We start from the raw sequence: 57,671 nt of genomic DNA, 5'->3' as shown, positions 1-57,671 counted from the left end.
CACATTGGAAACAGGAAACAGTACGAGTACCGATACAAATGCAATAATTGATTTTATCTTCATAAAATTCTCCTTATTAGGCTTGGTTTTGGTTAATGTGTGTACATACATTCTTTCTATTCAGCGAGGCTCCGTTTCTAAAATCTCCTGAAAACGCGGATCTCTTATCAGCTCCTGAAGTTCAGGTTGATTTACAATGTCAGATCTCGAATAGCCGGCATCCACCGCACTTTTAATCCAGAACAGTGCTTCCGGCCTGTCACCCACCTGTTCAAATACGCTTCCAGCCAGATACATAATTGTGGCACTTTCGGGGTCATATTCAAGTGCCTGCTCAGCATATCTTCTTGCTCGGCTGTTGTTTCCGAGCCGGGCCTCATATCCGGCCATGTCTATAATGACGTCCGGATTGTTCGGATTGATTTCGTTCTGCTCTATTGCCAACTCAAGAGCACGTTCGTAGACAGAAAACGACTGACTCCGTTTGCCGGGAGACCAGTAGTAGGCACTTGCCAGGTTTCCCCACAGAACGTAGTTACCATCGTTTATCTCGAGAGCCGTTTCATACATGTTGGCCGATTCCGGATACCTTCCTTCTGTATAATAGAGTGTACCGAGGTTTGAAGCTGCACTATAAGTTTTTTCGAGGTCAAGGGATTTCTCATACATGACCCGAGCTTCTTCAAGCTGTTCAGTAAAATAGTGCATGCTGCCAAGGTTCATATAGCCACGGTAATTATCGGGGGTGACCTCTATCACGCGCCTGAATTGCTCTTTCGCTTTATCATAGTTGCTGTTCCTGAAATAAAAAGCCCCGAGATTGTTGTACCCTGCCCAGTAGTCCGGTTTTAGAGAAATGGCGCGTTTATAGGTTGATTCAGCCTCTTCGTAATCCCCGGTATACTCGTATGCTTCAGCCAGCCCCAGGTAAGCATCAGCACTGGTTGGATCGCTTGACAGGGCGTCATTAAAATATTGTACTGCATCCTCGTAGTTTCCTGTTCCTGAACTGATCATTCCCCTTGTAATATTCACCTGCAGGAGATTTTTATTCAGGTCATAGGCAATTTTACTCTCCTCAACTGCCCGGTCAATCCAAGACCGCTCTCTAGTGTTTTCATACTTGCTCCAGTATGCCTGTCCCAGCCCAGCGTGTGCAAGTGCAAAATCGTTATCTATCGCCACAGCTTCACTGAAAGCTTCGATGGCGTTGTCGATATTTTCTGATTTTTGCTCATATTTTTGAAGATAGCCGAGACCCTGAACATAGAGTTCAAATGCAGCCGGCACCCGGGTGTTGCCTTCATTTATTACCCCGATTGCCTCCTGATTCAGTTCAAGGTTCAGCATTGCCAAAAGGTTTTCTACCGATTTGTCATGCAGCTCCAGCACCTCGGAAGCATCAACATCCACAACCGCCGAATTTATCTGACGAAGATTTTTTGAATCGATTAGCGTAATTGTCAGCCGAAGACGATCACTAATAGGCTGTAGACTTCCGGCAATAGCATAGTTCACACCAAACATCCGGTTGGCTTCACCGGCGCTCGTGATGCTATGACTTCTCAACTCTCCGGGCGGCACCACCCAGAGATCGGTCTGGAACTGCTCCAGCCGGGAGAGCTGGCTCGTTATCGTCTCAACAAGACCGTCGGCAAATACCTGGCGACTTGGGTCAGCCCCAATGTTTGAAAAGGGGAGAACCGCCACATGAATAAATTCCGGGCCGGGCGCAGCGGAACCGGGTTGAAGCAGGTCAGACCCATTGAACAGCAGAAAAACGGTTAGAAACAGAATGGCAAGAACGCCCGATCCGAATAGTACTTTCCTTGTTCGAAGAGCAGGTATGCCGGAACTGGGCTTCTTCAGTTCGTTAGATGATAACTTAACGTTCGCTGTCGAATAACCTGCAATCTCAAGCAGCTCTTCAATCAGTTCAGTTGCTGATGGGTACCTGTTTTCTGTCTCTTTTGAGAGGCAACGTTCGATCACGCTGATGAACTGTGCAGGCAGCTGATACTCCTCCGCTTCCAGGGGAGGCGGATCTGTGTTCATAATCGAATACATAATGGAGTGTTCATAGTCCCCGCCAAATGGCAGGCGTCCCGTCACCATCTGGTAAAGCACCACCCCAAAAGACCAAATATCTGATTGTTTATCCACCCCTTCACCCCGAATCTGTTCAGGCGACATATAGGAGATTGTACCGAGCGTGGATCCGGCGCGGGTTATCTCTTCCACACCGGCCGTTTTTGCCAGTCCGAAATCCAGGATTTTAACCTGTCCTTTTTCGGTTACCATGATATTTGCCGGCTTGATATCGCGGTGAATCACTTCTTTCTGATGGGCCGCATCCAGGCCCCTGGCAATCTGAATCGCATAGTCCAGGATTTGTTCAGATCCTGTTTTATGCTCTCCTTGTTTCCCGGTGTTCACCGAACCGTTTGTAGGCAGCCCGGTTTGATGACCGGCCTTGCTGATAAGGGCCTCACCAAGGTTTACGCCGTCCACATATTCCATCACAATAAATCGTACGCCCCGGTCATCTTCTTCTATTCCGTAGATCTGGCAAATATTGGAGTGATTAATTTGCGCGATGGACTGGGCTTCCTGCAAAAACCGTTTTTGTGATTCAGCATCAACTGTGGATGCTCCCGGTAAAAACTTCAGAGCCACATCCCGGCTGAGCTTTGTATCGCGAGCTTTATATACCACACCCATACCGCCCGCACCGATTTTCCCGGTTATGATATAGTGAGATATGGTTCTGTCAGTCAAATCCATTACTCAAATTTTTTACCGGTTATCATTGTAAATTTGCTCACACCTATATCCTGGCTTGTTATTGCCGTAGCGGATTTCGATCGGTTTTCGAGGGCCATTTTCCACCTGTAAAGATTGCCCAGCGTATGATTAAGCCTTCCCAGAAAAGAGTTGAACAATCCCTCTTTTTCGTAGTAATCAACCGAAGCGGCATCATCCCACATCGTAAGGGAGATCATCTCACCGGCATGACCGGAATTATCCAATAAAAATGCAAACCGGCATCCGTTTACCGATTCCAGTTCCGGCAGGATTTCGTTGTAGTATATTTTTTTGAACTCCTCTGCCCGGCCCGGTTTAACTTTCAGTGAAAGAATTCTCAGATAGCCGGTCTTTGCCGCAAGGTGTGGCGGCAAGTGATCCTGTTTTCCGGAAATTGCAAACGATTTCACTTCGGGTTCAGACTCCACCGGAATGTATTCTACGGTATCGTCTCTGGAGAGCTGAATTTTCCACTCATCACCTTCTTCAAATGTATGCTCAACTTCCCTCAGATTTTTCCGGTATTCACCTGAGAGTACATAATTTTCCGCATCGTTATCACTGCGCCAAAGTGTTAAAGAGATATATTTGGAAGGTTGGTCCTGACGCTGCATCAGCCCGGCAAAAATGCATCCGCGCGTATTTTCAAGAGCCGGAATAATCTTTTCGGCGTAAAGGTGTTCCAGGCTCAGGTCATCACCTTTCTTAACGGCCGCTTCTACCATTCGTAACTGCATAGTGCTCCTCCTGTCCGGTTTCAGTTCTTTTTAGGGCCAGGGCGGTAACATCATCGAAAAGCTGTACCTTTCCGCAGTAGTCCAGGCACATATCAACCACATGCCTGATAAGGCTGTCCGGTGACTCGCTGTGCCTTTGTGCATTTTGAAGCAGTTCAAAAACAGGTTCCTCACCCAGTAGTTCATCTTCCTCGTTGGATACGTCGGTAACGCCATCTGAAAAAATAAACAGAAGATCTCCTTCATCGAGGCGTATCGTTTCCTCTTCATACTCCATTCCCTCCATCATCCCCAGCGGTAACCCTCCTGTTTTCAGCCTAAGGTGGGTGCCGTTATTTTTCATCAAAAACGGATAGTCGTGACCGGCGCTTGAATAGTGAATTGTGTGGGCGGATGTATCCAGAATGGCGAGAAAAAGGGTGGCAAATTTATCGGCATTTGTGCTTTGGTAAAGCTGCCTGTTGGCATTTTTAAGAATTTCCCCCGGCTTCACCAGGTGATAGGTCTGTCCGTGAAGAACAGCCTGCAGGTTTGTCATCAGCAATGACGCCGGCAGGCCCTTTCCGCTGATATCCCCCAGGCACAGCGCCCAGCGGTTTTCATCCATTCGGATATAGTCAAAATAATCGCCGCCAACCTCCCTGGCGGTTACATTTTTCCCCGCTACAGAGTAACCGTCGATTTGAGGTGCGGCCATTGGCAGCATCTTTTTCTGAATGGATGAAGCCAGTTCAAGCTCCTTCCGCATAAACTGGTACGCCTGTTGCTCCTCATAAAACCGTGCATTTTCAACTACTTGGGCAGACTGAGCCGATATGATGGATAGAAGCCGCTGGTCAGACTCTGAAAAACCCGAAGCGTTGTCACCGCGTTTATTGTAGATCGTAAGAATCCCGATCAGTTTTGACCTTGCCATCAGGGGGGCACTCAACAGGCACCGGATAGAGTTGTCCCAATCTACATTTCGAAACCTGGAATCATTTTCAGGTTCGTTGATCAGAAGTGGTTTTTTGTTGATCTGCATCCAGCCCAAGAGATTTTGATTCAGGTGCAGGGGGGAGTGCTCGCTCGTGGCAACCATGCTTCTGACAAGCGTGTGTGTGGGATTGGCCTGGTCTTCGTCAATAAGCGTGATATCTCCCTGTTCAGCTCCAAGTGCCCTTATCGACTTACCGATGATAGACCGCATAATTACTTCACTATCCAGACTGCCTCCTATGGCCAGGGCCAGGTCGTTCAGGATTGCAAGTTCATCCACCGCTCCCCGTAGACGCCTGTTTTCTTCCTCGAGGCGCTTCAATTCGTCCGGCAGAATATTATGGGAATGATCTTCTTTCATAAATATGGTATAGGGTTAACATCCTGTTTTACTACGGTTTCACGGTTCTCTTCAGCTTTCAGGTTGAGCAAAGCGGTTCAACAGTTCTAATTTTGCAGATGCAGATCCTCAAACTGTCCGGGAAAAGTCAATCAGACACAATTGAGTTAACGGACAAAATCCAAGGTGCGTGCATTCTATTATCAATAATTTATTCATTATAAAAATCACTCTTTCTCCTATGGAAGTTTAAATAATAGGTCTGTATTATCATAGAAATTTCGATTTAAGTGTTTTCATTTTTTAATCAAAGGGCCAGGATTTACTGACTTTTATAGGGTAAAGACCCGTCTGCTATACATTTACGGAATACGCCATTTACAAATTTACAACTCTGCGAAGAGTACACGGGGCATGTTCAAAATGCCTCCATTTGTACTCCCTAACATGGATATAACGGCACCAATAGTGATCAGGGTTAGCCCGGCAGGGCCGAAAACCCTGCTTCCAACTTCTGCCAGTGGATTTTCCTGAAAATTCACAAGATCACTCCCTAACACACCAAGAGATATAGTTTGTATGAGCATATACAGAACCAGAACACCGGCTATTCCGAGGAAGATTGCCCGAGGCACGGTTTTCTGAGGGTTTTTAACCTCACCGCCAACCGACAAACCCACCTCGGCTCCCATAAAAGCGAAAAATAGGATGAGCGACATCTGTCCAATACTTCCCATTGAGGGAATCGTCTCCCAGTATAGGTTGACGCCAGTGACATCTTTCCAACCAATCATTGCCAGTAGTACCAGGGGTGTTAGCTTGGCAATGGTCATGAGTACAACCAAGCCAATCCCATGCTTTACTCCCCTCACATTGATCCAGGCAAAACCGCCGAAGATCAGCAGAAAAAAGAGTATCCTGAAAATACTCACTTCAAGAAGCGGAGTAAAAGAGGCCAGAATATCAGCGGCTGCATTGACAATGGCTGCTTCAGCTGCCAGGGCTGCAATCAGGAAGAGGTTGGCCGTCATAAAACCGGCGTACTTACCAAACGCTGATTCAATATAGGTGTATGGCCCGCCCGAGTCGGTAACCTCACTTCCGGCTTCGGCAAAACAGAGCATAATCAGCGCAATGAGGAGTCCGCAGAAGAGGTAGCCTAAGAGGCTTGCAGAACCTAGTCCGGCAGCCACAATGGCCGGCAGCACAAATATTCCGGCTCCCACCATGATGTTTACAATATTGGCGCTGAGACCCCACACGCCGATGGTGCGCTTAAGCCCTTCTTCTTTTTGGAGGGGTGATACTGAATTGGATGATTCCATAATGTGGACAGATTTGTTTGGGTATCGTTCCGATTTCCATCAAAAAACTACTCTCTCACGATGTGGAATGCTTGTACTTATCGTGCAAATGTTTGGACTCACCCCGCATTTAATGGATTAAAACAGGAATAGGAGTGTAAATCAAAACTCCTGTCATCATTCGAAAAACTTCGAGCCCTCGTGCCTGCGTACCGAAGTGTTACTGCATGCAGGTATGTTTTCATAACCTAAAACCAAAGCTTTGGGCAATTTATAAGCCCGCTTTTAAACCGCGAAGGCGCTAAAACCCGAGGGAACACGAAGAAAATACGACCAAATTGTTGTAAAGAGACCTTCCTGAAATCTTCAGCAGTATATGACACTTCACCAAGCGATTCATTTTCCTATAAATCAATATCTACATTGACTGTAATCTTTGGATCATTGAGTCTGCCCGGACTATTCTACCCTGAACTCCTGCAACATACCATCTCCTGAATGGTAATGACACCAGAAAGCATACCGGCCCGGCTCAAAGTCTGCGGTGAAGTAAGCTGTGTACCCCTCCGGCATGTCCTCGGCACCGCCGATGAAGTAGAAATCGGAGCCGGTTAAGTCAAGGGTCTCCATTGCCGTAGCGAAATCCTCGACTGTCTGATTTGGTCCGAGTCGCGCGACGTGAACGTCATGCGGTTTACCCTCGGGTTGATCTACGAAACGGACACGGACGGTGTGACGTCCCGGTGTAATGACTCCGTCCATTTCGAATTCGAGGCCGCGGAGCGTCATGGTGATGTCAGTTTTCGGCTCAGGGGCACCGGAATCTTTTTCTGTGACCGTTAGCGGACGCATCATGCCGAGGGTGCTGTGTGACGTTCCATCAGCGGTCTGAACCGGGCAGACCATCGCGTATTCACCCGGATCCAGTTTCACCGTGGTCTCACCCGTCATTCCTGGAGCCAGCGCAGCAGGTCCGCCCATAATCACGTTATCACCCCACCAGTCAGGCGTTGAGCCAGTTGCCTCGCGCTGAACGGTGGCTTCGTTGTACTCCGCGTAAGAGACTCCCTCAGGCAGCTGAATGAGTATCATGACGTGATGCTCCTCGCCTTGGTTCGGCATACGAAAAGTCGTCCAGCCGGAAGGAATTTCGGAGGGGCCGGCAAACACAAAGTCCAGTGCAGCGTACTCAACGACATGCTGGCTTTCCTGCGAATGACCTGCCTCCTGTGCCATCGACATGTTACCGTTGTTAGGCGATTCCATCCTGTTTTCGTCTCCGGAATTTCCACAGGCAGTAATAATTAGTGCTGCTGTGAAAAGCATCAGCATAGTCAGGTAACGGTTATATTTTATCATCATAATTATATTTTTGTTGGAAGTTTAGACTCTAAGTCTCCCATTGTTAAGGGGGGACTTTTCACCTCAATATTTATTAATCCCCCGTGAATCGATTTTTCGAAAAACTTATCTGATCAATTTCTGCCCTTTCATTAGCCATCCAACATCTCCTGCATTTCCTGTTTCAGCGACGCGAAATCAATAGGCTTGGTGAAAAACTCTTTGGCTCCAAAATCTATGGCTCTCCGGTAGTTTTCGTCATCTCCGTAAGCCGAAATCATGCTCACCTGGATTTGAGGAAACTGTGATTTAACCTTGTTGAGCAGTTCCAATCCCGACATTCCGGGCATATTGATGTCCGAAAAAATATAGAGAACATCGGGTGGCTCAGTGTTATGAAGGCGGTCCAATGCGTCCTGACCCGAAAAGGCAAACTCCAGCTCAATCAACCCGCTCCGGATCTCTTTTCTGAATTTCTGCTTAAAAAGCATTTCCACATCGCGTTCGTCGTCAACAACTAAAAATTTCATAACAGATTCTTTTTGTAGCCTTTATCATTTGATGATTGTCATAGATGCCTTTTTATAAAAAACAGCAGCAACCGTAACCAAAACAAAAAAACGGTGGCCACTGTCTTAGCGTAATCAGCTTATCACTCCCAGGTTGAAAAAAGCGGCTCTGCAAAATAAGTTCGATCATTTTTGCAGCTTACTACTGAACTCATCTCTTGGTCGTAGTTTTCTGCAATTTTATAGTAATTTTGAGCCATATTTCCCCGGTGTTCAAAACTCTGCCACCAGACTGCAGAAATAAAATCAAACTCGGCATCTTCAAAGCCCAGGTAGGGTACTTGGAAATGAACGCCATATCCGCCCATGTCATTTTCAAGAGCAGCCTGATGTACATCTTTTTGAACCTGAACAGCATAGTCCATTGATACATCCTTTTTTAACGTACAATCTGAAAGTTGTAGCGGCCATCTCTGATCGGCAGTTTCATTTTCCCGAAAATCATTTACAACAACATGGTCCATTGTTGCGTAGACCACGCGGCACGTATGGGCCTCATTTTCCATGTCTTCATCGATATACTTATTTACGTAGTCGCCATACTCTTTGTACATTTCTTCGCCATTGGGCCACATGCCGGCAATAATATGAGTAACACCTTCAAGGCGCTGTCCCGTAATCAATGGGCGAAGCAGATATTGATTGTATTGATTGCCTTCCGCAGCAACTTTTTCACCATATTCCTTGGCATTGTTTATCACATCCTCAAATGTGAATCCTTCATTCAGCTGACAGAGCAGATATTCCATACGTACATGTTCTTCGGTTTCCTGAGCTACTGCATTCACTGCCATAAAGGCGATGACTGTAAGTAACAGAGTAGAGGTTAATCGTTTTTTCATGTTGATTATTCTATTGGTTTAGGTGTTTAGATATCTGCCCGTCAAGCCAGACTTGAAATGAATCGGCATACTAAACATTGAAGAGATAAGGCATTCGCCAACGTAGTTACTCCCGTTTCCAAACTTATTTTACTATTTACTCTTGTCACAGTCTTGGACTATCAACGCGAATTTTTGGACTTTTCGAACGTTTTTGAAGTTTGAGGCCTAAAAGGAGGGAGATTCTGGCCGAAAAGATGGTGATTGGGAGGTAGTCGCCGTTCAATTTATAAATAAAAAAAGCAGCCACAGTTCCAAAACGAACCGATGACTGCTGATTTTTTCTCCTGATTTAATCTAAAAGTATTATTGCTCTGAATATGCCCTGAATGATTCTGATGCCGGCTTATACATTATTCCCAACTCTTGTTCCGCAAGTTTGCCACTATACACAAACCGGCGTTTTTCAATTACCGGCTCGCTGTTCAGCATTCGTGAAATATCCGACACTTTCCAGCTCTCGTTACTCAGGTAATATTGCTTGCCGTGCAGTCCGCCCTTCGTGGCCGCCCTGAAAATTCCCTCGGCCACATCGCGGACGTCAACGATGGCAAACTCCATGTCGTTGTCATAAAGCATTTGCACAAAAGGGTTGGGTGCAATCTTATGTTTGAACAGATACTGCAGTCCCATGGATGTGGAATCATCCCGCTGGGATAGAGCCGGCCCCATCACGCCTGTTGGGTACACGCTTACGATTTCAATATCGGTATCCGTATTCTCTTTGATAAATTTCCGGACAACCTGGTCAGCGTAATATTTCGCCTGACAATATGGATGCCCCTCTTCATTCAGGTGCGGCTCATCGTTTTCGGTGTAGAGATGATCCGCCGGACGCCCTTCAACCGGCAAAGGATACCCTGTGTTATATGCGGCAACGGAGGCCACAACCACCACTTGCTTTACTGTGCCCGATTCCTGAACAAGCGCCAGGAAATTCTCGGTGCCTTTGATGGTGGGCTCAAAAAGCTCTTTGGTTGGATCTTTTACATCCAGCTGAAACGGCGTGCCGGTGTGAACTACAATATCACATCCATCCATAAAGGCCCTTAGGGAATCGATGTCCGTCACGTCGGCCTGAACAATGGCCAGGTTTTCTGCATTCTGAAGCTGCTTCAGATGCTGGTACTTTTTCTTTTTAGAGATATCCCTGGCAGTCACCTTCACATTATAGTTCTCTTCGAGAAAACGTTTGGTGACGTAGCTGCCGATATATCCTGAACCGCCAATAATACCTGCTGTTTTCATAATTTTCCAATTTTAGCGTTGTTATTAAAGCCCCGAAACAAAGTCGTTCTCAAAAACTTCATTCCGGGGTCTTCTCTTTCTTGATCTATTCTGCTTCTGCATCAGCCAACTGTTTGGTATCCACGTACTGCTGAAATCGTGTGATCATGCCATTTTCAAACCACCAAAGATGAACATGCTGTGCATTGATCGTCTTACCGGTTGCAGCATGCGTTCCCTGGTATCTTCCGGTAGCCAATACCATATCTTCACCAACTCCGTATACGTTTTGATCTGTGAGAACAAATGTCTCCCATTCCTGTCCGATCCGTCCAAATACTCCTTCGGCAACTGCCTGTGGCCCTATATACGGGTTTCCATCCGCGACGGAATTGCTTTCAGCTTCATTCCACACAATATCGGGCGAGAATGTTGCCAGGACAGCCCCGCCGTCTCCGGCTGCAAAGGCTTCATATAAACCTTCTATGATCTCTACATTTGGATTACTGTTTTGCGTTTGAACGCAGGCCGTCATTAAAAAGGAAACGGTTAGTAGAGAGGCTAAAATGATTTTGGTTGGTTTTGTTTTCATAATATTTGTTTACCCGGGTTTGAGTTTTTGAACATGACAATCATCTGACAATTAAATTCGCCTTTGATTAGCTAGTGGCTTTTTATACATGCACCGGCTAATAATTGAAAGGCTGTTTTCGAATTAAAAACTACATCAGGGAACAACTCAACTCTTGTACAAACCACGCATTTGTTTGGATTATTGAGTCATAAATGGGAAAAACGACTCTTTTCAGAGCTCCTGCCGGTAACGCGGAGATCCTTCCGCTCAGGCGAAAGACACGCCTTCGGTCAGGATGACAATATGTTTTCGGTTAGGTAGCGCGGCGAATAAAACTCAGATCCCGAACCTGGTTAATTGCCGCGCCGCGAATAAATTGGCATTGGCGGCGTAAATGGGAGTTTAGTAAGGTTGGAAAAGTTAAACGCCGCCATTTATTCCGACAAGCCCTGTCATTTCGAGCGAAACACCAGTGATTTTTCCCAACGGGATGCCTTCGGCGCCGTTGTGGAGTCGAGAAATCTCCTTGCGCTTGGGACTCATTTAACCAACGCATTTTCAAAACTCCCTCCAATCACAAGAAGATCTCCCTGTTCTGACTCCTGCCCGTCAAAAGGAGATCCCTCCATGCATTCGCTCCGCTCATTTAGTCGGGATGACAAGACACGTGGAGTAGAAAAGCGGGCAGCGCAGATCAAAACCCATTGCCAACTTCCTGACCTGATGCGCCGCCCGTTGAAATATAACACACCCTGTCATGTCGAGCGGAGGCCTCTTTTGGCCGTAGTCGAGACATCTCCCGGTTCATAGAACTAACTTAAACAACGCATTTTCAAGGCTCCTGCCCCATCCAACACACCCCTCGGTTTGAAAACCTGCGTTCCGCAGTTTTCAAATCCTTTTCCCCTCTCGAGAGGGGATTCACTCAAATAGACAACTTTCGAAATGCCGACGGACTCTTTCCAAACTGTTTTTTGAAGGCGCGGGAGAAGTAAGCCTGGTCGCTGAACCCAACTTCGTAACAGATCTCAGCAATCGTTTTATCGGTTTGATTCAAAAGTTCGGCCGAGCGCTGCAGACGCACAGACCGGATAAAGTGTCCGGCAGGCTGATCTACAAGAGCATTCAGTTTACGGTTGAGCTGAGAGCTGCTCATGTTCAGTGATCCGGCAAAATCTTCAACCTTAAACTCTTCATTACATAGATTTTTATTGATCACATCAATTGCTTTGGCAAGGAAATTCTGGTCAGGTGACGTTTTTGCAATTACCGACGGCTTGAAGTAAGTGGCACTACTGAACTGCTGTTTTAAGTTTTTTCTCTGCTGAATGAGAGATCTCACTCTTGTCTGAAGCTCCTTTACATGAAACGGCTTCGTCAGGTAGGCGTCAATCCCCAGTTCCAGGCCCTCAATTTTGGGGTTCAGGCCGGCTTTGGCTGTGAGCATAATAATTGGGATATGGCTTGTTTTTTCGTCGCTCCGGATTTTCTGACTAAACGCATAGCCGTCCATTTCCGGCATCATTAGATCGGTAATAATCAAATCCGGGATGGTGCCCTGCGACACGGCAATTCCCTCCAGGCCATTAGCGGCTTCCAAAATCTTGTATTCGCCTTGCAGCTGTTCAGCGATAAAAGAGCGAACATCGCCATTATCTTCCACAATAAGGACGATTTCATCATGGTCCGAAAGCAGTACTTTAAAATCCGGAAGTGGTTTTGAGGCGGTCTCATCCTCAGCCAATACCTGCTCATCAACATCAGACTCATGAACCATTCGTCCGGTGTCTTCTTCAAACGGAAGGCGGACGATAAATTCGGTTCCAACACCCTCATCGCTCTCCACATCAATCGTACCGTTATGCAGCATCACCATTTCGTGTGCAATGGAGAGACCAATCCCGGTTCCTTCATATTTACGGGTGTTTGAGGAGTCAGCCTGGTAAAAGCGGTCAAAAATATAAGGGAGTCGATCTTGGGATATACCGATCCCGGTGTCCTTCACCCGTATTTCAACAAAATCAGACTCACGAATATCGACGGACACATCGATATGACCGCCGGGTTCAGTGAATTTGATGGCGTTCGAGAAGAGATTGAAAAATACCTTCTCCATCTTATCCGTATCAATCATCACCGAAATAGCGGATCTTGACGATGAGAAATTGAGGTGAATATTTTTTGTTTCTGCAAGAGATTCAAATGAGAAGAAATGGTTCTTTAAAAATGACACCAGGTCTTGTTTTATCAATACCAATTCCATTTTTCCTGCTTCCAGCTTTGATAAATCCAGAAGCTGGTTAATCAGGGAAAGAAGCTGCCCGGCACTGTTGTTTGCCGAAATCAATTTCTTTTTTCTGTTTCGGTCATGTTCAGAATCAAGCAGTGTTTCAATTTGACCGATAATCAGGGTCAGCGGCGTTCTGAATTCATGAGAGATATTGGCAAAGAAATGAGATTTTAGCTGATCGAGCTTCCGGAGAGAGTCTGTTTCAACCCTTTCAAGCTGCAGCTGATTTTTCAGATTGAACCGGTTCAGCTCGTATCGCCGCAGTGAATAGATTGCTGAAAGAAACAGGAAACCATACAATCCATACGCCCACCAAGTATGCCACCATGGTGGAAGAACGGTAAATGTATACTCAAACGGCTCACTCCAGATTCCACTCTCACCGATGGCCCGGATTTGGAGGGTGTGGGCACCAAACGGCAGGTTACGGTAATCGGCCATCGGCTCGGCGGTGGGTTGGCTCCAATTTGTATGTAAGCCCTCCATTCTATAACTATATCGGATTTTATGCGGTGCTGCCCAGTCTATGGCTGCAAAATAAAAGGTGATGTGATTTTTATCATAGGGTAACTCTAAACCGAGAGGATAGTTCTCAAATTTTTGCACACCATCAAATTTGATTTGATCCCTTTGGCTTTCGGGGCTATCTAAGATATTGCGATAGTCTATATACTGCTCGTTAATTTCTAATTGAGATAAACGGGGCCTGGGTATTTCATTAGAAAGCTTAAGCGTATTCAAATCCAGCATGACCAACCCTTTGTCTGTGCCCCACCAGGCACGGTTTTTACTGTCAATGGTGGCGCCTGATGTGAATCTCAAGCCTTTCAATCCATTTTGTTTATCAAAGTTTTGAATACTAAACGCAAATTCCTCATCAGCGGAAGTTTCATCTTCTTTTAAAGAAATTTTTGAAAGCCCATTTTCTGTTCCTACATAGACGATAACTTCATTTAAAGGAGCGCTTTTATCCTCTATGATAGAGAAGACGGTATTATTGGATAAGCCTTCGTTTTCGGTGAAATGGATAAAGCTTTCTCCATTAAAAATGCTCACTCCTCCACCCCAGGTCCCCAGCCAAATGTTTCCTTTTCTATCCTCTGTGATGGCCCTGACAATATTATTGGATAAGCCCCGGGCTTTAGTGTAATAGGTAAAGCTTTTACCATTAAATAGGCTTACCCCGCCGCCTTCTGTCCCCAGCCAGATATTTCCGTTTCGATCCTCCAGAATGGACCAGACGACGCTATTGGATACACCTTCTTTATAGATGTAATGGGTAAAGTTTTCTCCATTAAAAACGCTTATTCTTCCCCGAGACCCCATCCAGATGTTTCCGTTTTTGTCCTCCAACATAGCCCTGACGAAACCATTGGATACACCTTCGTTTTCGCTGTAATGGGTAAAGCTTTCTCCATCAAATACGCTCACTCCTCCGCCTTCGGTGCCCAGCCAGATATTTCCGTTTCGATCCTCCAGAATGGAAACGACAGTATGATAGGATAACCCATCGGTTTCGGTGTAATGAGTGGAACTTTCTTCATTGAATACACTCACCCCATCGCCTTCGGTGCCCACCCATATATTTCCGTTTCGATCCTCTAAAATAGCCCTGACGACCTTGCTGGATACACCCTCATTCTCGGTGTAATGGGAAAAGTTTTTGCCATTAAATACATTCACCCCACCGCCTTCCGTCCCCAACCAGATATTTCCGCTCTGATCCTCTGTGATGGACCAAACGGTATTATTGGATAATCCTTCGTTTTCGCCATAATGGGTAAAGCTTTCTCCATCAAATACGTTCACCCCGGCACCCCGGGTTCCCAGCCAGATATTTCCGTTTTGATCCTCCAGGATGGACCAGATGAACCTACTGGACAGCCCATCTTTTTCGCTAAAATGTGTAAAGCTTTCGCCATCAAACAGACTAACCCCACCACCATCCGTGCCCAGCCAGATATTTCCACTTTGATCCTCCAAGATGGACACGACATTACTATTGGATAAGCCTTCGTTTTCGCTGTAATGGGTAAAGCTTTTTCCATCAAATAGGTTTATCCCACCGTAAAAAGTCCCAAACCAGATATTCCCGCTCTGATCTTCAGCGATGGACATGATATCACCATAGGATAATCCTTCTTTTTCAGAGTAATGGGTAAAGTTTTCTCCATCAAATACGCTAACACCTCTTCGAGTCCCCAGCCAGATATTTCCGCTATTGTCCTCCAGGATGGCTCTGACTAAATTACTGGGTAATCCTTCGTTTTCGGTGTAATGGATAAAACTTTCCCCGTCAAATACGCTCACCCCACCGCCTTCCGTGCCCAGCCAGATATTTCCATTTTTGTCCTCCAGGATGGCCCTGATGAAATTATTGGATAAGCCTTCATTTTCAGTGTAGTGGGTTAAGCTTTCACCATTAAATATACTTACACCGCCCCGAGACCCAATCCAAATATTTCCGCTTTTGTCTTCTAAAACAGCCCTTACGAAGGATGAAGCCATACCATGCTCCATATTTAAATATTGCAGATTGGCAATGGCGGCATCTTTAGTAGATGGGGGCAGGGCTCGGGTAGGTTTAGAATGAATAGCTTTTACCACTATACCCCTCGCTGGAATAGGTGTGCCTGTGGGTATCGTGTCACCCATGCTATTCACCAATACAAAATCGGGATTGCCTTCGCCCACTCTTATGGTTTTGAGCTGGCTTTTATCAATGGGTATGATGGTACGTTCTTTGGGTATTTGATGTCGGTTTGATGGGGTATTTATTGTAGTTAATGCTGCGGGGTCAACGGTAAAAGATTGGGGTTTGGCCACGCTGTCGGGGTGGATGATTTTTGGTGTGGCAGGAATGGATACACCTGCATTTAATTCAAACGTTTTAGGTTGAGAATAAAGGGGTGGTGGGAGTGAAGCGTTCCGATCTCCGGACGTTTCGGTACAGGCAGCCAATAAAAACAGTGGCAGGAGTACCATCAGGATCCCAAAACACCTGGCAGGTGACGATAGAGTTGTTTGTTTAAACATGCAATTAAATGGCAAGAGCCGGGGCCTTCATCCTAGTTGGTTCTTAAATGGATTCGACCCTCCTTGCATTTTGTTATATAAAAAATCCCGGTACGCCAATCGAATGCTTCCGGTAAAAAGAACTGCACTGGATGTATCCCATCCGAACCAATGAATTACATATTACTGAATCATTTGCAATTATATCTATAAAATAATGAGGTTAGATATAGTGTGAGTGTTGTTACCGATCCGAGTCATTGCAAACATCGAAATGAAATGTCGCTCGATAACCGGTACTCTTGCTAATTAACATTTTTTGATCCAAAATGAACAACGCATTTAAGCATCATTGGCAGATTTAACCAGTTTTAAAGATGCCGAATTCACGCAATAACGCAGGCCGGTAGGTTTAGGACCGTCCGGGAAAACGTGGCCGAGGTGGGCATCACATACATTGCAAAGAATTTCGATCCGATGCATTCCGTGTGATCGATCTTCTTTGTAGCTCACCGCATTTTCTTTCACAGGTTCCGTAAAACTGGGCCATCCGGAGCTGGATTCAAATTTCTCGGTGGAATCAAAAAGTTCTGTTCCACAACAAACGCAGGCGTAGAGTCCCGGTTCATGTGCTTCGCAGTATTCTCCTGAAAACGGTTGTTCCGTGCCGTGTTGCCGGGTAACCCTGTACTCTTGTTCAGTGAGTTCTTCTCTCCATTCTTTATTCGTTTTTTCCACTCTGCGGGGTGGTTCAGGATTACCTTCACGTGCGTAATCTTTAACTTTTTGCCAATCCATAGATCTCCATTTTTTGCAATGTAACAGCTGTGCTAAGTAAAGCGTTTCTTAAACCAAGTGATCGTTTTTTATACATATAAAAATGAGATTAATTACGATAAAAGCTGAAATTTATTTCGATAGTATAATTTTGAAACAAGTGGAGCCGTATTCAGATTCGATATTAATCTGACCCCCATGCGCCTTCACAATATCATTGGTAATGCTCAATCCCAGCCCGGTACCCTGTGTCCCTTTCTTTGTCGTAAAAAACGGTTGCAGGATTTTATCCTTCATTTCGTCGGGGATGCCCGGACCGTTGTCTTCGATTCCGATGGTTACCCTACCGCCATCAGACTTAGTTCGAACGGTTAGTTTTGGGGAATAGGGCTCGAGACCTGACAGGTTTTCAAAACCTATCAGGTCTTTGGACACCTTCTCCTTCATCGCATCAAACGCGTTATTCACCAGGTTCAAAATCACCCGCGAAAAGTCTTCGGCCACCAGCGGTATCTCGCCAACACTCTCATCAAGCTGCAGGTCGATATCTACATTGATGGGTTCTTTCGCTGCACGCATGCCGTGGAAGGCTAAGTTTACATACTCTTTGATGAGCGGATTCAGCGGTGTCGGCTCCATTTTACCATCGCCGCCGCGCGAGTGCTGTAGCATGGATTTCACGATGGAGTCTGCCCGTGAGCCGTGTTTATGGATGGTTTTGAGGTTGGCCTCGATATCGTCGAGGATTTCGAGCAGGAGGGAGGGATTGGCGCTCGATCCAGCTTCCCCTCTTGAGAGGGGATTGAGGGGTGTGTTAGCTGAACTTGGATCTACATCGGAATCCTGAGGTTGATCACTGTTCCCTGCCTTTTCAGACACACCCCCGACCCCTCTCAAGAGGGGAGTATTCCTCACCTCCTCCCGTGCCTCCTCCACCAATTCCACACTCAGCTCCGAAAAGTTATTCACGAAATTCAGTGGATTCTTAATCTCATGGGCAATGCCGGCTGTGAGTTGTCCGAGGGAGGCGAGCTTCTCTTGCTGTACCAATTGCGACTGTGTGGCTTTGAGTTCGGCTAAAGCATCTTCAATGCCTGCCTTGGCTTTTTCCAATTTCACAAAATCTTCGTACCGGGCGTAGGCGATGGAGAAAGCTTTGGCGAGGGAAGCTGCGAGGTCAATTTCCTCCTCACTGAGTGGACCGGTGGATCCAACATAGAGCATTCCCTGGTTAAAGGGGATAAAGTGCAGGTGCAGGGATTCTGGTGCTTCTTCGGCGCCCTGGTATGTTTCGAGGTCCGGAATTTGTCCTTGCTCCATCATAGACCCGCCCCAGTCCAAGAATTCTTCCTGGGTCCAGTGTTGTGTGTAGACGCTGCCATTTCGCCAGGCGTCCACCGTTTGATTGACGAGATCACTGGAGCCGAACGAAAGGTGCATGACTGCCAGGGAGGTGCCGTCGGGTTTGGATAGATAGACTTCTATCTCTTCTTCCTCTTCATGGATGATAAAGACCCCGCAGCGGATGAAGGGTATATCAAGAGTTTTAAGCTCATTCCAGATTAATGGGGTGATGATCTCAAGATCCTCAGCGGATCGCATACTTGCTATTTCACCACGCACCCGGTCTAAGGAGGCCTGCTTGGTGGCCTCAATGGCTTGCGCCTCCGCCTTTTTCAGATCCAGAAAACGGGTGTAGGTTTGGTCAAATACCCTGGTAAATCTTTTGAAAATATTATGAGCATCAGGAACCGGCTCGTAGGTAATGAACAGGAGAAACCCATGGTTGAATTTGCACAGGTGGTTAATCTGGTAGGAGGGAAGGGAAAGGCCCTGCTCCTCAAGTTTTTTGAATGTTGGTTTTAGATCCGGAAAGGTCTTCATGTATTTATAGTGCTCCTTCAATGCCTCACCACCGAGTTCCTGTACCATAAAGGCCTCATTTCTACGAAGAAAATCCCCCATTTCATCAAAGGAAGCTTCTCCGTATAAGCGCAGGGTAAATGGATCCTGAAGAGTACCTTCACTGCTCATCCAGGCGGCAGCTGATCTCTTATCTTCGGCAAGGATGTTAAAGCCGCTGCTCCATGCAGGAATACCGAGGGCTTGCACCTCCAGAAACAGCATGTTGGCTACTTCCGGCAGCTCATCGCTGGACTGCATGCCCATAGTGCGTGATCTGACCTTCTCCAGGGCGGCTTCGATTTTGGCCTCCCTTGCCTGCGCTTCCGCTTTTTGGAGGTCAAGAAAGCGAATAAACGATTGCTCAAACACCTTTGCAAAACGAATCAGGTTTTTCTTTTCTTCTTCCGAAGGCAAATCTCCCTGAATAGAGGGGATCATTATGGCCGAGTTTTCGGCCCAGGCCCATGCAAGGCCATGGCTTTTACTCTCTAAAATGATCTTTTTGTACTCATCGGGTAGCTGCCGGTAATCGGAATGCTCAAAGGCATGACTGAAGAATGCGTTTTTTACATCATAGGAAAATACTTTCGCAAAATAGTCGTCTCCCCGGCTTTTGGATTCCCATGCTTCATCGAAAAGTTCATCTTCAAAATACGGTAACAGGTAGGGTACGGAAGGATGAGCCGGGTCATCGGTTGCAGTCCAGTGTATCACATCCCTGGAGTCTTGGAAATAGGTGCAGATCACGGCCCCGCCAGTATCAAGAATCACGCCGGTGTTCTTTAATTCTTCAGCAACCACCCGCACTACGTCCTGCAGTTCATCGGGTTTGTGCATCGCGAGTGAACGGGATCGCACCCGTTCCAATGCCGCTTCGATCTCCGCTTCGCGAGCCTGTTCTTCTGCTTTCTTGAGATCCAGAAAACGAGTGTAGGCCTGTCCAAAAACCTTTGCAAATCGTATGAAAATCTCGTGTTCTTCATCTGTGAATTCATCCAGGCTGTATCGGCCAAAATTTAAGGAGGCTTCATTTAGGATTACTGTAAATCGTGTCCATCCGGAAGCATTGAGAACCAGTTCTTTTCTTTTTTTGGGTATTCTTTTGAGGTCAGAATATTTGAACAGCAGCTTGAAATAGGAGTTTTTTTCCGCCTTTGAATAGCGATCACTGAAATAATCCAGACCTTCGTTCAGTGCGTTGTAAAAATTTAAGGTGATGGTATGGTCGATATAGGGAAGATGAAATTTTTCGAGGTAATCTTGCCCCTCAACATCCAACCAGATATTTACATCTGTTTTCGGGTCATGTGTATAGTCAGTATAAATTTGAGAGTAGTGGAGCTGTATACCCAGTTCATGAATTCCCTTTCCGATTTCCCTAACAACCTCGATCAGTTCATCACTTTTGTGCATTCCCATCGATCGAGATCTAACCCGTTCCAATGCCGCTTCGATTTTGGCTTCACGCGCCTGTTCCTCCGATTTTTGAAGGTCAAGAAAACGGGTATATGTCTGCTGGAACACTTTGGCAAAGCGTTTAAAGATATCATGGGCTTCAGGGACCGGTTCAAAGGTGATGAAGAGGATATATCCATACCTGAAGAAAGCGGCATGATCGATCTGGTACGCCGGAAAGGGAATACCCGCATCTTTCATTTGAAGAAGCTGCTCACCCACGCCCGGCAGGCTGCATAAAAAGTCGTAGTGAGCGGGGCACTCATCCTCTCCAATCTCATTGATCAGGAGTGTTTCTCCCCGTTGACCGGCTTCATAATAGTCCAGAAAGACTCCTTCTCTTGGCGTTCTGTACCTGGGAAATGTTCCATGGCCGTTACTGCCCCATTCAATCGATCCTTCCGGATGATCATCATAGATGTTAAATGCACAGAACCAGGTATCGATGCCCAGTGCATGAACCTGCTTAACCAGTTCCAGGGAAAGGTCGGCCAGCTCATCACTTTGATGCATGGCCATGCTTCTGGCTCTCACCCGCTCCAGCGCCAGCTGAATCTCTGATTCCCGCGCCTGGGCTTCCGCTTTCTTGAGGTCGAGGAAGCGGGTGTAGGTCTGATCAAAGACCCGGGCAAATCGTTTGAGGATCTCCTGATTCGAATACGGTTCGAGCGTAATAATCAACAGGTAGCCGTGTGAAAAATAGGCCGCATTCCACTGCTGCCATTCCGGAAAGGTGAGACCCTCATCCAGGATTTTCTGGAAAAACGGCCTGACCTCAGGAAGGGTCATCATATAATTGTAGTGGTTTTTGAGGTCTTCTCCGCTCCCTTCCAATGCCAGAAATTCCTTATTGCTTTTCCAGCCCTCAACCATCTGTTTATGGGCAGGATCTTCGGTATTGGGAATTGAAACAGCCGGGAAGACGCCATTTTCGTTTGCGAACCAGAACTCGTCATTTTCCGCATCCTCTTCACACAACCCGAATCCGGTCCCCCAGAGATTGCCACCCAATGTTCTAACCTGATCAAACAGTACAGCAGCAACATCGGCAAATTCATCAGATGTTTGCATGGCCATGGTGCGGGCTCTGACTCTTTCCAGTGCCAGCTCTATCTGAGCTTCGCGATGCTGACGCTCGGCGGCTTTCAAATCTTCAAACCTTTTGTATGCCAGGTCAAATACGCCCGCGAATCGTACCAGGGTATCGACTGCATCTTTTGGAGGATCGGGCACGACACCCGGCAGGCTGTATCCGATCTCTCCGTGGGTGGTTCGCGCCATGATGAATGTGAGTCCGCCGATGTGCCGAATATCGTCGAGGGTAGGCGCCTGTGGATCCACCTGCTCAAAATCACCGAGGGAGATCATTTTGTCCACGTAATCCACGGCCGTGTCCACGTCCATAGCTAAGACATATGTAGGTTCCTTACTCTTTTCCCACTCGGCTAAGGGTTGAATATCCCCGTGAATATGGCGGGGGAGGGTCATCACCATGCCGATGCGCTTACCGTCGCCGGATGTCATCGCCTTATCATATTTTTCAGGCAGCCATCGCATGTGCCAGAAATAATGGGCCTCATATCCGAGGTTTACAAATTCCGATCGCATAGTGACTACAATATCGAGCAGGTCGGATGATTCTTGCATGGCGGTAACCTGTGCGCGGATTCGCTCCAGGGAAAGTTCGATCCGCGCTTCACGCGCCTGGGCCTCGGCTTTTTCAATATCCCGGAATCTGCGGTAGGCCAGTGAAAAGACGTTGTGAAAACGCTTGAAAATTTCCAGTCCGTCTTCATTCAGCGGTCGGTATAAGGTGATCCCCAGTCCGCCGGGACCAATCGAGAAAAAATATCCATTGAGAGATTTGGTGTCATCAAGCAGGGGATCGGGAAACTGGTTTTCCTTTTTGCGATAAGACCGAAAAGTTGCCAGCTCCTCTCCGATTAAATTTGTGGTGAAAAAAGCATCCGGTGATTCCAGCATGTGGTCAATCATCGCCTGCACAGTCGGATTTTTGTGACAATCTGTTATTTCAAAGGACTCTTTATCGTAAGGCGTGAAATACTGATAGTTGTGGTAGGTGCCTTTTCCCTCGTTGACAATCACCGTCTGCACATTCCGGATGTGCTCCACGCCGAATTGCTGAAGCTGGTCTGAAATGACGCGGCAAACCTTCAGCATATCGTCCGGTTTGGTCATCCCCATGGCCACCGACCGCACCCTTTCGATGGAGGCTTCAATTTCCAATTCCCTGTTTTTGCCGTGCAGATCGGCTGTTTGCTGATCAACAAGCTTCTGAAGCTTCTCCTTTTCCCGTTTCCACTCCTCCATGTGCCAGTGGTCATTCTCCGTATCCACAGGGGTGGAGGTGTGCCAGTGGGTGAGTTTCCAACGATTTTCAACGTATTCCATCACGCAGCTGGCCCGCATGAAGATCGTATTTGTCTCTTCGGGGGAAGAGAGAGTAAGAGTAATCTCTTCTACGATAAACCCATGGTTGCCATCAGGTGATATTCGTGTGGCAATCCTCTCGCGGTCAAGCGCGGGCTTCATATTTCCCATCTGCTCAAACTGAGATTTGAACAGTGCGTCGACCTCTTCAATCGAAAAGATTTTTTCATCTTTTGTGGTACCAAAAACCACCGGATTGATGTCGATGATATCCGACAAATCCTCGTATGGTACGATACAGAAGCCCACATTTATGATTCGTTCGTAGGATTCCTCCAGGCTTTTTTTCTTTTTAGAATCCATCTTGTCCATGTTTTTCTACGTAAATCGTGAATGTGGAGCCTTTACCGGGTAAATTTTTAACGTCCATCGTTCCGCCGTGGGCTATAATAATATTGTTGGTAATACTCAATCCAAGACCTGACCCTGCCGTCCCTATCTGCGTAGGAAAAAAGGCTGCATGATTTTGTTTTTAATCGGATCCAAACTTTATCTGGAATTACTTAACATCTGATCGATTTCTGCTTTCAGTGAACCGAAATCGATCGGTTTCGTGAAAAACTCTTTTGCGCCCGAATTAATCGCCTTTTTGTAGTTTTCATCATCCCCATAGGCCGAAATCATACTTACTTGAATTTTTGGGAATTGAGACTTCACCTTGGCAAGCATTTCCAGTCCCGACATTCCGGGCATGTTGATATCCGAAAAAATGTACATCACATCCGGCGGTTGCGTGTTCTTAAGTCGGTCGAGTGCGTCCTGACCCGAAAAGGCAAATTCCATTTCAATGAGTCCACTCCGGATCTCTTTTCTGAACTTTTGGCGAAACAGCATTTCAACATCTCTTTCATCGTCTACAACTAAGAATTTCATGATAAACCATTTTTATTGTTAACCGGAAGTGTGATGATAAACTCTGTGTATTGCCCGTCATCCGAATCAATTTCTAAGCTTCCTTTATGCATTTTTATAATATCATAGGTCATGGAGAGACCCAGCCCTGTTCCAACCCCGGAGGGTTTTGTGGTAAAAAACGGCTGGAATATTTTGTCGCGGATCTCATCAGGTATTCCTGATCCGTTATCCCTGATTTTAATTTCAGCCCTGCCATTCTGTAGTTGAGTAGAAACCTGAATGACCGGATCCCGCTCGCCCTCCATTTTCGAATGATCGAAGGCGGCATACATGGCATTGTTAATAATGTTTAAAAATGCCCGGCTGATGTCTTGAGGGATTACATCGAGCTGAGGAAGATTAGAATCATATGACGTTTTTATATCGACATTAAAGGATGAATCGCTGGCCCGCATGCCGTGGTATGCCAACTTCAGATACTCATCCAAAAGAGTATTCAAATTGGTAGGAACAGGTTTTCCACTTTTCCCGCGACTGAGCAACAGCATCGACTTAACGATTCCATCAGCCCGTTTTCCATGTTCGTGTATTTTGCGGAGGTTAGCTTCGATATCGTCGAGGATTTCGAGGACGAGGTCGCTTTTGGGGCTTGATCCAGCTTCCCCTCTGGAGAGGGGATTTAGGCCTGCCTGCTCTGAAGATTCGGAAGGCAGGGGTGTGTTATTAGAGTTTCGATCAAGTTCTGAATCTTTTCCATTTACTGGATTTGTATCATCCCCCTGTTCGCTTCGCTCACTCCCCCCTTCAAAGGGGGACTCTGTTTCACTTTTCACTTTTCCCCTCTCACTTAAAACTTCCTCACGAGCCTCATCAATCAGTTCAAGGATGACTTCAGAAAAGTTATTTACGAAATTAAGAGGGTTCTTTATTTCGTGGGCAATACCGGCAGTTAGCTGGCCAATGGAGGCGAGACGTTCTTTTTGAACGAGTTGATCTTTTACAATTTTCAGCTCAGAAAGGGTTTGGTTGAGCCGCTTTTTCAACTGATCGGTTTCCAGCTCCAAATTCAGGTTGTTTTCGAGCATTTCAGAAGATGAAATGGTTTCAAAAGCCCCGAGGTGATCGGGCATTGAGGTGTGATCGTGAAGTAACAGCCATTGATCTTCCTGATCTTTTTCTTGCGGAACATGAGTCCATAGTGCGGATTGCCGGAGTGTTAAAAGGGTTATCTCCTGATCTTCCAAGGTAAAGTGAACAATGAACTCCTGCTCCACGAGTGCAAGATCACCCAAATCGGAAAAGTTACGCCACTTAACTTCAATTCGTCTGTCGTCCGGAAGTAATGCAATAGACTGAGTATAATAGTGTATCACACGGTCTATACCTTTTTCGAACTCATTAATCGCAGACCCAAATACCGTTGCTTCAGGATGTATCAGCTTCTTCAGGGCATGTTCATCTTTATTGAGCATGGCATCCAAAAGTTTATCCTGATTGGAGAGAATTTTTTCTTTTTTATTCACCATAATCCCTGATTTAATATTGAATAGTCTGAGTGCTGCCGATCTTTAAATTGTCCAACGAAATGTATATTAACTTGAGCTCGACATAAGAATCTTGAATTTGATTCTCCCCTCCTGAGTAAGGAGGGGTTGGGGGAGGTAGCCTTGATGAATACAGGCTTCAAACTTGATCCGATTTTGGTTTCAACCACCCCTAAATCCCCTCCTTGAAAAGGAGGGGAATTTTTCAATGCCTTTACATTCATTTTATATCGAACTCATGTTATGCTATCATTTTAATTCCCGGTTGTTTTTTACATGTGAGTGCCATTCAGTTTGGTGATAGCTTTTGTTAAGTGAATAGAGTGTTTTGAATGATTCATCCACTGCTCCAGCTCAGGATTTTGGTTGTGAATCATAATCAGAGACGACCCAATGGCGGCAGCCGAAAGCTCATTCAGCTTTTCATATATAGTTATTAGGTCTGATGAACCGGGACCATGCAATAAAAGATCAATATCTCCACTTTTTATAAGTCTGAGCGCGACTTCTTTTTCAGTTGTAATCAGAACCTCAACATCGGGTTCAAGCTTTGTTTTTAGTTCGTTTGAAATTTCCATCAGAAGTTTATGAGAATGACAGTAGATCAATATAGTCTTCATCTTATGGATAGAGTTTTCTGCGCATTCGTCAGAATCCTGGCGTGCAATAAGATCTGCTTCCAGTCTCACATAGTCGGAAGGCATTTCCTGTCCTTCTAAATCTCGAGAATTTGAATACGATAATTTTTCACTTCCCATAAGCTTATACCAATTTTTACATGGGTTATTATCTGATATTTATTGTTTTATCATGTTAGTTGAGCAATCCGGTGTTAGATGTTGAATTGGGCAGTCTTATTATAAATGCTGCACCTCCAAGCTCGGAATCTCCAAGCTCAAGCTTTCCGTTGTGAATTTGAGTGATGAAGTCGTAACTGAGACTTAAGCCTAATCCGGTTCCTTCTCCGGTAGGTTTTGTTGTAAAAAAGGGTTCAAATATTTTCTCTTTAATGTGTTCAGGAATGCCGGGTCCGTTATCCGATACTTTTATAACGGTATGACCATTTTTCTGGAAACTGGATATTTTTATTTCGGGCCTGAAATCTGAATCACTGTTCTTTTTATGCTCCCAGGTAGAGTCAATTGCATTTTCTACAATATTTTGAAGTACCTGCCCCACTTTTTGAGGAATGATATTCACTTCTGTAATCGTTGAATCGAGCTCTGTATGAATTAGGATGTCCAGATTGTTGATCAGGGATTTCTTCCCTTGATAAGCCAGATCTGCGAACTCTTTTATCAGCTGATTTAATTGAACAGACTCAAAATCGCCCTGACCACCTCTGGAGTGCTGCATCATCGATCGAACAATTGCATCGGCTCGTTTACCGTGCTCGTCAATTTTTTGTGTGTTGAAGGAGAGATTTTTAAGGATGTAAGCAATCTCCTCCTGATCAGAGTTATCAATGGCTATCTTTAGTTCATCAACTAACTCTTTCGATACTTCAGAAAAGTTATTGATGAAGTTCAGCGGATTTTTGATTTCATGTGCGATCCCTGTGGATAGCCTTCCGAGAGAAGCCATTTTTTCGGCTTGAATAAGGCGTTTTTGAGTGGCTTTTAATTCGTGGTAGGCAATTTCCAGCTCCTTGGCTTTTTCCAATTCTGCAGCTTTCAATTCATTTTCGGCTTGTAGTACTTTGCTTTGAGCTTCGGCTGTTTCTGCTTTTAGTTGTGCTTCTCGCAGATGTGAAGCATCCCGTTCCTTCTTGAGGAGTCTTGCACGCTGGAATCGATCTACAACAAAAACCCCGGCGCTGAATAGAATGAAGTAGATCAAAAATGCCCACCAGGTCAGATACAGTGGTGGAGATACCGGGAATTCGAAAGTGAGAGCTTCAGTAGACGGGACTTCATGTTCATTGTAGGCTATAACTTCAAAGCGATAGGTTTTAGGCAGAAAAATAGCCGAAAGGTTGGTGTAATTTATCCGGGTATCTGTTTTAAGCGGTGTCCACTCGCTGCTAAATCCCACTAGTCGTGTTTGATAACGTACCTGCCGTTCATTTCCAAAGCTGAGGGCAGCATATTCAAACGTAAATTCGTTACGCTCTCCATCAATCTCTTGCGTGGCAAATTGGGTGAGTTTGAGAGTTGGAGGAGTACTGTTGATCTTGTCTAAAGGTGGATTATAGAGAGTAATTCCCTTTGCAGTTCCATAATAAAGAATTCCGTCAGGATCGAACTGGACTGATCCATAAAACCAGACTTCATTATCTACAAGCCCATCCACCTTTGAAACTGTTTTTAAAACAGAGCCCGTTTCAGGATCAATCTCTGCTAAACCGTTATTGGTTCCTACCCAAACCATTCCGGTTACGGGAGAAACCGCGAAGCTTGTGGCGTTGTTTGCCGGCAGTCCGTCAGATGTTGAAATAAAATACCCGGTTGAAATTGTACCGCCTTCCAAAACGGATAATCCGGATGGAGTTCCAACCCACATCATTCCATCGAGCCAAAGCATTTTTTCAATTTGATTGGAGGGGGCACCCAGATCAACAGACCACCAGGGTTCGAAAAGAATGTCAGGTTGCTCAGATGATTCATTTAAAGATAATCCTTCATATGTAATGGGTTTAGTAGAGCGATGAATTCCCCGGTCTCTTGTGCCAACCCATAGATATCCTTCATCATCAAATGCTACGGCATGGAATATTGCCGCGGGCAGATTGTTTTTTTCTGCCAGTGTAAAGAATTTGTCATTTATCACCGCATAGACTTCTTGATAGGCCGGAAACCAAAGACTCTCAAGGGTTCTTTGTGATTCTGAATTTTCAAGTATGAGTAACTTTTCAGCGGCCAGTACACTCGATGCCGGATAAGTAGAAAGTTTTGCAGAGGTGTCAAAAAGGGTTATATCAGTGCTGTATGATGCCTCCGAAAGGGGTTCAGAGTCTGAAAAGGATATGCTGTTTAATCCCCGCGAAGTTCCTATCCATAATCTACCGGAGAGATCATATGCGAGTCCGTTCACCCAATTTCCGGTCAGACCATCATCCTGCTGTATACTTTCTGACTCAAAATCTGAATTGATGCAGGTAACTCCTCCCTGCGCTGTTCCGCCCCAAAACGTACAAGGGTTATTGTGATGATAGGATGGAAGTACTGAGTTAACAGAGGGAGATGGGAGCACAGGCTTTTCACCGGCAATGGAAGTTGAAGTGAGATTTCTAAACGCTTTGTAGTTATATCGCAATTTTGATACACCCCCAGATTGGGCAATCCAAATATTATTTTCACGATCTTCGAATACACTGTAGATAACCTCAGTAAGAAGACCGTTTTCTCGTGAATAAGTTGTAAGTAGATCATTGGTGTCAGAGTCAATCTTTTGCAATCCTGTTCCCTCTCTGGAAACCCATAAAATACCATCGGAACCCATTGTGATATGCTGAATATTGCTGGTTGCGCTTGAATTTAAAAATATGAAGTTGGGTTCACTGTTTGTTTCATCAAGTTTCCAAATACTCCCGGCCTGCTCTACACCCCAAAGTGTACCGTACGGACTCTCATACAGGATGTTTACATCTATCTGGGAACCGGTAGTGTAGGTTGCTGAAACTATCCCATTTTCATATTTCAGAAGATCACCTCCCAGCAGAGCTACCCATACGGAGTTATCTTTTCTGGCCACAAGTGATCTTACAGCGACATTTACAGTAGAACCATCATAAGTTGTGGATAATGTATCTGACTCCAATTCTGAATCGGAGGAGAATCGGTAACGAACCACTCCAAGGTTTTCCGTGCCTACCCATATAATGCCATCATTATCAATATCCAGATTATTGTGATTTACGGCTACGTTGATAAGTTCAGTGTCTCCAAATCGGTTGACAAATCGAACTTTTTCGCCGATACCGTACTTATCAAGTGGCTCTTCTGATACCACAATGCCGGCGTTAGAGCTGATCCAAAGCCTGCCGGTAGAATCTTCTTTGAGATCCCAGATATATAGATCAGAAAGTCCATCATCCAATCCGTAAACTTCCATTTTCACACCATCGTATCTAACAATTCCTGAAGAGTAAATGGAAAACCACATATAACCAAGCTTATCCTGGTATACGCTGGTAACCTCGGCAGAGGGAAGTGGGTTAACTTCGTTTTCAGGTGTGTAGTGAGTGAAGGGGAGAACCTGACCTTCCGATGCACCCGGTAATAATGCTATAAGAGCAACTAATGATAATATAGTTCGTTTCATAAATGAGTCACACATCGACTTAGGTGCAATCGATTTTAGTTACCTACCCCACCGGTTCCGGATCTGTTAAAAGCTGAAAGCAGGCTTATTGTATCTTCTGTGGTGGTTAACGAAGATTCCGTAGGTACCGGCAACGTCTCTATCGTGCTGTTCAAATTGAAGAGTTCAACTGACGCAGCAGGAAACAATTCGGCCGCAACAGATTCACCATAACCAAGTAGTGCGAGATCAAAGTCTGGATTGCCCGATCCTCTGCCGCTTACAACATTCAATTCAGCTGTTAGCAGTTCAATCAATAACCGGTTGGAAAGGGATTTATCCGAAAGGTTAAGAATATCAAAAGCAGCCTGAAATTTTTTCGAGCCGAACTGGAAGGGTTCCGGTAAGAAAAGGTTTTCGATTTCAATCAGGTATCCTAGTAATTCTTCAGATGAGATTTCCATGGCTGGAATATCCCGGCCGGTATTTCCCCTACCAGGAGTTCGTACTGAATTTCTGGCAAGAAGCATCTGCTTTCGCCAGAATATTGAACTTTCCGTATTCAGTGTAATGGTTCCCTCTTCAAATTGTTGAATCATTTTTTCAACCTCAGGAGTAAATCCAAAATCTATTCCTGATATGTTCTCACTATTAATGGTTACGTTTAGAAGAACTGGAGTGGTTGGTGAATAATTGGTGAATAACCCTTCATTAAAATCATCGGGATTTTCAGTCATGTCTTTTACTTCAATTGTGTACTCAGTTTCAGCTTCACCGGTATAAACATTGAAAGAGTACTCACCGGTTGAGGATGTGGACTTTCGAATTGTATTTCCATGTGAGTCGGTTATGGAAACAGTCACATTTTGAGCACCGGACTCCAGAGCGTTTTTAACCTGATCTTCGTTTCCATCAATAAAAACAGATCCCGAAATGGTATAGAATCCTTCACAGAATTCAGTGTCTGGATTGTCGCATGTCAGAAAGCCACCATTTTGGCTGTTATCGCCGGTATGCGCAAAAATAAGATAGGGGGAGTTTTCCGAGTATGTATAGCTGGAATTTTCTCGTCTTACTTTTTCTACGATAGCGTTCACTTTTTCGATGCTGAAATTAGGTTGACCGTCGGTCAACATACTGGAAGGCATATCACCTGAAGCAAGTACCCGGTCTAGGTCAAATTTGGGTTCTTCGATCAGCGACCAGATGGAGACCTGGATCTCTTTGTAAGTAATTGTTGGGTCTTCTTCTATCAATCTGTTTTTTATAGACAAAAGGTAATTAAGAGGTCTCCAGGTTTCACTCCCATAGGTAGAGTAATTATCGATTCCCCGGTGAACATCACCATTGGATGTAATAGGTTTATTCCATTCCAAACACCAACCTTCGGTTAAACCCTCTTTAACAATCGTATTGTCTGATACATCGCTCACATCAAACGCAAAAAAACTATTCATGCCCATTGCAGTACCCCGGTGAACAGTGAACGTTGTATTAGATGCACCCTGAACGGCTTCTAACTCGAGATAAGGTGCAATCGATTCTTCAAAACTGTTATTAACCGGACTCTCACATGCAGCTGTATAAAAGATTAGGACTACAAAAAAAGCCGGTATTGTTAAAATTTTGTGTACTCTCATATTATTACCCAAGTAGTTTGATTTTTTAGATTTTCTCTCAATTAATACCCCTTTTTTTGACAGAAAGAAATAATACCAGCGGGCATATTATAAATTCGATAGGCTAACCTTTTATATCCATGTCGCAAACTGTTGGCTTAATGTCCAATTACAGGAAAAACCGGCCATTAGCCGCAATCTCTGTTTTTAAAAAGGGATGAAACATCAGGAGAGATTATGTCATCTCTTTTTCTTGCGATTGTGCAAATTCTGTAGGGGTTTGGGAATAGTGCTCTTTAAAAACACGTGAAAAGTGTGCTACATTTTTAAAACCTGTTGAGTAAGCAATTTCACTGACGGTTCCTGCATTTTGAGCCAGAAGCTGTGCACCCAATTCCAGTCGGATTCGGCGTATGAGCGCGCTGGGCGTTTCCCCGGTGAGTTTTGTAAGGCGCCTGTGAAGGTTCGAACGGCTTTGATTAACTTTCTCCGAGAGCTCCTCAACGGTAAAGTTCTCATCAGAAAGTTCTTCCTGAATAACAGTTTTTACGGTAGTTAGAAATTGCTGGTCGGTTGATTGTGCCGATACCGTATCGTGATGAATTTTGGTTCCGTTTACAGGCCGTCCATTTTTAATTTGTTGAGCCAATCGCTTTTGCTGGTCAAAAATATTCTTCAGCCTGGCAAGCACTTCCCGGATACTAAATGGTTTGGTGATATAGTCGTTGGCTCCAATATTCAGCCCGGATAATTTATCTTCAGCCTCCGCTCGCGCGGTTAAAAGGATTACGGGCAGGAAATCCATTTCCGGTTCAGACCGGATATAAGAAAGCAGTGAAAATCCATCACCATCCGACATCATCACGTCAGAGATCACCAGATCGGGCAGATGCTGATTCAGCAGCGCGATGGCTTCGTTTCCGGAGGATGCTTCAATAATGTTATATAATTCTTCCAGGTGTCGTTTTAAATAGGCGCGGATATCTGAATGATCATCTACAATCAATATTGTTTTTAGCATATTGTGGCTGTCATTCAGGTCATCCAGGTCATTATTTACAACCTGTTCAGCGCTATCCAATACAGCCTGTTCTTCAAGAATATCTGAAGAGATGTTGCTTGATGTTCTGAATGTAATACCGTTTGTATTTGCTGTAGCTAATGGCATTGATAGAGTGAATACACTGCCAACCCCCACTTCACTTTCAACTCGAATTTGCCCTCCATGAAGCTCTATAAGTTCTTTTGCCAGGGATAACCCAATACCGCTGCCGGGTTGCATTTCTGATTTCTGTATTTGATAAAATCTGTCAAACAGATGAGGGATATACTGAGGTTCTATTCCTGAACCTGTATCTGAAACGCTGATCCGCGCCTGATCGGCTTGGGAGATAATCTGCAGAGTAATGGTGCCATTTTCGGACGTAAATTTGAATGCATTCGACAGAAGATTCGCCACAATTTTGTCGAAATGGCCGGGGTCAAATTCTACATAAATGGGTTTTTCGGGAAGAATAACCCGGAAGTCGATCTGTTTCTGAATGGCCGCTGCTTCGAAAGGTTCAGAGAGAGTTTTAAGATATCGGCAGAGATTTCCGGTTTGCAGGGTTAAATCAAACTTTTTGTCCTCGAGACGGGCTAAATCCATGAGCTGTCCAACCAATCTCAACAATCGGCGTGCATTGCGCAAGCTCAGCTCAATTTGCTGCTTGGCAACGGGTGGCAGACCTCCATATTTGCCAATTTTCAAATCGGTAAGCGGGCCTATGGTTAAAGTGAGGGGAGTTCTGAATTCGTGGCTGATGTTAGCAAAAAAACGATTTTTCTCATTTGCCAGAATTTTCAACTGCTCAGCCTGCTGTTCAGTTTTAATCTTTTCTGATCTTAAATCTTCTGTTCGCCTTTCAACCAGTTTACCGAGAATGGCTTCTCTTTTAATCAATTGCCGCAGTCTCAGTCGGTAACCGTAGGCGATGAGCAGACCGAATGTCAAAATAATGAGGATCGGAAACCAAGCTGTTTCGTAAAAATAGGGCGAGATGACAACGGCGTGTGAAGCTGCAACAGAACGGCTCTGATTTTCTCCGAGATCAACCTGCACTAAAAACTGATATTCTCCTGCCGGCACATTGGTATAGATCGCCTCTCTTCGGCTGTCAACGTTTATCCAGTTTTGATCAAACCCCTCAAGCATGTATTGAAAGCGTAATCGTTCCGGTGCTGAAAAAAATGGAGCGCTGTATTTTATTGTAAAGCTCCGCTGATCATTTTTCAAAGAGGTAACACCGGATGTGATCAACCCGGTCTTGTTATCACTGATAATCTCCTCGATAATCACATCAGGTACCGGGTAATTTAAGTCGATTTGATCGGGATCGATCATGACAATCCCTTCCTGGGTTGTAAAATAGAGTCTGCCATCTTCCGATTTAAAGCCGGTGTTTTGAAAACCGCCATTTGCTTCACGGTTGAGCATTCCATCACGGTCGTTATAAGAAACGGATTGAACTTCTGATCGTTTTCCATCAGCAAAATCGTGCAGCTGCTTTAACGGAACCCAAAAAATACCCCGGTTTGTACTGATCCACATCCGGCCGCGATCATCGGGAATCATGTTATGCAGGCCATCATCAAATAGTCCATCCGCTTTGCGTATGACCTTGATTTCTCCGGTTTCCAGGTTTAGCCGGTTTAGACCACGATCTTCAGATACTATCCAGATATATCCCAGGCTGTCGGCAACCAGCGCTCTGATATTATTGCTGGACAAGCCCTGATCAACGGAAAATGCTTCGAACAGATCATCTTTGTATCGGAGAACGCCATTCCCGTTTGTCGCCATCCAAATAGTGCCATCATCAGTTTCAATCAAATAGCGTACAAGATGATACACATTTCTATGAAAGGCAGGAATGGGTTTAATTTCACCATTTTCCAGCCTGAATAATCCCTCGTTGGTGCCAAACCACATTCTATTATTACTATCTTCCAGAACGGTGAATACATTCTTGCCCAGAAGCTCATCCACTCGTTCAAAATCAAGGCAGGCACCGGCTTCCGTACGGTTTTCCGGTTTACAATAGTGATATCCATTCCAGATAGTTCCATCGGATGATTCAAAAAAAGTAGCTGTGGTACCCTCATTTTTACGGTTTACGACATCAAAAATTTGTCCACTTATGTCTATTTGCGTGAGATCAGAAAAGAACCCGCCAGCCCATAAGGTGTTGTAGGAATCAGAAAAAACACCGTAGAAAATGTTGTTTGTATGCTCAAATGTAATGTTTTGGAATATCGATTTTCGATAGCGAAATAACCCATCTCTCATCGTCGATACCCAAAGGTTATCTTCCCGATCACAGTAGATGGTCTTTCCGTTGGCTCCGGTCCGGAATTCAAGCTCTCCATTTTTATAAACTCGATTTTCAACGATCGTCCAAACCGAAGAGTCAGGACATTTTGTGAATGAGTGCCCCAAAAATTCAGGCAGTGAGCCGTAACTTTGATAATCAATAAAATCTACGGGGGTCAGAGTGTTGTCCTCAATTTCCAGCAAACCATTGAGACTCATCACAAAAAGCTGCCCCTCATTAACTTCCTTAATGCTTAGGTAGTAAGGATGAAGTTGATCCCAGTCTTTCTTGAAATCATCCGGTGTAGAGATGGTTTGATAGCCATTACTGTCAATTCTCGCGATCTCATTTCTTGTTACCCAAACTGAGCCTTCCTGATTCTCAAATATATGACTTGCTCCAGATATTCCGGGTGTTTTAATTGACTCTACGATTTCTCGTTCGGTTCCAATTGTCCAAAGATATCCGTCGCTGTCGTGAATCAGAATGTGATTATCTCGGCTTAAATGCAGTGCCGTAATTGATTTATTCTTAAAAATTTCGGGCTTGAAGGAGGAAATCTCATTTTTACGGTACAGAAAAAGTCCGTTTTTTGTCGCGATCCACGTTTGCAGGCCATCCTGTTGAATAAATATTCTGTTGTTAACCGATCCTGAGGTCAGATCAGATGATAGACGCTCATCAAAAGAGGTGAATTCCCCGTTTTCATAAAGAATTAGATGCCCCTGCTCAGAATTGATCCAGAATGAGTTTCCTGCACCGGGTTGAATGGCGATGATACGATTGGATGGAAGAGCCGGTGTATTCCCCGAATTGAACTCTTTGAACGTCACTCCATCAAAGCGTAAAAGCCCGGTAAACGTGGCGAGCCAGATAAAACCATCCGGAGTTTGATAAACCTGGTTTACATGATTGATGGGCAGACCGTTTTTGGTCGTCCACTGTTCTGAGATGTATTCAGGTGATTGACTGCCTATGAGATGAACTGAGCCGGTTTCATCATGATCAATCTGACCGTAGAGAGTCCCGCTTAGGAAAGAAAGTATGAGCGCTAATGATGAAATTCTTTTAAACATACGTTGCAATACCCCGGACTTAACCCTGGAAATCAAGATATGGCTGATTGTAATGAATCAGCTGCTTAAACAATCTCAACTTTAGGTTGATAATTAAACAAATAAGGTTAGCTCGTCGCAGGATACAACTTCATCTCTCTTGAAAAGTAGAAGCCACTAAATGTGTGGGAATACTTAATTAATAGCTTAATGTAGTTTTATGGGGGGTTAAAACCAAAAAGGAGCAAAAAATAATGAACCCTGAACTACGACTATTTAGAAAGCCTGAATCCGGGTGATTCACGAATTCAGGCTTACATTTTATTCAGATGTTAAGAGAATGTTGATCGCATTTAGCCCTGCTCATCAAAAATATCGCGGTACATATCGCTTTCCGTTTCAAACACTTTCCCATCGAGGTAACGGTAAGGAATATCCAGAGATTTAATCTTTGACATGTCCTCATCATCCAGGTTCAGCTCAGCACTTTTCAGGTTTTCCTCAATTCTGCCGGCGTTGGTTGATTTTGGAATCACGGTTGTATCTCTTTCAACAGCCCATTTTATAAGCACCTGCGCGGGAGTTGCATCGTGCTTGTTGGCGATATTGTGGATTACCTCATTTTCGAGCAATGAAGGTTCATCATCCGCTTTTAAAACATCCGGACGGTCACTGCTGCCAAGCGGAGAGTAGGCCGTAACCAAAATATTGTTGTCGCTGCAGTAGTCGAGCATATCCCATTGCTGCAGGTAAGGGTGCAGTTCTATCTGATTCATCTCCGGTGCATGATCAGTTTTTGAACTGAGATCTTTCAGTTTTTTGATACTAAAATTTGATACACCCGCGTGTTTTATCAGTCCCTCATTTTTCGCTTCGAGCATAGCTTCCCATGTCTCAATAAGCGGCACTTCATCAAGTGAGAGATAATCGCTGTCACTCTGGGGAAAACCCTCAAGGATAGGTTTAAACGCGATTGGCCAGTGAATTAAATAAAGATCGAGAGTTTCCAATTGAAGATCAGAGAGAGTCTGTTTTAGAGCAGGCTTTACGTCTTCGGGTTTATGCGCCGTATTCCATAGTTTGGATGTGATCCATACATCCTCACGATTTATATCATATGCAGAAAAGCTTTCTTTGAGCGCTGATCCAACTTCTTTTTCATTTCCATAAACTGCAGCGCAATCGATATGACGATACCCAACTTTGAGAGCTGCTTTTACCGCCTCACCCACTTTGCCGGGATCAGATTTCCATGTACCCAATCCAATTGCGTCAATTTTGTCACCGTTATTAAAGGTCAATTTCTTCATTGAAATATTCTTTTAAATGTTTACTTGTTTCCTTTCATATATACAATTGAATTTTAAGGTATATCTGTTCCATTGTACCTGATTTATCAATCAGGATGCCGAATTTAACAGTGTCGACCCATTCAAAAAATTACAGTACTTACCCTAAAAAAGAGGAGAAGAAAAATCGTGTGACAGTTTTTTCACCGTATCTGCGCAATCAAAGTAGGTATAAATCAAAACTGGAAAAGAATAAAAAAAGATGAAATCAATAAAATTACTACTCATCATCATGGCTTTGCTCCCATTAGCAATGGCCTGCAGCAACAGTACTTCAGCCGATGATATTGAAGAAGAGTTAACCGAAGATGAACCCAATGGTCTGGCCGTTCGAATTGTGAATACCGGCGACTCAAAAATGGAAGTTGAAACCGGTGGCAGCACTATTGTCTATTTTTGCTACGAAGATGAGTGCGAGGATGACGCAGGATATTTCAGCTATGCTGAAGTGAATACCGGAGCAGAGATGATGTTCGACACTTCACTGCCTGAAAAAGTAGCTGTGGGAGTTTATGTAGGATTTGAAGTCACTCGTGGAAGCGGACATTTTGAAATTGTTAGCGGTGTGTCTTACAGAGATGATGACGACTGGGCTGAATTTGATGAGGTGGATGTTCTGTATACTTCCGGAACACTCAGTTCAGGTGATAAGGCCGACTATACCTATGGCAACATGGAGTAAGAAAAGATGATCTCAAACAAAAACGCCCCGACTTCAAAAGAAGACGAGGCGTTCTTTAAAATGGATTAAGTATTGAATAATTAATCCGGGAGATTGTAGTCTACATCCTCGGGATAGTAGCCAAGGAGATGCTCGGCAAAATAGTCCCACAGCATTCGTTCAAAATAGTCGGAGTATCTACCGAAACCGTGACGAGCTTCCGGGAAGATCATCATATCAAATCGTTTGCCGGCTTTTAGCAGTTCTTCGGCTACCCTGTAGGTGTGAGCCGGATGAACATTATTGTCGATAGCACCGTGAACCAAAAGCAGTCGTCCCTGAAGGTTGTCAGCCAGCTCGGCATTCGATGGTATTTCGGATGAAAATGTTGTGCGCTCCTCTTTTACCTCTTCGCCGTTCTCATTTTCTACGGTAACCGAATCGGTTTTGGCGTCCACTCCGTGGTGAAATTCACTCCACCAGATGTTGTAGATATTGTTATCGTGGTTTCCGGCAGAGGATACGGCAACTTTATAGAAGTCCGGGTAGGAAAGTAGTGCCGCGGTACTCATGAAGCCACCGCCAGAGTGACCGTAAATTCCCACTTTATCCAGATCGATGTAGGAGTGGCGCCCGGCAAGCTGCTCAATGCCATAGCGGTTGTCATCCAGAGCGTAGTCACGAAGGTTGTTATATCCGTAGTTGTGGTACCATTTTTCACGAAGAGGACTTCCGCCACGGTTACCCATCGCTACAACCACAAATCCAACCTGTGCCAGGGAGTGTGCCCGTGCAGCAGTGCCTGTAACAGAGAAACTTCGTGGAAAAGGTTCAACCTGAGGGCCGGGGTAGACGTAAGAAATAATCGGATACTTCTTCTCGGGATCAAAATCGGCCGGTTTCCACATTACGCCATAAAGATCGGTATAGCCATCTTTCGCTTTCACAGAAAACTGCTCCGGCATATTAAATCCGGCTTCATTTAATCGGGTCAGATCTACTTCCTCCAGCTGCAATACCTCACGACCGCGATTATCTCTGAGCACAGCCTCTGTCGGCATATCGGGACGCGATGCGTTGTGAACAAAGTAAGACCGGCTGTCGCTGATGCTGAAACTGTGGTTTGCATTTTCCGGAGTTACCAATTGCTGCCCTGAACCGTCAAAGCTGACTTTATAGTAGTGTGCATGATTAGGATTTCGATCTTCCTCTTTCCCAAAACCTTCGAAATAAACGGTCTGACCTGTGGTATCGACGGCGGCTACATCCGTAACCATAAAGTGTCCGTCAGTAATTCGGTTTTGCAGGTTTCCTTCGCTGTCGTAACGGTAGAGCTGTCCCCATCCGGTACGTTCACTCAGCCATATAAACTCTTCGCCATCGTTGATGATACCCAAATAAGAGTTCATTACGTTGAAGTAAGGTTCACTTTTTTCACTCCATAGAACTTCAGTTTCTCCCGTATTGGTGTTGGCTTTTACCACGTCCACTTCATCCCAAGTACGGTTCCGGCGCAGAATATACATATGGTCTGAAGATGTTTCTGTCGTATAGATTCCGCCGTTGCTGAAATAGACGCCGCCCAGTGATTGATCGGGCCATTTGTCGGTGTCGAGGCGTACATGTTCCTGCGATTCTATATCAAAGACAAGAATTTCATCCTGATAGTGATTGTCCTCACCGGGCATGTTGTATTTGTATGTCTCCAGTTCGGGCCTGGATTTTACATTGTTGATGACCCACAGTTCATCCACTTCGCGCCAATCCTGACGTTTTACGTAGAGTTTTTCCGAATCTTCGAACCAATTCACACGGGCTCTGAGACGTTCTGTTGATGTGGTATCGCCGTGATCGGCCTGAAAACTGTACCAGCGTTCACCATCTTCGGTCAGACGAATCTCCGTACTGTCGGGGTCATCGGTTTCCATGATATAGAGGTCATGTTCTCGCGCAAAAGCGATGTAGGTACTGTCCGGCGAGTACGTTGCCCATCGCTCACGTTCTTCGGCTTCTAAGGAGTCACCTTTCTCTAGTAAATTTCGATCGATGTGGTATTTGAACTCAATACTGTCGACGTGAAATGTGAAGAGCTCACGATCGGTATCGTAATCAAACTCTTTCAAGTCAAGGTTTTTGGCATCGAACCCCCGGTTAAACTCTTCTGAAAGTTGAGCAGACATATTTTCGCGGTCAAAAAGTGGGCGGATGTTTTGGCGTGATGCATCCACAAACATCCAGCGTTTACCTTCACCGTCTTCCCACTCGTACCAGAATTGGTCTTTATCTTCGAGCCAGTTTGCCCGGAGGAAGGCGGAGCCGGTCATTTTTTGCATGTTGTCTGCCGTAAAGCGTTCGGCAAGTTCAAAATTAGCTTCCTGTTGAGCCTGTGCATCCTGAACCAGGAAACCGGCCATCAAGAAAACAAAAAGAGATGTAATGGTTCGTAACGAATATTTCATAGAGTCAACTTATTGGTTTTGGATTTCGACCCGCAATATCCTAAAGAATCGCGTTGGAAGCACACTTTTTACAAATTTTACCTATTTCATAGTCAAAAACCCTCCAAGGGTTCGGAACCCTTGGAAGGTTGGGGTTAGACTATGTTACATTTTTGGATTAATAAACCCCGAATGGGGTTTTATGTGAATAGCCACGGGTTTTAACCCGTGGTAAAAGTCATCAAAAAAGAGTTGAAAACCCTGAAGGGGTTTAATGACAAATTTTAAATTAAATATCGCTCATCAAACTTAATTTTATGCTCTTCTAAAAGAGAAATGAATTCTTCTTTATAGCTTACATTTTTATGATGTTTTTCCTGATTTTTTACGTACTCAATTAAACGATCAAGAGCGGTAATTTTATAAGTAAATGCGCCGTAACCATCTTGCCACCCCTCAAATTCTGTAAACAGTTTCTCACTCTTTATAAAGTTTCCGCTTGAAATCTTAACAACTTTAACTATGTCTGAAACTGACTCTGTAGGGTGAATATGAGTAATAATGTGAATATGATCTGATACCCCGTTTATACGATATAGATGACAATTTTTGTTGTTCAGAATGCCACAGATATATTTAAAAAGTTCTTTCCGGTTTTCTTTTTTTAAAATCGGCTGTCGGTTTTTGGTGCTAAAAACTATTTGATATAGTAATTGTGAGTAAGTACCCATAAATCCCTCCATTATTTTAAATACTAATATGCCTGATCAGTGATTTTAGTTCAACCCTTTCAGGGTTGTGATTTTATATTCGCTGTTTACCCTGGGTTCGCAAGCGTCACCCAGGGTTATTCATATACTATCCTTTCAGGATAGATATTATCCCATTTAACTTTTATTCGTTTGTTAATATTGATCCCGAAGCCCTTGGAGGTTTAATTTATAGATCCATCTCAAGATCCACGTAATCGTACTGCTTTCTTTTTAAAAGCGGATAGATCAAAAAGAGTATGATGGTAATGATTCCAACCCAATACATTCCCCAGGCATAGGTCATATGATTGGCAAGTACTCCCTTCATGCTGAACATGTTATAATAGTCATGAGCGGAGGAGGGCAGGTTTCCGATCAGAGGCATTCTACGGGCAACGGCATCAGCAGCATAGGCGGAGGATTCAACCCAGGAGAACGCGGTGAGAAGCAGTCCCAGCTGAGCAACAAAGTGCTGACGGTTCCACCATCCGTAGATAAAAATTACAAAGGGGAGTAATATTTGTAACAGGGTTCCACCTAAAATGGTGAGAAAGCGGCTTCCAAAAAATCCGAAGAAGGTATGGCCCGCCTCATGTACAATCAAAAGGAACCAGTCGATAAAGAAGAAAAACGGAAACAGAAAAAAGGGATACGGATATTGCCATGCAAATGAGATCTCCCACTCCAGCGCCATCCATTGCTGCTCTGCCAGAACCCAGCAGAATGGGATGCACATGACCGAAAACCACCATTTGCGGATGTGTGGTAAAGCCCGGTCTAAATAATGCTGAAAGCCGTTTTCCATTTTGGGTATGTGCCAGTTAATCAGATTAAGAGTTTTTGATAGTATGGATTTCAAATCTAAAAAACCTTCAAGGTTTTGGAAACCTTGGAGGTTTTCTAACATAAGGAATCAAAATCGCCATTTTGGATTGATATGCTTATCCTTTGTGTTATAATGAGAAACAGAACCTAAACAGAAGAAAATCTTTTATGAAAATTGTAGATCCATCAGGAAAGGAAGTAACCAGTAAAGAGAATAAAGATGCCAAAGAGCTCGAAAAGCAGCTCAACAAAAATATTGAAAAACTGCTCGAGCCGATCTTCAACAAGATCAAATTAAGCGGCGCTCAGGTTCCTCAGGAGCAGTTAGTTCAGCTCTCCTCAGCAGCACATCAAATGCTGTTTAATCGGATGATATATAATCTTCTACAAAAGGTTGGTGTAAAAGAGATCTCCGAAGTGTTGAGTGAAGATGATGTTGAAGAACTTCAAACTTCATTGAGCAATCAATTACAGTTTGTAGATCCATCACAGCAACAGGGAATGGATGGCAATGGTCCGGGAGAAGGTCCCAAAAAGGAAAATTAATTCAAGACCAATAAGCCGGGTTCTGTTCAGGAATCCGGCTCTTTTTATATCTGAATGAAAAGGAAGAGTTTAATTTCATGAAATTTCAGCCGCTTAAAAATGTAACGGTTGTCTCGGTTGAGCAGGCAGTATCAGCCCCTTTTGCAAGTTGTCGGCTGGCGGATGCCGGCGCGCGTGTAATTAAAGTGGAACGGGAGTCGGGCGATTTTGCAAGGGATTATGATGATTCAGTAAACGGTGAAAGCACTTATTTTGCATGGGTGAATCGCGGAAAGGAGTCGGTTCGGATCAATTTAAAATCGAAAGAAGGAAAAAAGCTCTTTCTAAATCTGGTTAAAAAAGCGGATGTACTGATTCAAAACCTGAAACCCGGATCTATGAAGAAGCTGGGGTTTGGGAGTGAATCACTGCGGGAAAAATATCCAAAACTGATTACCTGTGATATCAGCGGTTATGGAGAGGAGGGAGAGTATTCCGAAATGAAAGCGTATGATAATCTGGTTCAGGCCGAATCAGGCTTGATTGATGTGACCGGGGACGATGACATGCGTGCAAAAGTTGGAATATCCATTGCTGATATTAGTACGGGTATGCACGCCTATTCAGCAATTTTGGAAGCGTTGATGCATCGGGATCAAACCGGAGAGGGAGTTTCAATCAAGCTTTCTATGTTCGATTCGATGGCCGATTGGATGATGGTGCCGTGGTTTCATCAAAAATATGCCGGCAGAACACCCAAGCGAAAGGGTGTTTTTCATGCTGAAATTGCTCCTTATGGACCGTTCAAGACATCAGACGGTCGGGAAGTGATGGTTGGTATTCAAAATGAGCGGGAGTGGAAACGATTTTGTGATGGTGTGTTGAGTGGTTTGATTCATTTCGAAGACCCGAAGTTCAGTTCAAACTCCAATCGTGTGAAACATGTTGAGGAGTTAAATGAGCTGATACAATCCCGAATCGATCAGCTATCGCATCAGCAAACTGTAGAGTTGCTGAAAAAGCATCAGATTGCGTTTGCAAACTTGAACACGCTCAGGCAGTTTTCAGAACACCCGCAGCTTCGCCTGACCGATGTGGAGATGAACGGGGAATTGATTAAAATGGCAGACAGACCGGCTCAGTTTATTGGATTTTCTACTGAGTTTGGGCCCATACCCGCTTTGGGCGAACACGATGAAAAAATTAGAAAGGAGTTTGGATCATGAATGTGAATGAATGGATTGGAAATACGTTTGATATTTCTGACTCTATGGCACCGGAACAGTTTCAGAAATTTGAAGCATTGATGAATGGCGGCCCGGATTCTGTGGGTGAAGGATTGGAAATTCCACCTTGTGGTCACTGGATCTACTTTAACCCGCCCATTCCTCAGGCTGACTTAGGAATTAACGGCCATGAGCGAAACAGCGATTTTCTACCACCTATTGATCTTCCACGAAGAATGTGGGCCGGCGGCACACTTAAATTTAAAAAGCCTCTGAAGACCGGTATTCCGGCAGATAAAAAATCAACGATTACTAAAATTGAGGAGAAGGACGGTAAAACAGGACGCCTCTGTTTTGTAACGATTCGTCACCAGGTGAGTTCAAGTGGAGCCGTGGCCATTGATGAAGAACAGACTCTGGTTTACAGAGAGGATAGTGAAAAGGGTGCTCACCCGATTCGAACAAAACCACTGGATATTGATCCGGACTGGAGAAAATCGACGAAACCGGATTCCGTTCAGCTGTTTCGCTATTCGGCATTGACGTTTAATAGCCACAGAATTCATTATGATCAGGATTATGCGCGGGAAATGGAGGGGTACCCGAATGTAATTGTACATGCACCTTTTTTGGTTTTGCTGATGCTGGATGCTTTCAAATCGAAAGCTGACGGCAAAGTGATTTCGAAAATCCAATATGAAAATCTGGGTCCGGTCTATTTGGGCGAACAGATAACGATTTGTGGTAAAAGTGTGGATAACACCAAATCATCGCTCCGCATTCATGGTCCGGAGGGGAAATTGGCCATGAAAGCAGAGATTGACTGGGGTTACGATTGGTAAACAAAAATTATCTGCTTAAGTCGTTTCAAATCAAGGAATCCCCTATTCATGTTACCTGTTCTTTTGTATACATTAAAGGCAGAGATATTAGATAGAAGAGTTTAATATAAAAAGGAGAAGATATGTCGATACTATTTAAACATGCAGTTGTAGCGCTTGACCTTTCTGAAGCGAGTGACCTTATTGTGAGTTGTGTGCCTCATCTGAAAAAATTTGGCATGAAAAAAGTGACGTTGGTCAATGTGGTTCCGATTCCGTACAGCACCAAGCGCACAGAAGTGAATACCGAAGAGCATCGTGAGGCTTTGGAAAAGTATAAAAAGAAGCTGGAAGCCAAAGATCTTACGGTAGAAATCGATATTCGAAGCGGGGTGCACTTTTATCCGCCTACAGAGATTTTGGAGTCGGCAAAGGAGAGAGATGCAGATTTTGTAGTGATCGGAAACCGGGGGCACAGTAAAGTTCAGGAGATGCTGATGGGGAGCACAGCAACGGAAGTTCTTCACCGTTCTGAGTTGCCCGTATACCTGATCAACATGGAAGTGGAGTGGTATGATGACGATGTAGAGAAACGAAAATTGGTCCTCAAGATGGCTCATGAAAAATCACTGGATCATGTGTTGCATCCGACCGATTTTTCCGAAAATGCATATCGTGCATTTGAAGTGATTAAAAATCTGGATAAAGAGGGGCTGATTAAAAAACTCTCGTTGGTTCACGTACAGGGTCACCACGCCATCGCCCTGAAAGACCCGGTTAGTCGAGATGAGTTGACCAAACAAACAGAGCAGATCCTGGATGAAATGCGGGATCAGCTATCCGGAAATACCCGCGAGAATGCTCAGATCTACATAACATTTGGGACTCCGGCCAAAGAGATCATTTCAGCGGCCGAAGATAACAAAGCTACCATGTTGATTATGGGTAGCCAGGGTAAAGGATTTGTGGAACGGTTTTTTATCGGTGGGGTGAGTAATCAGGTAACCCGACAGAGTAAAATTCCAATTCTTTTGGTTCCTGCCGAGAGAGGGTAATGGGAATTGGATAGACATGGTATTTCTGTTTGGTTTCCAGTTTATTATGTAGTCTTTAAGCCTGCTGTTCTTTAAATCTTTGGTTGGGAGACTTATAAAAATACCATGTCTTATTCGTGTCAGAATCGTCCATCGTAGTTCGGTCGTTCGGTGATTCGTCATTCATTTCAGTACGATCGACGAATAATGATGGACGAATGACCGAAGCACCGATTTAATATTAATCCGAAGAGATCAAAATCAATTCTTCCTGCGGCTCGGTCAAATATTCTGCACCGGTTTCTGTAACAACGGCCATCTCTTCAACAGAAATCGTTTTTGTTCCGCCCTCAATTTCCCACATGTAAAAACCGTCATAGGCAAAAACATTTCCAACGCGGAGAGGTTCGTAAGCCGTTGAACTTGGATCGCGACCCTCTTGTGCTCCACCCAGACTGGGACCCACATCATGAGCAACATATCCCACCGGATGACCGGTATTCCACATTACATTCATCGATCCATTTTCTGCAAGCCAGTTTCTTTGAACGCGATCCACCTCTAATCCGGTAATTCCGGGCTGCATCACTTCCAGTACCATACGGTTGGCGTCTCTTGCCACATCCCAGTACTTCTGAATGTCAGCCGGGGGCTCACTTTCATCAGGTTGAAGAACATATGCAAAACGCTGAATGTCGGTCACCCACATATCATAAACTTTGATTCCAAAGTCGATTTGGATGACATCGCCCGGCCGAATAATCTTATCTGTTGGATGAGCGTGTCCGCGGTCCGGTCCTGAATTAACTGCGGGGTTCTGGTCGGGCATCCATGCATCGGTCACGCCATACTCCCGCATTTTAGCTTTTAAAAAATCTGCTACATCCTTATCGGTTGTTTGGTTTGGAATAACCCGCCGGTAAGCTTCAACCTCCCATTGTGCCGTCAGTTCGGCGGCTTTGCGTAGAATGTCAATTTCGTCCGGAGATTTTACGGAGAGCCATTCAAACACCAACTCTTCTGAAGAGACAATTTGATTAATAACCGGCTGAATCAGCAGATCTGTAAAACTTTGATACTGTGAATAGCTTAAACCGTCAGCTATTTCGTTCGTTTCACTAAAATTCATAGCCAGTCGTCCACGGTGATTACTATTGATGTAATCCGCAGCTTCAACCATTGCGCCGGGGCTTCGATCTACAACAGAAATGCTATCATGAAGAGCAACTTCCCGCAAGGCCGTGGCTTCGCCCGGAGGTGTAAATACAGTTGAGCGAATATCATCTCCTTCCAACTCAAAAATAAAAACTGCAGGAGCTACAGCATTTTCACATCCGATGTGCCGGGCCAGCGGATCGTTGTTGTTTGATCTGCATAAGATCATCCAGGTATCAACTTCAGCCCGTTGCATAGCCTGAGGCAGCAGGGTTTGAACACGTTCCTTGCGGATATCCGGCCAGGGGCTGGGCCCGTCGAACGGATTGTCTGCTGTTTGTTGATTGCTTGACGTGCAGGAGATGAGAATTAATGCTGAAGTAAGAAAGAGTAATCCGGTTCGAATCATAAGTTGGGCCTGAATTGAAATTTCACCAATATGATAAATTTATTTCAAATACGGCAGGGATTCTTTTTACCGGATGGGGGGGTATGATTAAAAATCATAGTATAGAATCATATTCAATAAAAGCTCACTGCATTGAATTAAAGGCTATTATAAATGTCAGTACGATCCCGAATGGCTCGGGAAACCTGCGGCCCTCTAAATTATAACAAGTTGAAGTCGGGATACTCGAATGAACAGAACCGAGTGTTATAATTAATACCTCCTCAAAGAGAAAACACAGAAGTATATTGGATGAAGTGAAGGAAAAAAAGAAAGCCCACTGCGATGTGCAATGAGCTTAGTAATAGTCGGGACGACAGGATTTGAACCTGCGACCCCTCGACCCCCAGCCGAGTGCTCTACCGAACTGAGCCACGTCCCGATTTAATAGAGGCGAAAATTAGGAGTAAATGAGGCTAAATACAATGGGAAATTACTGTGAAGAATTCTGATCGCTTAAAAACCGCTTTGCTCCGCGTTTTTTAATTATCAGCTCCAGCTTTCTGGCTTCGCTTCTATTATCACATTTCTTATACCACACCAACTCCCAAGGGACTCCATATTTCGTAGATGACACTCTTGATTCGTTGTGTCTTTGAAGGCGCCTGTCTACGTTATCACACGAACCGGTATAATATCTTTGCGCTGAATTGCTGATCGTTTAAAAATCGTTTTGCTCCACGTTTATTGATTTTCAGCTCCAAATTTCCGACTTCACTTCTGCTATTGCATAATACGTCACACTCATTTCCGGTTAACTCGATCTTCGTTGATTAAGACGTTTTTAAATCGTCAGATAAAAGAGGTATAAAAAAATTATTGCGAGAGGTGGGGGTACTCAAAATGGCGCTTGTCATATATGCAGTAAGTGGAAATAAAAAACCACACAACAGGGTCAGCCATTGTGTGGTCAATCAAGTATGTGTTCGTACTTGTTGTTAGTTCTCAAGGTGTTCAAAAATCTCAAGCAGCACTAACTGTTAGATATGGTTGTGTACTGAAACGACTTATATAATACCAATTGATTTGGCCAGAATACAATACTTTCTGTTGACTATTAGTTGACAGATAGTTGACTAATTGCCCTTTAGAGGCTCTAAGGGATGATTTTTATTTTATCCAAATTCAAGTAAATAACTTTTACCCGTTTATCGGTTTGACTCTTTCTTTCTTCTATAAGATTTATGTTACTCTCCTGGTTTATGACCTGAATGAGTTTTTTTCGGGTTCTTGACATGTATGATGCGTGGGTGTTTTCAGAGAATAACTTCTGATCAAGATCTGATATCAACATCTCCGAGATTCCGTTTATTTTCATGTCATAAATAACCTCTATGAATCGGGTTAAATAAATATCTCCTGAGTAGTTGAACCGTTCACCCTCAAAATAGATTTCTATTTCAGAGTTGTCATTTTTAGAAATCGTTACATTTTTAGAATGTGGAGATGTTCCGGCTTCAGTTGTTGTGATCGTTTTATAAGCCAGCCATCCGAGCAGCAATACAAATAGTCCGCCAAATCCACCAAGTATAACCATGCTTACAAGTTCAAATTCCTGTTCTGCTTCAATCCTTGTAAATGCAGGGTGGTCCGGGTTAAACGGAATCGTTTTTACAATCAGGTGATCTCTTCGGTTAGTAGAGAATGGATGCCCCAGAATGACCCAGCGGTCCTGTTTTGAGGAGTAAAAAATGTTTTTTGCATCATAGATGCTGAACTGGGACAAATCGAGTTCGTACATTTCATTATCCCGGTAATTAAGAATATAGGCCAGATCATTTTGTGAGCTTGCATTATTTAAAAACCCAAATAAATGTTTCTCTCTATCCACAGCTTGTGTACTGGTTTGTCTGTAATACGAAGCAGAACGTTCTACATCTATGGTACGCTGCGATAAAAGTGAGGTGACTGTTTCATTATATTCCCATCGATTCTCTGCAGGCTTGAAAGTATATACCAAGTTGTGACCAACTGTTTGGTCAAGTGGCATTGTGAAATAGGTGAAGGTATCATCGTGGTGCAATAATAATCCCAGATTATTTTTTGGCACTAAGTTTGGATCAGGTATGCTGACCAATTCCCACTGCTGCTCTTCATGGATATACTCGATCAGTAAATTTTTAAATGTCCAGTATCCGTAACCCCCCATTGCATAGATGGTTCCGTCCTCTCCCAATGTGGCGGCATGACCGAATTGGTTCATGTGATTGTGTGATTCATCCAGCCGTTCAAGGCTGCGCTCGTTCAAGTCAAAAGAGTGAACCCGGCCAACCCCAGAATCCCAAAAAAGTAGGTTTTTATCCTCCGGATGGACATCAAGTACTTGACCAAAATTTGATTCGAACTCAAGAGTAGCTAGTGTGTCAACTTCACTGTTTTCGGTAAATCGTATCAGATAGCCCGGGTTTTGGTAGTAGATGTAGAGATCACCGGTGTCGGGATGCAGGGTAACAGAAGAGTTGGTGTTTTGAGTGTTTTCATTTAACTGAAAATAGATGTCAGCATAATGCTCATCTGAATCCAATTCAGAAACAGATTGGACCAATAAAAATATAAACACCCAAATTTTCATAGAGAGAGTTAGTTATACCGAACACGTACGTACCTTATTATTAATTGATAAAATACGTAAAATTAATGGAAACTCGATATATTTGATTGATAGAAAATGAGTATGAGTTGTATAATTTAATTCAATATTATTCTGAGTGAAATGATTATAATGATATATTCAAAACTGAATAGTTTAAGACACGATAATCTGATTAATAAATTTATTTAAATGGCCTCGTTTGATATAGTAAACCAAATAAATGCCCAGGAAGTGGATAATGCCGTGAATAATACCTTAAAGGAAGTTACTTCACGGTACGATTTTAAGGGACTTCACACCGAAGTGAATTTTGATAAGAAGGAGAATCGAATCGACCTGGTGGCTGCAGAAGGGATGAAATTGAAAGCTGTAAAAGAGATGCTGATTAAGCACTTTATAAAAAGAGGACTGGAACCGAAGGCTTTAGAGTTTGGACGCGAAGAGGGGACGTCTCAGGGGTACGTTAAGATGAGTGCTACCATTAAAGAAGGCATTGACCGTGAGACGGCGAAAAAAATTGTGAAAGAGATTAAAGGGCTGAAGCTAAAAGTTCAGCCGGCCATTCAGGATGATCAGGTGAGGGTTTCAGGGAAAAAGATTGACGATCTGCAGGAAGTGATTCAGTATCTGAAGAGTAAAAACTTCGGGATTCCGCTTCAGTTTGTAAATCTGAAGTAAACTCAAAAAAATCGGGTATCAGGGAACAGGAGTAGACTGCAGCCACTGCTGGGGATCAATATATTCGCTGCCCTCTGCAATCATAAAGATGATAACTTCTCCGTTTGCAGAATTTTCATCTCCGGAAAGTCCGACTACATCACCTTTTTGAAGGACCTGATTTTTTCGGACAAAAACTTCACTCATGTTTCCATACATGGTTTTATAGGTGCCGTGATGAACCAATACAACATCGCCAAAACCGAGGAAATTCTGAATGCCAAATACATATCCGTCATTCACGGCCCTAACGGTTGAACCGGGAACGGCTGCAATCTCAATACCCGGGAAATTGGTTTGGGTATTGAACACCGGATGAGTACGGATACCAAATTTTTGCGTAATCGTCCCATTGTCTACAGGCCATGGAAGCTCGCCACGATTCTCTTCAAAGCTGTTTTCGTATGCAAGGAGCTCTTCGTTGCTAATCCCGCTTTCGCGAAGTATTGGCCGGGAATAGCGCTCTTCTGCTGCCCGGCGCTCATCGTCATCTTCAATTTCTGAAGCTTCCGCGAGTCGGCGGCGGCGTTCTTCCTCTTCACGCTGAATCCGCTCCTCTTCGGCTACTAAATTTTCAAGCACTTCCGTCAATTCTGCAAGCTGCCGCTGATGAATTTCCAGCTGCTCCTGTAGATTATCCCGGTCTCGGCGAAGTAACTGAACATTTCTTTCCTGCATTTCTCGTCGCTGCTGAAGCTGATCGGTCTCTTCACGTATCGACGCCAGAGCTTCTTGATTTCGCTCCCGGGTCTCTTCTAAATCAACGATCGACTCTTCATACTCCTCTTGCGTTTCTTTTATCCGATCTGCCTGAGCCGACTGATATTCATCAAATTTGCCGAGATAGTACGATCGTATTAAAAGCTGGTTGAAAGATCCGGAACTGAGCAGCAGGGCAACTTCTGTCGTACGTCCGTTTTTATAGAGAAAAGTGAGGGTCTCTTTATACTCCTCAATCAAAGTGCGGAGCTCTTCCTGTAGGCGGTTGATATTTTGCTCGATGAGCTGAATCTCTTCCGTTATCTGCTCCTGTTCCCGGGTCATTTGGCGGATGTTCTCCTGCTGTAGCGCAATTAACCGTTCCATCTCCTGATACTGCTGAAACATTTGATCATATCGCTCGGTGGCATACCCTAGCCGTTCGCTGTAGTTGTCGATCTGTTCCTGCAGGGTTTCGATCTGGCTGCGGGTTGAATTTTGCTGCTGAACCACTTGATTGCGCTGCTCTTCATAGGAAGAATCCTGGGCAAATAGCACATCAACCCCAAAACAGAGTGTAAGAAAAAGAAATAAGTAGGTTGGTAGTCGAAACGTCATATCCTGTAAATTGGGATGTTTTCAGGAATGGAGATCTCCATGGGAAGTAAAGTTGTATTTACTTCCAGGCGCTGAACTAAAAAAGTAGCTTTAGAGTCACCATCGTTGCTTAAAATGGTGATTTTCCGCGGCAGATAAAAATCCTCAATTTGTGCGTAACCTTCATAATCAATTTGGCTGTAGGCGGCATCTGCACCCGATTGGGTGACCTTTTGAATAAATCCATCAGATTTTAAAATGGTAACTTGTGACCGGTCATCCAAAACAGCCACAAAATGGGTTTCATCTTCATAAATACCGCGAATATCGTCCGGCTGAAAAGTAAAGCTAAACATATCGAGCATATTCAATGAGGCTAATGAACCTATACTTGTCAGGTTACTCTGATTCAGGGATACCTTTTCTGCGTATTTATCCACGCGGTTATAAATCAAAAGGGAATCTGTATCAACCAATATTTGTCCGCCTTCAATACCCACACTTGTTCTGATAGTAATCAGGCTCTTTTCTCGATCTGACCGGAACTGAAGGGTTACACGATCACTGCCGCCCGGTTCGCTGACTATGGCCCGTCCGTTACCTGAAAGTGTTTTGAGATCTTCGCGATAATCCGGTATTCGTTCAACCAGCTGTTCGGGAGAGATATCTGAACGCTCCATATCTTCGATGGATATAAGCCGTTCCGAGCTGCTGCAGGCAGACAGAAGAAGTAGCGTTGTAATCCCGATAAGTAGGGGTTTCAATAGACTTTGCATCAGATGATCGATTGTTTTCCAGATGATATCACGTAATACGGCATAAAGTGGTTCGAAAAAATCGATTAATCAATCCTTTCTTTCAGATAATCTCGAGCCGGTTCCATTTCAAGTGCTTTTGCCCACCATGACTTTGCCTGTTCCATATCGCCAAGTTCACGGAATACATCACCAAGATGTTCATACACTTCGGCACCGGCATCTCCGGTATCAATGGCTCTTTCTATATACGTTTTCGCCTCATCGTAGTTCCCAAGGTTAAAATGGATCCACCCGATGGTATCCAGATATGCGGCGTTTTCCGGTTCAATAGAGATCGCTTTTTCGGCCATTTCCAATGCATCGGCCAGCCGTTCTCCCCGAACAGAAAGGAAATATGCATAATTATTGAGGGCATTGTGATTATTTGGGTCGAGTCTCAGAGCCATATTGTAGGCGTCAACGGCCGAACTCCACTCGTCCAATTCTTGCTGTACATCCCCAAGTGTTCCATAGATTACGGACCTGAAATTTCGTTGAGCCGGCAGCGCGGTTGCCCGGTCCAAAACTTCAGCGGCTGATTCATATTGATCGGTCAGCATGTAAGATGCACCTGTAAAAAAGTGAACGTACGCGTTGTTGGATGCAATCTCCATGGCTTCTTCAGAAAGGGCAATGACTTCATTATATCGGCCCAGTGAGAACAGAACCTGTAAACGCTGACTCCAAACATCAGGTTCTTCGGGGGTAACTTCGGCGGCCCGTTCCAAAGTCTCAAGAGCAAGCTCCAGATTGTTTTGCTGAATGAAAAACTCGGAGGCAATGAGTTGTGCCGGACCAAATTCAGGTTCACTTCTGCTGAAGGCCGTAATTGCTTCAGATGTTTGCTCGGTAAGAAGCTGCTCATTAGGCCGTTGCTGATGCTGCATGTACAGAAACCGAACCAGCTCCATCTTTTGAGTGGGGTAGAGCAGGGGATCTTCCAGTAGGGTGATGAATGTCTCCCCGAGGTTTTCCCACTCCTCATTTTCAATAAATATTTCTGCCAGGAGTATAAGCGTTTGAGGATCTCTTGGGTTTCGATTTTTGGCATCCAGGAGTGTTTCTCGAGCGGATTCAAGATCGCCCAATTCCATGTAGTGCTGACTAATTGTATGGAGAGTGGAGATATTTCCGGGGTTCAGGTCACGCATGATTTCCAGCTGCTCAAGAGCTTTGTCTCGTTGCTGCATGGCATTGAAATTCTGGAATTTTCTTAGATGTAGCTCAAACTCACTTCCACGAATTTCAATCAATCGATCAAGGGTCTCGTTTGATTTCTCCAGTTCCCCAAACTCTACATACGCCTGCGATTTCAAGTAGAGAACATCCGCATCATCGGGATGATATTCCAGAACAGTATCAAACACATCGATAATCGCCTCATAGCGGCCTGCCTGCCGATAGATTTCTGCCAGCTGCAGCTGATACCAGCGATTCTCCGGTTCACTGTTGGCAGCGATTTGTGCATAGTAGGAGGCGTTGTTGAAATCACCCATCATCAGGTATACATCAGACAGGGCGTAGTTTATTCCGGGATCTTCAGACAGTTTCAGCTGAGCAGCGGTCAGGTTGTCGAGTGCACTTTCGTACTCCTCATTTTCAAAATCGGTAACCCCCTGGATGAAATACTCCATAGCCTCAGCACGCTCTTCCGCGGTCAGATCGGATGAGGTTTGAGCCGACACCCCTCCTGATGCCAGAACAAAAATAATAAACGTAGCAGTAAACGTAGATTTAATCATATCGAAACTAAGATAACGAAAAGAGAAGTGTGATAATATATAAGCGTTTAGCTGATCGCTTTTCGAAACGAATTCAGTTTTCTGAACGAGGGGAGCATGCGCGAACCGTACCAGCTAAACCATTCTCCGTCAACAAGCAGCACCCGGCAGTCGGGACAATTTTGCTCTATTTCTTTGAGGTGTTTTTCCTTAAACGGATAAGGCTCACTGCTGAGCAGGATAATATCCGGCTGTTTATTTTTTATTTCATCCAGCGAGGTTTTCGGGTATCTCGTCTGATCTCCAAACACATTTTCCAGTTTCCATCGCCTCAGAACTGAGTGGATATACGTGTCGCTGCCGATGGTCATCCACGGTTCGCGCCAGATCAAATAAGCAACGGAGAGCAGCGGTTCATTGGGTACATTATCATACTCTTTTCGGATTGCAGAGGTTAGTTCTTCGGCAGCCTCTTCTGCACCGCACCGTTTTCCAATCTCGTGAATGGTAAGCAGCGCATCTTCGATGGTGTTGATATCGGTTACCATCACCTCAAAATCAGATTGCAGCTTCTCGATATCTTTTTTCCGGTTCTCCTCTTTGTTGGCGATGATCAAATCGGGCTGTGCTTCCTGAATTTTATCCAGCCGGGGATTCTTGGTACCTCCCATGATTTCAGCTTGATTCACTTTTCCTTCCGGATGAATACAAAACCGCGTTCGGCCGATTACCTGCTTCCCCAAACCCAGATCGAACAGGAGCTCCGTAAGTGATGGAACAAGGCTAACAATTTTTTGTGGTGGATTCATGGCAAACGTTGTGCTCAAAACGATTCGTTAGTAATTGTATCCCTTCATCTCATCCGCATCAAATTCAACCCCGAGCCCCAGAACCATCCGATTTACAAAGTTGAAATAGGCAATGATCTGAACAGCATCCAGAATAGCCCGGTCTTCGAACCCGGCATCCTTGAGTTGTGTTATATACTGAGAGTAGTCGGGACCCTCATTCATTGTTAAATATTCGGCCAGATTGCATAGAAGGCGATCCTTTACCGGTAAATCCAATTCAGCCCTGTTAAATCTGAGTAATTTCGTTTTCTCCTCTTCTTTCCAATATGCCAGCAGTGCCTGCTCGTGATGATGAATGCAGTATTCACATCGGTTTGCTGCCGATACGACCACAGCCATCATCTCCCGCTGATATCTTTTGAGCGGTGATTTTCCGAACATGGTTGTCATATAAAGGTCCATGTGAGCGACCAGCGCTTCCGGATTCAGGCCTTGAATTTTGTGGACTTCGGCCAGCTTTCCCCGCGATTTGATGATGTCATCATACACTTCTTTCAGTTCAGAATCGGCTTCATCGTAAGAAAAGGTTTTAATGTGAGGCATTGAGCGATCGGTTTGTTTTGTAATCTATTTGATGTTGCCAAATTACGAATCTGTGACCCAGATGCTAATAATTTTTAAGGATAGATTTGAACTGAGAGGTGTAATGCCCCCCGAAAAGGTTTACGTGTACCAACAGTGGGTAGAGATTATAAATGGGGACGCGTTCAGAAAATCCTGGCTCGAGCGGAGATTCCGATTCATAGCCGCTGTAAAACTCGGCAGAAAAACCTCCAAACATTTTGGTGAAGGAGAGATCCATCTCCGGGTGACCGTAGTAGACGGCAGGATCGATCATTACAGCGTTTCCGGAGGAGTCAAACAGGTAGTTTCCGCCCCAAAGGTCGCCGTGCAGGAGTGAAGGGGTTGTTGCCGGGAAAATGTCGTTGAGTTTCGATGAAAGCCGATTCCAGTTTTGGTTGATGCCTGCATCCATTTTGCCTGAATCGACCGCCATTTTTATCTGTGGATCAATGCGTTCCTGGGTGAAAAACTCTGTCCAGTCGTTGCATTGACGATTGCTCTGCGGAAGGCTCCCGATGTAGTTATCCATTTCCAGGCCAAATTGTTCAGCCTTGGTTTGATGGAGCTTAGCCAGTTTTTGCCCAAATTCGAAGGAGTTTCCTGTACGGCCTTTCTCGATGAATTCCATCAGCAGATATCCCGGTCGGCCGGGTTCCGGTTTTCCGGTTGAAATAACGTTGGGAACCTGGAGATTTGATTTGGCATCCCTTAAACGTTTCAATCCGTCCGCTTCCTTTTCAAAAAAGTCATCCGGCGCCGAACGGTTCCATTTTAAAAAATAATCACCCTTGTTCGTGGAGAGTTTCACGGCTTGATTGATACTTCCCCCGGATAGGGGTTGAGTATCTTTTATTTCTAGATCAAGAGTTTCCGTAAGATGTGTTGAAAGTTCTGTTGGGATCATTAATTGAAAGTGTTCGTTATGCGGGATGTATCTGAGTTTGTACAATAGTTCGCTTGACCCGTTGAATATAAATCAAATCAGACATGGTATTTTTATTCACAGGACCTGCCAAATTAAACAATCGATTATAAGGTATAGATAAAGAGAAAAGCGGATGTTTTAAAAGAATAGCATGTCTTTTGCACAGCGCAAAACCGCCTCAAAACTGCAAATACTTCGAGCAACTCTCTTTGTTCGGCGGTAAAAATGTTGCTGTAAATCTTTACCCGGGGTTGAAACCCCGGGCTATGAGTGTTTCACCCCTACGGGGTTGGGGGCGAGTTGTCCACAGAGTTTGGCGTGGTGAGTTGATCACGGTAGTAAAATTTATTTGTCTATACAGGAAGAATGGCGTAGCAATGGCCATACATTATAGCCCACCATTTCAATGGTGGGTATGAATCAGTAAAGTAAAATGAAAGCCCTGAAGGGGCGAAACTAATATTTAGGTGCGGCAATGGATTGTTGAAGAATGAACATCAAATTTTGAAGTAAATCAGACATAGTATTTTTGCTTACAGAACCTGCCAAAGTTTTAAACCACGCTAAGACTGGGATACGATTAAAAAACTATACTCATTCAAAAAAATACCATGTCTACCAATGTTGAGTATAACCGCCTCAAAGCTGCTAAATACTTCAAGCAACTCTCTTTGTTCGGCGGTATTAATTTTGGTCTGCATTCTTCCCCGGGGTTGAAACCCCGGGCTATGTTTGGGACACCCCTACGGGGTTTGAGATTGAATTACCACCGATTATTTGAAAAGATGTTTGCAAGATTGGTGATTTTTTGGCTTAAATCGTGGATTTGTACTGCTTCAATTAAGTGGAAAGCAGCAGAACGGTGTGAGGTCAAATCGTTTTAACAAAAATGGCGTAGCCATGGCCATACATTTTAGCCCACCATTTTAATGGTGGGTCTGCTAGAGATAAAAAATCGAAAGCCCTGAAGGGGCGAGCCACTTTTACATTCTGTACATCAAAAATTTCAATTTATTTGTAACCTTTTGAGAGGTTTGTGCATCAAACAGTTGAACCGTAACTAGAACCAAGAGCAACAAATATTATGAACCAAATTGTATTTACGATCATTTTTCTGGCATTCTTAACCGCCGGTTTTCTGGCTTGGTATTTTTCCCATAAATCGCGTGAAAAAGAGCGTATGTTGCTGATTGAAAAAGGACAGGAAGTACCTGAACAAAAAAATGGCTGGAGTTTCTCATTCCGCTTTCCGTGGCTAAAGGTCGGCATTTTGATAACAGCAATAGCAGTTGGTCTGATTATTGGAATCACAATAAATGAAATGACAGATTTTCGTGAATTTCCTCCAATTATGATGTTACTGTTTGGTGGGATCGGGATGATTATTGCACATTATGTAGGCAAAAAGGATAACGGATAACTGATTAATGCCGGATCGTTACATAGAACGAGTTTTAAATGGTGACAAAGAGGCCTTTCGATTTATCATCAGGGAGTATAAGGAGGATGCTTATAACCTGGCGATATCGATCGTGAAGGAGGAGTATGCGGCAAAAGAGGTGGTTCAAAAATCTTTTATTAATGCATATGAAGGTCTTGCTGAGTTTAGAAAAGAGGCTGCATTTAATACCTGGTTTCATCGAATAGTTGTCAATG

The 57,671-nt window shown here is 44.4% G+C and carries 40 protein-coding genes, 1 tRNA gene and 1 pseudogene (2 of these 42 running past the window's edge); 8 read left to right on the top strand and 34 right to left on the bottom strand.

Annotated elements, in window-relative coordinates; all coding sequences use genetic code 11:
• From CWD77_RS12130 to CWD77_RS12025, 21 genes and pseudogenes are all read right to left on the bottom strand, one after another.
• A protein-coding gene (locus CWD77_RS12130) for a hypothetical protein (protein ID WP_133120232.1) crosses the window boundary here: on the bottom strand, positions 1 to 63 show its start. 354 nt of this gene lie to the left of the window's left edge; 63 of the gene's 417 nt are visible here — the first part of the coding sequence; its start codon is at positions 61 to 63; the stop codon falls past the left edge of the window.
• A gap of 57 nt (positions 64 to 120) precedes the next feature.
• Positions 121 to 2,784 carry a serine/threonine-protein kinase gene (locus CWD77_RS12125; RefSeq protein WP_101073826.1) on the bottom strand — a complete coding sequence of 888 codons (2,664 nt, stop codon included), beginning with the start codon at positions 2,782 to 2,784 and terminating at the stop codon, positions 121 to 123.
• Positions 2,784 to 3,542 (bottom strand): antibiotic biosynthesis monooxygenase family protein, encoded by a 759-nt coding sequence (locus CWD77_RS12120; protein ID WP_101073825.1) that lies wholly within the window; start codon positions 3,540 to 3,542, stop codon positions 2,784 to 2,786. Before CWD77_RS12120 ends, CWD77_RS12125 begins: the two co-directional genes overlap by 1 nt.
• A complete protein-coding gene (locus CWD77_RS12115; RefSeq protein WP_101073824.1) occupies positions 3,511 to 4,881 on the bottom strand; it encodes a PP2C family protein-serine/threonine phosphatase in 1,371 nt (456 codons plus the stop codon). Before CWD77_RS12115 ends, CWD77_RS12120 begins: the two co-directional genes overlap by 32 nt.
• Before the next feature lie 365 nt (positions 4,882 to 5,246).
• Positions 5,247 to 6,185: an APC family permease gene (locus tag CWD77_RS12110; RefSeq protein WP_101073823.1), complete on the bottom strand. Its 939-nt coding sequence runs from the start codon at positions 6,183 to 6,185 to the stop codon at positions 5,247 to 5,249.
• 438 nt (positions 6,186 to 6,623) lie between these two features.
• On the bottom strand, positions 6,624 to 7,526 hold the full coding sequence (locus CWD77_RS12105) for a hypothetical protein (RefSeq protein ID WP_101073822.1): 903 nt from the start codon (positions 7,524 to 7,526) through the stop codon (positions 6,624 to 6,626).
• 131 nt (positions 7,527 to 7,657) lie between these two features.
• Complete coding sequence (locus CWD77_RS12100) at positions 7,658 to 8,035, bottom strand: response regulator transcription factor (protein WP_101073821.1); 378 nt, start codon at positions 8,033 to 8,035, stop codon at positions 7,658 to 7,660.
• A gap of 122 nt (positions 8,036 to 8,157) precedes the next feature.
• Positions 8,158 to 8,916: a hypothetical protein gene (locus tag CWD77_RS12095; RefSeq protein ID WP_133120231.1), complete on the bottom strand. Its 759-nt coding sequence runs from the start codon at positions 8,914 to 8,916 to the stop codon at positions 8,158 to 8,160.
• Positions 8,917 to 9,261: 345 nt separating this feature from the next.
• Positions 9,262 to 10,203, bottom strand: coding sequence for an SDR family NAD(P)-dependent oxidoreductase (locus CWD77_RS12090; protein ID WP_101073819.1), 942 nt, complete (start codon positions 10,201 to 10,203; stop codon positions 9,262 to 9,264).
• An 85-nt stretch (positions 10,204 to 10,288) separates the two neighbouring features.
• Complete coding sequence (locus CWD77_RS12085) at positions 10,289 to 10,774, bottom strand: nuclear transport factor 2 family protein (protein ID WP_206018009.1); 486 nt, start codon at positions 10,772 to 10,774, stop codon at positions 10,289 to 10,291.
• 907 nt (positions 10,775 to 11,681) lie between these two features.
• Complete coding sequence (locus CWD77_RS12080; RefSeq protein ID WP_101073818.1) at positions 11,682 to 16,082, bottom strand: hybrid sensor histidine kinase/response regulator transcription factor; 4,401 nt, start codon at positions 16,080 to 16,082, stop codon at positions 11,682 to 11,684.
• Between the two features lie 321 nt (positions 16,083 to 16,403).
• Positions 16,404 to 16,859 (bottom strand): peptide-methionine (R)-S-oxide reductase MsrB, encoded by a 456-nt coding sequence (gene msrB / locus CWD77_RS12075; protein WP_101073817.1) that lies wholly within the window; start codon positions 16,857 to 16,859, stop codon positions 16,404 to 16,406.
• Between the two features lie 111 nt (positions 16,860 to 16,970).
• Positions 16,971 to 22,952, bottom strand: a complete 5,982-nt coding sequence (locus CWD77_RS12070) for an ATP-binding protein (protein ID WP_165779147.1) — start codon at positions 22,950 to 22,952, stop codon at positions 16,971 to 16,973.
• Positions 22,942 to 23,094, bottom strand: a pseudogene (locus CWD77_RS15820) (ATP-binding protein); the annotation flags it as partial. The pseudogene CWD77_RS15820 and the gene CWD77_RS12070, both read right to left, overlap by 11 nt.
• A gap of 44 nt (positions 23,095 to 23,138) precedes the next feature.
• Positions 23,139 to 23,522 (bottom strand): response regulator, encoded by a 384-nt coding sequence (locus CWD77_RS12060; protein ID WP_101073814.1) that lies wholly within the window; start codon positions 23,520 to 23,522, stop codon positions 23,139 to 23,141.
• Complete coding sequence (locus CWD77_RS12055) at positions 23,519 to 25,030, bottom strand: ATP-binding protein (protein ID WP_101073813.1); 1,512 nt, start codon at positions 25,028 to 25,030, stop codon at positions 23,519 to 23,521. Before CWD77_RS12055 ends, CWD77_RS12060 begins: the two co-directional genes overlap by 4 nt.
• Before the next feature lie 290 nt (positions 25,031 to 25,320).
• Positions 25,321 to 25,806: a hypothetical protein gene (locus tag CWD77_RS12045; RefSeq protein ID WP_101073811.1), complete on the bottom strand. Its 486-nt coding sequence runs from the start codon at positions 25,804 to 25,806 to the stop codon at positions 25,321 to 25,323.
• Between the two features lie 55 nt (positions 25,807 to 25,861).
• Positions 25,862 to 29,311 (bottom strand): sensor histidine kinase, encoded by a 3,450-nt coding sequence (locus tag CWD77_RS12040; RefSeq protein ID WP_165779146.1) that lies wholly within the window; start codon positions 29,309 to 29,311, stop codon positions 25,862 to 25,864.
• A 35-nt stretch (positions 29,312 to 29,346) separates the two neighbouring features.
• The gene (locus CWD77_RS12035) at positions 29,347 to 30,930 is read right to left on the bottom strand and encodes a hypothetical protein (protein ID WP_101073809.1); all 1,584 of its coding nucleotides are present in this window, start codon (positions 30,928 to 30,930) and stop codon (positions 29,347 to 29,349) included.
• 214 nt (positions 30,931 to 31,144) lie between these two features.
• Positions 31,145 to 35,338: a hybrid sensor histidine kinase/response regulator transcription factor gene (locus CWD77_RS12030; RefSeq protein ID WP_101073808.1), complete on the bottom strand. Its 4,194-nt coding sequence runs from the start codon at positions 35,336 to 35,338 to the stop codon at positions 31,145 to 31,147.
• A gap of 332 nt (positions 35,339 to 35,670) precedes the next feature.
• Complete coding sequence (locus CWD77_RS12025; RefSeq protein ID WP_101073807.1) at positions 35,671 to 36,627, bottom strand: aldo/keto reductase; 957 nt, start codon at positions 36,625 to 36,627, stop codon at positions 35,671 to 35,673.
• A gap of 241 nt (positions 36,628 to 36,868) precedes the next feature.
• On the opposite strand from CWD77_RS12025, the gene CWD77_RS12020 reads away from it, so the two are divergent.
• On the top strand, positions 36,869 to 37,348 hold the full coding sequence (locus CWD77_RS12020) for a hypothetical protein (RefSeq protein WP_101073806.1): 480 nt from the start codon (positions 36,869 to 36,871) through the stop codon (positions 37,346 to 37,348).
• 80 nt (positions 37,349 to 37,428) lie between these two features.
• Here CWD77_RS12020 and CWD77_RS12015 read toward each other — a convergent pair whose 3' ends face one another.
• From CWD77_RS12015 to CWD77_RS12005, 3 genes are all read right to left on the bottom strand, one after another.
• Positions 37,429 to 39,786 (bottom strand): S9 family peptidase, encoded by a 2,358-nt coding sequence (locus CWD77_RS12015; protein WP_240596809.1) that lies wholly within the window; start codon positions 39,784 to 39,786, stop codon positions 37,429 to 37,431.
• Positions 39,787 to 40,049: 263 nt separating this feature from the next.
• Entirely contained in the window at positions 40,050 to 40,496 is a 447-nt protein-coding gene (gene tnpA, locus CWD77_RS12010) for an IS200/IS605 family transposase (protein WP_101073911.1), read from the bottom strand.
• A 208-nt stretch (positions 40,497 to 40,704) separates the two neighbouring features.
• On the bottom strand, positions 40,705 to 41,376 hold the full coding sequence (locus CWD77_RS12005; protein ID WP_165779145.1) for a hypothetical protein: 672 nt from the start codon (positions 41,374 to 41,376) through the stop codon (positions 40,705 to 40,707).
• 134 nt (positions 41,377 to 41,510) lie between these two features.
• On the opposite strand from CWD77_RS12005, the gene CWD77_RS12000 reads away from it, so the two are divergent.
• The 4 genes from CWD77_RS12000 (at position 41,511) to CWD77_RS11985 (ending at position 44,969) form a co-directional block, all read left to right on the top strand.
• Entirely contained in the window at positions 41,511 to 41,888 is a 378-nt protein-coding gene (locus CWD77_RS12000) for a hypothetical protein (protein ID WP_133120229.1), read from the top strand.
• Positions 41,889 to 41,965: 77 nt separating this feature from the next.
• A complete protein-coding gene (locus CWD77_RS11995; protein WP_101073803.1) occupies positions 41,966 to 43,093 on the top strand; it encodes a CaiB/BaiF CoA transferase family protein in 1,128 nt (375 codons plus the stop codon).
• Positions 43,090 to 43,935 carry an HTD2 family dehydratase gene (locus tag CWD77_RS11990; protein WP_101073802.1) on the top strand — a complete coding sequence of 282 codons (846 nt, stop codon included), beginning with the start codon at positions 43,090 to 43,092 and terminating at the stop codon, positions 43,933 to 43,935. Before CWD77_RS11995 ends, CWD77_RS11990 begins: the two co-directional genes overlap by 4 nt.
• A 122-nt stretch (positions 43,936 to 44,057) precedes the next feature.
• Positions 44,058 to 44,969 (top strand): universal stress protein, encoded by a 912-nt coding sequence (locus CWD77_RS11985; protein ID WP_101073801.1) that lies wholly within the window; start codon positions 44,058 to 44,060, stop codon positions 44,967 to 44,969.
• 220 nt (positions 44,970 to 45,189) lie between these two features.
• On the opposite strand, the gene CWD77_RS11980 is transcribed toward CWD77_RS11985, so the two are convergent.
• From CWD77_RS11980 to CWD77_RS11965, 4 genes are all read right to left on the bottom strand, one after another.
• Positions 45,190 to 46,512, bottom strand: a complete 1,323-nt coding sequence (locus CWD77_RS11980) for a M24 family metallopeptidase (RefSeq protein ID WP_101073800.1) — start codon at positions 46,510 to 46,512, stop codon at positions 45,190 to 45,192.
• 347 nt (positions 46,513 to 46,859) lie between these two features.
• A tRNA-Pro gene (locus tag CWD77_RS11975) sits at positions 46,860 to 46,933 on the bottom strand.
• A 51-nt stretch (positions 46,934 to 46,984) separates the two neighbouring features.
• Entirely contained in the window at positions 46,985 to 47,209 is a 225-nt protein-coding gene (locus tag CWD77_RS15815; protein WP_101073799.1) for a GIY-YIG nuclease family protein, read from the bottom strand.
• A gap of 438 nt (positions 47,210 to 47,647) precedes the next feature.
• Positions 47,648 to 49,123, bottom strand: coding sequence for a hypothetical protein (locus CWD77_RS11965; protein WP_101073798.1), 1,476 nt, complete (start codon positions 49,121 to 49,123; stop codon positions 47,648 to 47,650).
• Between the two features lie 210 nt (positions 49,124 to 49,333).
• On the opposite strand from CWD77_RS11965, the gene CWD77_RS11960 reads away from it, so the two are divergent.
• Entirely contained in the window at positions 49,334 to 49,822 is a 489-nt protein-coding gene (locus CWD77_RS11960; RefSeq protein WP_101073797.1) for a YajQ family cyclic di-GMP-binding protein, read from the top strand.
• An 18-nt stretch (positions 49,823 to 49,840) separates the two neighbouring features.
• Here CWD77_RS11960 and CWD77_RS11955 read toward each other — a convergent pair whose 3' ends face one another.
• The 6 genes from CWD77_RS11955 to CWD77_RS11930 all read right to left on the bottom strand — a co-directional run bounded on the left by CWD77_RS11955 (position 49,841) and on the right by CWD77_RS11930 (position 55,994).
• Positions 49,841 to 51,178 carry a murein hydrolase activator EnvC family protein gene (locus CWD77_RS11955; protein WP_101073796.1) on the bottom strand — a complete coding sequence of 446 codons (1,338 nt, stop codon included), beginning with the start codon at positions 51,176 to 51,178 and terminating at the stop codon, positions 49,841 to 49,843.
• Positions 51,175 to 51,933 carry a DUF4292 domain-containing protein gene (locus CWD77_RS11950; RefSeq protein ID WP_133120228.1) on the bottom strand — a complete coding sequence of 253 codons (759 nt, stop codon included), beginning with the start codon at positions 51,931 to 51,933 and terminating at the stop codon, positions 51,175 to 51,177. The genes CWD77_RS11955 and CWD77_RS11950 overlap by 4 nt, the downstream gene beginning before the upstream one ends.
• A 65-nt stretch (positions 51,934 to 51,998) precedes the next feature.
• Complete coding sequence (locus tag CWD77_RS11945; protein ID WP_101073794.1) at positions 51,999 to 53,696, bottom strand: tetratricopeptide repeat protein; 1,698 nt, start codon at positions 53,694 to 53,696, stop codon at positions 51,999 to 52,001.
• A gap of 47 nt (positions 53,697 to 53,743) precedes the next feature.
• On the bottom strand, positions 53,744 to 54,502 hold the full coding sequence (locus tag CWD77_RS11940) for a helical backbone metal receptor (protein WP_240596807.1): 759 nt from the start codon (positions 54,500 to 54,502) through the stop codon (positions 53,744 to 53,746).
• A gap of 9 nt (positions 54,503 to 54,511) precedes the next feature.
• A complete protein-coding gene (locus CWD77_RS11935) occupies positions 54,512 to 55,069 on the bottom strand; it encodes a peroxidase-related enzyme (RefSeq protein ID WP_101073792.1) in 558 nt (185 codons plus the stop codon).
• 64 nt (positions 55,070 to 55,133) lie between these two features.
• Complete coding sequence (locus tag CWD77_RS11930) at positions 55,134 to 55,994, bottom strand: fructosamine kinase family protein (protein WP_101073791.1); 861 nt, start codon at positions 55,992 to 55,994, stop codon at positions 55,134 to 55,136.
• Positions 55,995 to 57,099: 1,105 nt separating this feature from the next.
• Here CWD77_RS11930 and CWD77_RS11920 point away from each other — a divergent pair.
• Both CWD77_RS11920 and CWD77_RS11915 read left to right on the top strand, forming a co-directional pair.
• A complete protein-coding gene (locus tag CWD77_RS11920) occupies positions 57,100 to 57,435 on the top strand; it encodes a DUF6249 domain-containing protein (protein ID WP_101073789.1) in 336 nt (111 codons plus the stop codon).
• A 7-nt stretch (positions 57,436 to 57,442) separates the two neighbouring features.
• Positions 57,443 to 57,671 carry the 5' portion of an RNA polymerase sigma factor gene (locus CWD77_RS11915; RefSeq protein ID WP_101073788.1) on the top strand. The gene runs 326 nt beyond the window's last position, so 229 of the gene's 555 nt are visible here — the first part of the coding sequence; it begins with the start codon at positions 57,443 to 57,445; its stop codon lies beyond the right edge, outside the window.

Origin of the sequence: Rhodohalobacter barkolensis (assembly GCF_002834295.1) — a bacterium.
Lineage (GTDB): Bacteria > Bacteroidota > Rhodothermia > Balneolales > Balneolaceae > Rhodohalobacter > Rhodohalobacter barkolensis.
This window is presented reverse-complemented; position numbering and strand designations above follow the sequence as displayed.

Excerpts from the sequence above, each read along its gene's own strand:
- CWD77_RS12125 (WP_101073826.1), bottom strand. The coding sequence starts at position 2,784 with ATGGATTTGACTGACAGAACCATATCTCACTATATCATAACCGGGAAA.
- CWD77_RS12120 (WP_101073825.1), bottom strand. The coding sequence starts at position 3,542 with ATGCAGTTACGAATGGTAGAAGCGGCCGTTAAGAAAGGTGATGACCTG.
- CWD77_RS12115 (WP_101073824.1), bottom strand. The coding sequence starts at position 4,881 with ATGAAAGAAGATCATTCCCATAATATTCTGCCGGACGAATTGAAGCGC.
- CWD77_RS12110 (WP_101073823.1), bottom strand. The coding sequence starts at position 6,185 with ATGGAATCATCCAATTCAGTATCACCCCTCCAAAAAGAAGAAGGGCTT.
- CWD77_RS12105 (WP_101073822.1), bottom strand. The coding sequence starts at position 7,526 with ATGATGATAAAATATAACCGTTACCTGACTATGCTGATGCTTTTCACA.
- CWD77_RS12100 (WP_101073821.1), bottom strand. The coding sequence starts at position 8,035 with ATGAAATTTTTAGTTGTTGACGACGAACGCGATGTGGAAATGCTTTTT.
- CWD77_RS12095 (WP_133120231.1), bottom strand. The coding sequence starts at position 8,916 with ATGAAAAAACGATTAACCTCTACTCTGTTACTTACAGTCATCGCCTTT.
- CWD77_RS12090 (WP_101073819.1), bottom strand. The coding sequence starts at position 10,203 with ATGAAAACAGCAGGTATTATTGGCGGTTCAGGATATATCGGCAGCTAC.
- CWD77_RS12085 (WP_206018009.1), bottom strand. The coding sequence starts at position 10,774 with ATGAAAACAAAACCAACCAAAATCATTTTAGCCTCTCTACTAACCGTT.
- CWD77_RS12080 (WP_101073818.1), bottom strand. The coding sequence starts at position 16,082 with ATGTTTAAACAAACAACTCTATCGTCACCTGCCAGGTGTTTTGGGATC.
- msrB (WP_101073817.1), bottom strand. The coding sequence starts at position 16,859 with ATGGATTGGCAAAAAGTTAAAGATTACGCACGTGAAGGTAATCCTGAA.
- CWD77_RS12070 (WP_165779147.1), bottom strand. The coding sequence starts at position 22,952 with ATGGATTCTAAAAAGAAAAAAAGCCTGGAGGAATCCTACGAACGAATC.
- CWD77_RS12060 (WP_101073814.1), bottom strand. The coding sequence starts at position 23,522 with ATGAAATTCTTAGTTGTAGACGATGAAAGAGATGTTGAAATGCTGTTT.
- CWD77_RS12055 (WP_101073813.1), bottom strand. The coding sequence starts at position 25,030 with ATGGTGAATAAAAAAGAAAAAATTCTCTCCAATCAGGATAAACTTTTG.
- CWD77_RS12045 (WP_101073811.1), bottom strand. The coding sequence starts at position 25,806 with ATGGGAAGTGAAAAATTATCGTATTCAAATTCTCGAGATTTAGAAGGA.
- CWD77_RS12040 (WP_165779146.1), bottom strand. The coding sequence starts at position 29,311 with ATGAAACGAACTATATTATCATTAGTTGCTCTTATAGCATTATTACCG.
- CWD77_RS12035 (WP_101073809.1), bottom strand. The coding sequence starts at position 30,930 with ATGAGAGTACACAAAATTTTAACAATACCGGCTTTTTTTGTAGTCCTA.
- CWD77_RS12030 (WP_101073808.1), bottom strand. The coding sequence starts at position 35,338 with ATGTTTAAAAGAATTTCATCATTAGCGCTCATACTTTCTTTCCTAAGC.
- CWD77_RS12025 (WP_101073807.1), bottom strand. The coding sequence starts at position 36,627 with ATGAAGAAATTGACCTTTAATAACGGTGACAAAATTGACGCAATTGGA.
- CWD77_RS12020 (WP_101073806.1), top strand. The coding sequence starts at position 36,869 with ATGAAATCAATAAAATTACTACTCATCATCATGGCTTTGCTCCCATTA.
- CWD77_RS12015 (WP_240596809.1), bottom strand. The coding sequence starts at position 39,786 with ATGAAATATTCGTTACGAACCATTACATCTCTTTTTGTTTTCTTGATG.
- tnpA (WP_101073911.1), bottom strand. The coding sequence starts at position 40,496 with ATGGGTACTTACTCACAATTACTATATCAAATAGTTTTTAGCACCAAA.
- CWD77_RS12000 (WP_133120229.1), top strand. The coding sequence starts at position 41,511 with ATGAAAATTGTAGATCCATCAGGAAAGGAAGTAACCAGTAAAGAGAAT.
- CWD77_RS11995 (WP_101073803.1), top strand. The coding sequence starts at position 41,966 with ATGAAATTTCAGCCGCTTAAAAATGTAACGGTTGTCTCGGTTGAGCAG.
- CWD77_RS11990 (WP_101073802.1), top strand. The coding sequence starts at position 43,090 with ATGAATGTGAATGAATGGATTGGAAATACGTTTGATATTTCTGACTCT.
- CWD77_RS11985 (WP_101073801.1), top strand. The coding sequence starts at position 44,058 with ATGTCGATACTATTTAAACATGCAGTTGTAGCGCTTGACCTTTCTGAA.
- CWD77_RS11980 (WP_101073800.1), bottom strand. The coding sequence starts at position 46,512 with ATGATTCGAACCGGATTACTCTTTCTTACTTCAGCATTAATTCTCATC.
- CWD77_RS11965 (WP_101073798.1), bottom strand. The coding sequence starts at position 49,123 with ATGAAAATTTGGGTGTTTATATTTTTATTGGTCCAATCTGTTTCTGAA.
- CWD77_RS11960 (WP_101073797.1), top strand. The coding sequence starts at position 49,334 with ATGGCCTCGTTTGATATAGTAAACCAAATAAATGCCCAGGAAGTGGAT.
- CWD77_RS11955 (WP_101073796.1), bottom strand. The coding sequence starts at position 51,178 with ATGACGTTTCGACTACCAACCTACTTATTTCTTTTTCTTACACTCTGT.
- CWD77_RS11950 (WP_133120228.1), bottom strand. The coding sequence starts at position 51,933 with ATGCAAAGTCTATTGAAACCCCTACTTATCGGGATTACAACGCTACTT.
- CWD77_RS11945 (WP_101073794.1), bottom strand. The coding sequence starts at position 53,696 with ATGATTAAATCTACGTTTACTGCTACGTTTATTATTTTTGTTCTGGCA.
- CWD77_RS11935 (WP_101073792.1), bottom strand. The coding sequence starts at position 55,069 with ATGCCTCACATTAAAACCTTTTCTTACGATGAAGCCGATTCTGAACTG.
- CWD77_RS11930 (WP_101073791.1), bottom strand. The coding sequence starts at position 55,994 with ATGATCCCAACAGAACTTTCAACACATCTTACGGAAACTCTTGATCTA.
- CWD77_RS11920 (WP_101073789.1), top strand. The coding sequence starts at position 57,100 with ATGAACCAAATTGTATTTACGATCATTTTTCTGGCATTCTTAACCGCC.